We start from the raw sequence: 57,671 nt of genomic DNA on the forward strand, positions 1-57,671 counted from the left end.
CTGCTGCTGTAATTTCAAAGGATTTGATCGAGTTTACAAGACCTCGGACATGAACAGGCAAGTCGCCAACTGCGATTGGCTTCGGTCCGTCTTTTGTAATAACACAGTTTACTTCAACAGCTGAATCATATGGTATGCTTGCGATCGCTCCATTGTTCCTTGTATTAACAGGCTGAATATCTCCTTTATCCGTGTAAATGGAGTGAATAAGGCTGCATGCTGCATCGCTGTAATAAGCGCCTCCTCTCTTTTCAAGCTGTGGTGGCTTAATACTTAAATTCTCATCTTTATAAAGTTCAAATAAGTCTTTTTCGAGTTCCTTAACAACTTCTGCTCGAGTTCCTTCCTCTTGGGAAGCTCGTATTTCTTCGGCAAGCATCTCATCTGTTTTATAATAATAACGATGATAACCGCATGGTATAGCATTTAATGCTTGAAGGAAGTCTGAATCCCATGCAACACCAGCAATGTTTTTCATTGTCATCGCATTCTCTGGATTGCCCATTTCTTTCAATACTTTCTCTTTAATGCTAACTCCGTCTAGAAATACATCCAATCCAAATACCATGTGATTTAGACCTGCAAACTGAACATGCACTCGACTTTGTTCTACTCCAAGCATTTCAGCAATTTTCATTTTCATCCCAATTGGAACATTACAAAGACCAACAACTTTTGTAATTGAGCTGTGCCTTAAAATAGCTTCTGTTACCATCCCAGCAGGATTTGTGAAATTGATAAGCCATGCATTTGGGCAAAGCTCTTCAATGTCCCGACAAATTTCTAAAATAACCGGAATTGTGCGGAGGCCTTTTAAAAGCCCCCCAGGTCCATTTGTTTCTTGCCCAATCACATTATATTTCAACGGTATTTCTTCATCCTTTTTACGAGCATCAAGGAGACCAACTCGAAATTGAGTTGTAACAAAATCCGCATCTTTTAAAGCTTCTTTCCTATTTAAGGTAAGATGAATATCAATTGGTACTCCTGCTTTTTTTACCATTCGCTTAGCGAGATTTCCCACAATCTCTAACTTTTCTTTTCCTCGATCAATATCAACGAGCCATAATTCACGAATTGGAAGTTCGCCATATCTCTTAATAAAGCCTTCAATAAGTTCCGGTGTATAGCTTGATCCTCCACCTATTGTTACAATTTTAAGACCTTTTTTTCCTTCCATTATCTCTCCACTCCTTTAATTGAAGTACGTTCGTATAGCTCAATCATTTCCTTTGCTAGATCTTTTACAGTTAATGACGTCATTAAATGATCTTGAGCATGAATAAGGAGAATAGGAATGTCATAGTTTTCTCCTCCTGCTTCATTTGAGATCAAGCTTGTTTGGAAGTGATGCGCTTTCCTAAACTCTTCTTCAGCATCTTTTAATTTCTGATCTGCTTCTACAAAGTTTCCAACCTTTGCATCTCCGATTGCCTGCATTGCTAAGCTTTTGGCATTTCCACTATGCATAATAAGATGGAATGAGATATCGTATAGCTCTTCTTTTGTCATCTCTTTAGTCCTTTCTAGGCATTTTCTAGCCTGCTTAGTTTACATTTACATTGGAATCTGTGCTTGTTAAATCTTCTAACTGACGCTCTTCTTTATACTTCTGAACATCCCACATTTTAAAGAATGGGAAATAGATTAAGAAAGCTACAGCCATGTTCACTACTTGAATAACAGCACCCGAGATTTTCCCTCCAGTTGCGAGATAACCGCTTAAAATAGGCGGTGTTGTCCATGGAACAGCAATTCCTGCGGGCTTTGCGACAAGACCTGTTTGCATAGAAACGTACGTGATGATGACAAGAACAACCGGTGTTAAAATAAATGGCACCATCATTAATGGATTTAGAACAACTGGCATCCCAAAGATAACTGGCTCATTAATGTTGAAAATTCCTGGTCCTGTTGAAAGTCTCCCAAGCTGTTTCATTTGCTGACTTCTTGCAAATAAAATCATCGCCACAACAAGGGTAAACGTTGCTCCAGAACCACCGATATTAATCCACACTTCAATAAACTGTTTTGTTACGATGTTTGGAAGCTCTGTTCCGTTTTGAAAAGCTATTCGGTTTTCGTCCATAAATGAGTACCAAATAGGATCCATTACCCCTCCAACAATTGTTGCACCATGAAGTCCACAAACCCATAAAAGTTGTTGAAGCAGTACTGCAATCACTGTTCCAACTAGTCCACCACCAAGGGCGCCAAGAGGTTCTTGCAAAAGTTGATTCACAATATTGTGAACGCTTTCAAAAGATGTATTCTCAATGGCAAGTCGAACAATCCAAACAAGTGCAATAATGATAAAACCAGGTATAAGAGCGACAAATGATTTACTTACCGCTGGTGGAACTCCGTCAGGCATTTTAATCACAATGTTTCGCTGAATAATGAAGCGATATATTTCTGTAGAGACAAGAGCTAAGATCATGGCTACGAAGAGACCTTTACTTCCTAAAAGAGCTACTGGAATACCGCCTGTAACTTCAATCCCAGTCTCGCTTCCAGGTGGCGTGTATAAGAAACTGTATGGTGTTGCAAGCAGAAAAGCAGATACAGAAATGGCGCCTGCACTCAACGCATCAACGCCATATTTTTCTGCAAGTCTGTAAGCAATTCCGAAAGAGGCAATAAGCGCCATAATATCAAAAGTAGCACTTACAGGATAGCCAAGCTTTGTTGCCCAGCTTTCTCCAAATGTCTTCTCCATAAAGTTTAAATACCCTTCAACAGGGAAGTTCGCTAAAATAAGAAACAGTGATCCAATAATTAGAAGTGGCATTGTTAAAATTAAACCGTCACGCATTGCTTGCAAATGTCTTTGTCCAGCTACTTTACCTGCAACAATCATTACCTTATCTTCTAAGAACCGATTGAACTTACTCATCTCTTTCACCCCTTCTAAGATTAGCTATTAACTAAACTTGCAGCTGTTTTCAATACCTCTGCTCCATTGCAAGTACCATAGTGAACGGGATTGATAGCTTCAACTGGGATACTTTTTTCTTCTCCAAGCTTCTTCATTTGTGGCAAAAGATAGCGAACTTGTGGACCTAATAGAAGAACATCTGCTTCATCAATATGGTTTTTAACTGCATCAGCACTTACGGCCCAGATTTTATATTCTTTTCCTTCATTTTTTGCGTGATTCTCCATTTTTGTAACAAGTAAACTTGTAGACATTCCTGCTGCACAACATAATAAAATATTCATTTTTATTTCCCCCTTGTATTCTTTTAATTTTCTTATATTAAGATTAATATGAAAACGCTTTCATATCCACTCATAAAATTTCCGTTAACTACGGAAATTTTATGAGTGTGAAGAACACAAAAAGAGAACGTTCATAAACTCTTTATATGTTTTACACTTCAAAAGTTTTTTTACAAGATGTGGATTGTTTACGATCTCAATGAGAAATTCATACATTTCCTTTAAATCTTGATTGCTCTCTTTTTCAACGTTCAAAAGACAAATAAACTGTGCAAATTCCTCTCCCCATTTAATTGGCTTGTCTAGTAAAACAATCGTCCAAAAGGTTGAATCTGTATAAGGCTGGATTGGATGAGGAATCGCAACAAGATTTCCAAAACTTGTTGCGGAAATTTCTTCGCGCTCCATTACCGAGTGAAAAAAAGAAGAAGGAACAATTTCTTTCTTTTCTAATTCACAAGCTAAAAAGTGAATAACATCCTTCCTATTCTCAAACGTCCGATTTAAAAAGATAAGGTCTTCCCTTATGAATTGAGCGATTTGGTGTTTGCTTTTCCTTATCGTCTTTTCAATTTTGTTTAAATCCTCTAAACCTAAAATAGATTTCACTTGCACAACCGGAATAGAAGCCGTTTCGATCGGAATTGTACTAATTACAAAATCTAAAGAATGCAATGACATTTCAGAGAGCCGATAATATTCTGTTGTTCCCACAATCTCTAATTCATGACCAAATTCTTTACGAAGCTTATATTCTAGCAATTTAGCGCTTCCCAAGCCAGATGCACATACAATTACACACCTTTTCCGCCTAACTTTCATACTTTTTCTTTCCAACGCTCCTCCAATATGGAGAGCTAAATAGCCTATTTCTTCTTCCGTACTATCAATATTATATTTTGATTTCAACACTGAACCAGCTACAACTCCTCCTTCAAATGCAAGTGGATAATTTGCTTTAATTTCTGCAAGAAGAGGATTTCTTAAATTCATTCCATATTTGTGCCGATTTAAAAACGGTTTTAAGTGAAGACATAGGCCAAGAAGTAGTTCTTCATCATGCTGCAGATCAAGTTTCAATTCTTCATCTATCGCTTGTAATAATTCACTAGCAAGCTGATACATTTCTTGATTTACTAACTCTTTTACACTGACTCCTTGTTCTTTAGAATGAGAAATCAACTTTGTTCCTAAAAGGTGAAGAGCAACATACAGAATTTCATGCTGTGGAAAAGGAAGCCCAAAGTGTTTTTCAAGCTCTTTGACAATGCATGTTGCAACTTCATATTCCTTACTTTCCTTAATTGAAGAAAACTCCTCAATATAGAAAGAAGCATAGTTTCCAGCCTGAATTCGTTTGTAAGAGATTAACAAGTGAACAACAAGATTATTTAGTGACAAATCGGACAGAATAATTTGCTGTTTTTTTATTTCCTCAATCATAATGCGTCGCACAACTGAGATTTCTTGTTCTGCAAAGATTGCTCCAAGATGCTCGTTTACCTCTTTTGAAAGAGAGCGTCGGTTAAAAATATATTCAGACATACAAAACCTAATTTTCACTTCCTCTCCTTTTACTTTTAATCCGTAATTTGGTTTTTGAAGAAAGACAAGGTTATAAAACTCAAGACGCTTCTTTACTTCCTTTAAATCCCCTTGTACAGTCGAGCGACTAACATAAAGTTCGTGAGCTAAATCTTCTAGTTTTATGTACTGATGAGTAAGAAGCAAGCGTTTTATAATATACACAACCCTTTCTTCTTTTGATTCAGGTCTTTCCGGTGTTACAATCATATCTTCAGCTGAGACTTTTCCCATTAATTCTTGAAACTTTTCCTGATTTTTGACACTAAGAGCATATCCTTTTCCACGAATCGATTGAATGTCAATCTCATATTGATGAAGATCTTCGTTCAATAATTTAATATCATTGCGAATTGTCCGAGAAGTAACTCCAACTTTTTGGGCTAGTTCATCACTTGTAATAAAAGAGGAGCTTGCAAGCATATAGCGTAAAATACGTCTTTTTCTATCATTCATTTCTCTTCCCCCCTAATCCCGTTTATATTATTTTAGAGATAATGATTCAAAAAAAATAGAGCTCTTTCAGAAAAAGAGCTCTATTTTCTTGCGTATTAAACTTTTGACTTTAATCCAACTTCATTACGAACAAGATCTTCAAATGTCTCTCGTTTGATAACAAGCTGTGCTTCTCCATCTTCAACGAAAACAACAGCTGGTTTTAGCATACGGTTATAGTTGCTCGCCATAGCGTAACCATAAGCACCTGTACAAAATACAGCTAAAATGTCTGAGCTTTCCACTTTCGGAAGCTCAATATCCCATAGGAGCATGTCACCTGATTCACAACACTTTCCAGCAATAGAAACTTTCTCTTCATGAGGAGCATTCATTCGATTTGCAAGGGCAGCTTCATATTTTGCTTCATACAGGGCAGGACGAATATTATCACTCATTCCTCCATCAACTGCTACATAATCACGTACATTTGGAATATGCTTCCTAGAACCTACTGTATAAAGCGTTGTTCCTGCATCTCCCACAAGAGAACGCCCAGGCTCAATCCAAATTTCAGGTATGTCAATCGTTAACTTTTCTGCTTGACTTTTGATTTCTTTGACCATTTCACGTACATACTGAGATGGAGGCAGTGGCGTATCTTCGCTTGTATAGCGAATCCCAAATCCGCCACCAAGATTTAGTACACGAGGAACGAAGCTTAATTCGTCTTTCCAAGACGCAATTTTTTCAAAAAGCTTTCTCGTTGCCATCACAAAACCTGTTACTTCGAAAATTTGTGATCCTATATGACAATGAATCCCAAGTAAATCTAAATATGGAGAGTGAAAAGCATGAGCAACAGCTTTATCTCCTTGCCCATTTTTAAGATCAAAACCAAACTTAGAGTCTTCTTGACCCGTTAAAATATAGTCATGTGTATGTGCTTCAATTCCTGGAGTGACACGTAAAAGAACAGGCACTTTCCATGAATGTTTCTTACTTAACTCTTCAAGCAACGCAATTTCATGAAAATTATCTACAACAATGCATCCAATCTTTTCTTTAATTGCATATTCTAATTCTTCATAACTTTTGTTGTTACCATGAAAATGGATTCGCTCTTTTGGAAATCCAGCAAGAAGAGCTGTATAAAGTTCCCCTGCTGATACAACATCGAGTGAGAGACCTTCTTCATTAACAAGCTGAAACATTGCTAAAGAAGAAAAAGCTTTACTTGCATACGCTACTTGCGCTTCTACTCCTTCTTCTGCAAACGTTTCTTTAAACTGTCTTGCTCGCTGTCTAATGAGGGCGACATCATATACATAGAGAGGCGTCCCATACTTTTTCGCAAGCTCAATTGTATCTACTCCGCCTATTTCTAAATGATTTTGATTGTTCACTTTGCTTGTGCCATGAAAAAACATTGTTGCCTTACCTCGTTCCTTTTTTTGAAATATCAATCATTTTTTGAATTAAAGTTACTTTACCATATACATAAAGGTCTTTCAACATGTACTTAGGGGCATTAGACCTAGAAAAGAAAATGAACCCTACTTTATTTCTAGTAGGATTCACTTTTTATATCTTTATTCTTTTAACTTTTGTCTAATACGATTGCGTGGATTTACGATACTTGGACGAACCGTTGCTCCAGGGACAGGCGTTCTAATAATAACTTGCAAAAAAGCTTTTGGATTAAATGGAAGCAATGGCCACAAGTAGGGTGTGTTTAAAGATTTAATATGAACAAGGTACAGAACGTAAAGCGTTGTTCCAATAACAAATCCTGGAGCTTTGAAAAGTGCCACTGCAATAAGAAGCGTAAGACGTGCAATCTTATTCGCGACACCAAGTTCATAGCTTGGTGTTGCAAATGATCCAATTGCGGCAATTGAAACATACAAAATAACCTCTGGAACGAATAATCCCACATCAATAGCAATTTGTCCAATTAAAGCAGCAGCAATAAGCCCCATTGCTGTAGAGAGTGATGTTGGAGTGTGAATGGAGGCAAGCCGTAAGAAATCAATTCCTATATCTGCTAAGAAGATTTGGACAACCATTGGAATACGTGAGCTGCTGTTTGGACCAATAAATTTCAAATGGTCATTTAACAAGCTAGAATCTAACGCAAACATAAGCCATAATGGCAATAGAAAGATAGAAGCAAAGATAGCAATGAAGCGAACCCACCTTGTAAATGTTCCAACTCCAGCAGACTGTCTATACTCTTCAATGTGTTGGACATGATGAAAATAAGTTGTAGGTGTAATGATAACGCTTGGGGACGTATCTGAGATAATAATCACGTGTCCTTCAAACATATGCGCCGCAGCGACATCCGGGCGTTCCGTATATCTCACAAGTGGAAAAGGGTTAAATCCTTGTTTAATAAGAAACTCTTCAATTGTTTTATCTGCCATTGGAAGTCCGTCAATGTCAATTGACTGTAATTGTTTCCGAACTGTTTTTACTAAATCAGGGTCTGCTATATCATCAATGTAAGCAAGACAAACATCAAGTTTTGAACGTTTTCCAACCTTCATAATCTCATAGCGCAAACGTCCATCGCGAATTCTTCTTCTTGTAAGAGCTGTATTAATAATGATATTTTCTGTGTAGCCATCGCGCGCCCCACGAACGACTTTTTCTGTATCAGGCTCTTCTGGTGAACGACCTGGATATGTACGAACGTCAACTTCAAAACCAACATCTTCTCCATTGATCATCACCACAATTAATCCAGATAAAACTGAAACCATGCAATCTTCAAGATTGTCTAATTTCTTCACTTGCTGATGAATCAATCTATTTTCAACAATCTGTTTTACTTTTCTTGGCTCTTTTTCATGATCATTGATTGTTACAAGCGATTCGGCGATTTTAATGATATATTGAGAATCACAAAGGCCTGTTACATAGTAAAAATGGACGGCATGATCTAAAACTAAAATTTTTCGGACGCCTAAATCAAAGCTTGCACCCATGTTTGCTTCATCTTTAAAAAATTCGTCATTATCGTAAATATTTTTGGAAATGGGCGTCTTTTGTAAATTTTCATTTGACATAACCTTTACTCCTTTCAAGAATTAACTCAACGGCTTTTAAGGTGATAGGAGAACCATGTTTAATATGATCTTTCATCCCCATTTTCCCAATATCACCAATACCCACCACAATCGGAAGGGAAAGTTCATCTAAACAGTACACTGTGTCGCCGTTTTGTTTCCCAACATCCATTTCTGCAACACCGTATTTATCTACTCCGTACTCGGTAAGTTCTCCATTTCCATCAATGCTTACGTCTACTTTTGTCCATTCATTTTGATGCGTCTTCGAAGCTACAGCAATTGCGCCAAGAACGTCGATATTTGGATGTGTTGCAACATATTTTAACGCCGTCTCTCCTGCTCCTTCTCCTAAGTAGCCACAATCATCGAACATCACAAATACAGGGCTGTGAGGAGTTTGCATAATAAGTGAAACAAGGTCTTCACCTGAGAGAATAGACGGATTTCCAAACGACTGAGAAATACAGCGTCCTCCCACTTTTTCAGCTACAAATTCAATCGTTCTTTTTGCAAATTCATCTCCATCTGTAACAACAATTACTTGGCGTGTTTTCATGTCTTTTATCCTTTCGGTTTAAAGATCAATGCAGCAAGAAAAGAGAAAAGAATGGCTGCTGAAATCCCCGAAGATGTTAATTCAAACATCCCCATACCAATCCCAATTAATCCGTGTTCCTCTGCGCCTTTCATTGCTCCATGTAAAAGAGAATGACCAAAGCTCGTAATCGGAATCGTTGCTCCTGCTCCTGCAAATTCAATAAATTTATCATATAAACCAAATCCATCTAAGACAGCTCCCGTCACAACAAAAAGAGTCATAACGTGAGCAGGCGTAAATTTAATAATGTCGAGTAACAGCTGGCCGACTACACAAATTAATCCCCCACATACAAAGGCAATAAGAAAATCCATCAGCCCTCCACCTCCACAGATTCTAGCACAACTCCATGTGCAATCGTTGGAATGGTTTCTTTTTGCTGTGTCATCGTTGGACTTAAAAGTGCTCCTGTTGCTACAACAAATACGCGCTTGAGCTCTCCCTTTGCAATCTGTTCTACAAGATGTCCATACGTAACAACAGCTGAACATGCACAGCCGCTTCCCCCTGCAAACACATTTTGATCTGGTCGATAAATCATAAGGCCACAATCGTTATGTGTTGAAAACACGTTGTATCCTTCCTCTTTTAATAAATCTTTCACAATAGGACTTCCAACTCCTGATAAATCTCCTGTCACAATTAAATCGTAGTCGCTTGGCTCTCTTCCTAAATCTTTGAAATGCTGAGAAATCGTTTGTGCTGCAGCAGGTGCCATTGCTGAGCCCATATCAAATGGATCTTTAATTCCGTAGTCTGCTACTCTTCCGATTGTAGCTGACGTAATTTTTACTTTTCCTTTTTCTTTTGATACGAGAGCTGCTCCGCTTCCTGTTACAGTTGCGGTTGCTGTGTCTGGTTTTTGGCCTCCATATTCTGTTGGATAGCGAAACTGTCGTTCAGCTGTAGCATTATGGCTGCTTGTTGCCGCAATAATGCGGTTTGCAAATCCCCCATCAACAAGAGCCGAACCAAGTGCGAGCGTCTCCATTGAAGTTGAACATGCACCAAACATGCATAAAAATGGAATTTGATTTTGTCTTGCTACAAAGTTTGCGGTTACATTTTGATTAAGAAGGTCACCTGCTAAAAAGAAATCCACATCATCGTACGTGTAGTTGAGCTTTTGTATACAAGTATCAATAGCCGTATTCATTAATTTCCGCTCGGCAAGTTCCCAATTTTTTTCTCCACAGTGCAAATCATCATACGTCACATCAAATGTTTCTTTTAACGGTCCATCCTTTTCTTTCGGGCCAACCGCTGTTCCAGTTGCGTTAATATAAAGATCATTTTGAAAAACCCATGATTGTTTCCCTGTTAGAATCATATGTTCCACCCTTTCTATAGCTGATGCATAAGATAATGTTGAAAGATATAGCGAATAAGTCCAACGATATAAGCTGCTGTAACTCCAAAAACAATCACGTTTCCAGCTAGTTTAAACATATTTGTTGCAATACCTAGCACAATTCCTTCACTTCTATGTTCAATAGCAGCACTTGCCATCGAGTTTGCAAATCCTGTTACAGGAACAGCTGACCCAGCTCCTGCAAACTGTCCGATTCTGTCATATACCCCAAATGCAGTTAGCAAAACAGCAATAAGAACAAGGGTTGACACAGTAGGGTTCCCAGCATCTTCCTTCGTAAAGTCAAAATATCTAATATAGAAATTTTGAACAAGCTGGCCAAAAGTACAAATCAGTCCTCCAACAATAAATGCTTTCAAACAGTTAAGAAAATAATTAGGTTTTGGCTGATATTGCTGTACTTTCTTCGAATAATTGTCTTTCAAATTTTTATCACTCATTGTACCTTCCTCCCTTAACTTGTAAAATACATCCAATGAAATAAAGAGCCTACAATTTTCCCAAGTACAATAGCCATCAATAGAATAGCAAGCTGATCATCAATTCCAATTCGTTTAGCTAGAATGGGGAAAACATTCAGAACCTCTGTCAATGCCGCCGCAAGCATGCCAACAAATATGCCATGAGCAAGTCCAACAAGCGCAATCAATGTTGGGAATAGTGGAAAATATACAAGATTTAAGCTAAACCAAACTCCAACAATTGTTCCAGAGATAATAGCCCACTCGTAGCCTTGAATATACTTCATCGTTTTCGTTAGCTGCATTAAGCGTGGCAAAATACCAAGCACTGTCAAAAATGCAACAAATCCACAGCCAACCATAAGTCCTCCGCCAAGTCCGATAACGATAGTTAATAAAACATTAACGCTCGTCAATGTGAGTCACGCTCTCATCATTTTCATTGATGATTACGTATCGGTCTAGGTCCTGCTGATAATTGAACATCTCTACTTCTAATGGACTTGGTTCTTCGTTGATTCGCTTTTTAAACACATGATTAAAAAACAAAATCATTCCAAGACCAAGACCGATAGAATAAGGAACTTGAAGAAGAAGAGGTGTTTCATCTTGTTCTCCTGTTAAGATAAAAAAGAGACGTTGATGCACTGCCCTCATGCTCACATCCTCATGGAAGTTCATAATAGCTAAAGCGGCTCCAATGAAAAGAAGGAGCCAAACAACAATAAAAAAAGGAAGAGAAGCACGTTTTCTCTCAAATACCACTTCTACAATCGTTTGAGTTGGGCCAACTTGCTGTATTTCCATATTTTCCATTTCTCTAGAAATAGCTTGGATGATCCTCATAACATCAATGATAATGATGTTTTGGTCTTTTTCATTTACCTTATAAATCACTAAGCTTTCAATCTTCTCTTTCTCTTCCTTCGATGTAAAAACAACAGCAACATCTCCTACTGTGATCTTTTCTTTTGGCCTCACTTGTACTCGATGTCTCATTTTGATGTATACTGAACGACCCACATATACCACACACCTTATAGCTCGTTTTCTCTGTACATGTAGTATGAGTTTCCAAATCTTTTCTCATACACAGTTTAAAGAGCCAAAAAATAGAAAAAAAATAAAGCTATCCTTTTAAAAAGGATAGCTTTATTCATCCATTTGTTCTTTAATTTGTTTTAAGATCTTCTTTTCAAGCCTTGAAACTTGAACTTGTGATATGCCTAGTCTTGTTGCAACTTCTGATTGCGTTTGGTCTTTATAGTAGCGCAAGTAAACAATTAACCTTTCACGTTCATCAAGATGTTCAACAGCTTCTTTCAAAGCAATTTGATCAAACCATTTATCTTCACTCTGATCTGCAATTTGATCAAGTAATGTAATAGGGTCGCCGTCGTTTTCATAGACCGTTTCGTGAATAGAAGAAGGTGCTCTATTCGCTTCTTGAGCAAGCACAACCTCCTCTGGCGTAATATCAAGGTGTTCTGCAACTTCATTGATCGTTGGGGTTCGTCCATATACTTTCGAAAGTTCGTCTTTTGCTTTACGTATTTTATTGCTCGTTTCTTTTAAAGACCGACTAACTTTCACTGTACCATCATCTCTTATAAAGCGCTGAATTTCTCCAATAATCATTGGAACTGCATATGTTGAGAACTTTACGTCATACGAAAGATCAAATTTATCCACAGATTTCAGTAACCCAATGCTTCCAATTTGAAACAAGTCATCTGGTTCATATCCTCTGTTTAGAAACCGCTGTACAACAGACCAAACGAGCCTCATATTACGATTCACAATTGTATCTCGGGCTTCTTGGTCACCATCTTGACTTCGTTTGATTAATTCTTTGACTTCATGGTCCTTTAAATAAGGCTGATTCTTCTCACGCTTGACCTCCACATCCATAGGCAAGTCTCCTTAGTTGCACAACGCTTTTTGCTTTGCTAAATGCTTTTTTAAGTAAAGAGCTGTGCCATGATTTGTGGATGATTCGATTTTACATTCATCCATAAAGTTTTCCATAATCGTAAATCCCATACCAGACCGTTCAAGTTCAGGTTTTGTTGTAAAAAGAGGTTGCTTTGCTTCTTCTACGTTGTCAATTCCATGTCCCTCGTCTCTTATATTTAACTCAACAACACCATCATCACTTAATGTAACGGAAATATATACTGTGCCTTCTGGATTGCTGTCATATCCATGAATAATAGCGTTTGTGACAGCTTCTGAAACAACCGTTTTAATTTCTGTAATTTCATCCATTGTTGGATTGAGCTGTGTCACAAAAGCAGCAACAGTAACACGCGCAAATGCTTCATTTTGACTTAGGGCCGAAAATTGAAGGTGCATTTCATTTTTCATTTAGGCCACCCCCAGCGTTGTTAGAGCTTTTTGTTCACTTTGCTCTAATCGAATAATTTTGAACATCCCTGACATTTCAAAAAGACGGTGAACAGCTGGAGATATAGCACAAACGACCATTTCTCCTCCAGCGCTCTTAATTTGCTTATAGCGTCCTAAAATGACACCAAGTCCTGAGCTATCCATAAAAGATAGATCAGCCAAATTTAATACAATATGATTAACGTCTTTTTGCAACAAGCCGGTAATTCGCGTTCTCAATTCTTCTGCTGTGTGGTGATCAAGCTCGCCCTTCAAACGAACAAGTAAAACAGAATCTTTTACCTCACATTCAATCACAAGACTCAAATTAAACCCTCCTTGCTTTCATATAATGCTTCTTTCGCTAGAAAGGTGGGGGTTTCCTTCTTCATGACAAAACTAGTTTAGATTCGTCAAATTTAGCTCGTCTTTGTAAATGTTGTAAACGTTCGTTTAAAGAAATTCCACCATGAAGCTTCTTTCATACTGTCCTTTGCAAGAAGCGGTGACGTTGTGACAACTTTTCCATCTTTTTTAATAATAAGCGTCCCCACTTCATCTCCTTTTTTCAAAGGCGCTTTTAAATCTTTATTCAGCTTCACTTCTTTTTTCATATTCGCTTTTCCTTGTCCTTTTTCATTTAAGATTGAAATAGGCTCTGAAGTTACAACTTCTACTGTTTTATCTTTTCCTTTTGCAACTTTCACTTCTCCAACAACTTGATCTCGCTTGTACAATGGAGATGTTTCGTATTTGCTAAACGCGTAATCAAGCATCTTTGTAATTTGGCTGTTGCGATCTTTTGGCGTGTCTGCTCCAAATACAACAGCTACAACGCGCATATTGCCTTTTTTAGCTGTTGCTGTTAAACAATATTTTGCTTCTTTTGTGTACCCTGTTTTTAATCCGTCAACGCCATCATAAAACTTCAGCAAACGATTTGTGTTCACAAGCCAGAATTTTTTATCGGTATCTTCCCTAAGATAGTCCTCATACGTGCCTGTAAATTTTGTAATTCCTTCATATTTCAATAGCTCTTTTGCCATAATAGACATATCATGAGCTGTACTATAATGATCTTCAACAGATAAACCTGTTGGATTTTGAAACTTTGTATTTTTAAGTCCTAAATCTTTTGCCTTTTGATTCATCATGCTTACAAACTCTTCTTCAGAACCTGCGATGTGCTCAGCCATTGCAACCGAGGCATCGTTTCCTGAAGCAATTGCAATTCCTTTTAACATTTGTTCTACCGTCATTTCTTCACCAGGCTCAAGGAAAATTTGTGAGCCCCCCATTGAAGCTGCATGTTCACTTGTCCGAACTTTGTCGCTCATCTTGATTTTCCCCTTATCAAGAGCGTCCATAATAAGAATCATTGTCATAACTTTAGTCATACTTGCAGGAGGAAGTTTTTCATCACCGTTTTTTTCGTATAAAATCTCTCCTGTGTCTCGTTCAATTAAAATAGCTGACTCTGCTTTTTCAGCTAAACTTGGTGCTTTTTTCTCAGCTCCAAATGCTGATGGTGATAAAGTGGAGACGCCTAATAAGAGAACTAGTATAAAAGAAAAGAGTTGTTTCATTGCATGTTAACCTCCATTCGTAATACCACTATTTTTTCCAAAAAAGCACATATTATACTGAATTATATTGAAAATAATGGAGGAAAAAGCTTTTATATCCATAAAAAAACGCAGTGAAGAATATTCTTCACTGCGTTTTTTTATGGATACTAGTTTGATTTTTGAACTGTATCATAAATAAGAGAAGGAGCCTCAACTTTTTTAGAAGAGATGCTAATGTTCTTTAGAATATGCTCTTTTACTTCTTGAACATCTTCTTTGTTGCTGTAAATTGTCACAAGCGACTCACCTTTTTTCACTTCATCGCCGACTTTCTTACGAAGCATAAGACCAACAGCAAGATCAATCTCAGAATCCTTTGTAGCACGTCCTGCGCCAAGCCACATTGCCGCTGTGCCCATTTCATCTGCCACGATTTCTGATACATAACCATCTTTTTCTGCATTCACTTCAATCTTATGTGCTGCTTGTGGAAGTTTTGCCACATCATCAACAACAGAAGGATCTCCACCTTGAGCAGCTAAAAATGTTTTAAAACTTTCAAGTGCTTTTCCATTTTCAATAACTTCCTGAAGCATACGACGTGCTTCTTCAAGAGACAAAGCTTTGTCCGCTAAGTAGACCATATAACTACCAAGCACTAAGCATAGCTCTTCTAAATCTTTTGGTCCTTTACCTTTTAACGTGTCAATCGCTTCTTCGACTTCAAGAGCATTTCCAATCGCAAAACCAAGCGGTTGACTCATATCAGAAATGACAGCCATTGTTTGACGGCCAACGTTATTTCCGATGTTTACCATTGATTGTGCTAGAGCTTTGGCATCTTCTAAGTTTTTCATAAATGCGCCAGCACCTGTTTTCACATCTAAAACAATGGCATCTGCTCCAGCTGCAATCTTTTTACTCATAATAGATGCTGCAATAAGAGGTAGGCTATTAACAGTTGCCGTTACATCACGAAGCGCGTAGATTTTTTTATCTGCTGGTGTTAAGTTTCCAGACTGTCCTACAACCGCTACTTTATTTTTATTCACAAGCTCAATAAATTCTTTTTTATCAATCTCAACGTGAAATCCTTTAACAGCTTCAAGCTTATCAATAGTTCCACCTGTATGACCTAACCCTCTGCCAGACATTTTAGCAACTGGCACTCCTACTGCTGCTACAAGAGGGGCAAGAATAAGTGTTGTAGTGTCACCTACACCGCCTGTTGAATGTTTATCAACTTTCACACCTTCAATTGCTGAAAGATCAATAGTGTCTCCTGATTGAACCATTGACATTGTTAGCTCTGCTTGTTCATTAGCTGTCATGCCTTGAAAGAAAACAGCCATTGTAAAAGCACTCATTTGATAATCTGGAATATCTCCTGATGTGTAGCCTTCAACGATAAACGAAATTTCTTCTTTTGTTAATTCTTTACCGTCACGCTTTTTTGCAATTAAATCAACCATTCTCATGTTGGATCTTCCCCCCTAAATTAGTTGCTCATTTTTCGTACGATTTCTTTTACAAATGCAAGGAAGTTTTTCTTTACTTTTTCTGTTGTTTCAATTACTTCTTCATGATTAAGAGGCTGATCTAATATGCCTGCAGCCATATTTGAAATACAAGAGATTCCAAGTACTTTCATCCCCGCATGACGAGCAACAATAACTTCTGGAACTGTTGACATACCAACTGCGTCCCCTCCGAGAATACGAAGCATACGAACTTCAGCAGGTGTTTCATAAGATGGACCTGTATTACCAACATATACTCCTTCTTGAATTGATAAATCTAAGCTTGCTGCTGCTTCTTTTGCAAGAGCTCGCAACTCTTTAGAATATCCTTCTGACATGTCTGGGAAACGAGGACCAAGGTTGCTATCATTAGCTCCAATAAGCGGATTGCTACCAAAGTTATTGATATGGTCACTAATGAGCATCAAATCACCAGGGTTGAACGATTCATTAATCCCTCCAGCTGCATTTGTGACAATAAGCTTCTCAACTCCAAGCTCTTTCATTACGCGAACAGGGAACGTTACTTTGTCAAAGCTGTAACCTTCATAATAGTGAAATCTCCCCTGCATTGCGATTACTTTCGCTCCGTTCAACGTTCCGATAACAAGCTGCCCTGCATGTCCTTCAACAGTTGAAACAGGGAATTCAGGAATATCTTCGTATGGGATTTTTACCGCATTTTCAATTTCATCGCCAAGGACTCCTAATCCTGATCCTAAAATAAGGCCGATTTCCGGCTTAACTTGTAACTTTCCTTCAATAAATGAAGCAGCTGTTTGAATAGCATTTTTATTCATATATTCGCTCTCCCTCTTATCTTATTTTTGATTTAGTTCATTTAAAAAGCTTTTGCCATGCTCTGGTAGCTTAATATTAAAATTATCTGCTACTGTTGCGCCAATATCTGCAAATGTTTGACGAACGTCAAGTTCCTCGCCCTTTTTCATTCCTTTACTATATACAAGGAGCGGTACATATTCTCTCGTGTGATCTGTACCATGATGAATAGGATCGTTTCCATGATCTGCTGTAATGATGAGTAAATCATCGTCTTTTAATCCTTCAAATACTTCAGCAAGACGGACATCATATTCTTCAAGTGCATCTCCATAGCCTTGTGGATCACGGCGATGCCCAAACTTCGCATCAAAATCTACTAAGTTTACAAAGCTTAGCCCTTCAAAATCCATATGAAGGGTCTCTACCAATTTATCCATCCCGTCCATATTAGACGTTGTGCGAAGAGATTTTGTTACACCTTCTCCGTCATAAATATCGGAAATTTTACCGATTGCAATCACGTCAAAATTTTCATCTTTAAGCTCATTCATAACAGTACGGCCAAATGGTTTTAAAGCATAGTCATGGCGATTTGAAGTACGCTCAAATTTCCCAGGACTGCCGATGAACGGACGAGCAATCACACGACCAACCATATACTTTTCATCAAGTGTGAGTTCACGAGCAATTTCACAAATCTTGTAAAGCTCATCAAGCGGAACAACATCTTCGTGCGCAGCAATCTGCAATACTGAATCTGCTGAAGTATAGACAATAAGCGCTCCTGTCTTCATATGTTCTTCACCAAGCTCGTCTAAAATAGCGGTGCCTGAAGCAGGTTTATTAGCGATAATTTTACGACCTGTCTTTTCCTCAAGTTCAGCAATCAACTCTTGTGGAAATCCATCTGGAAAGACGCGAAACGGCTGATCAATGTGAAGACCCATAATCTCCCAATGACCTGTCATTGTATCTTTTCCTGTTGAAGCTTCCTGCATTTTTGTATAGTAAGCAAGTGGCGTATCCTCTTTTTGGATTCCTTTAATCTCGCGAATATTGCTTAAGCCTAGCTTACCCATGTTTGGCATGTTAAGTCCTCCACGATGTTCAGCAATATGGCCAAGCGTGTCTGCGCCTTTATCATCATACTGCTCAGCATCTGGAGCTTCACCAATCCCAACAGAGTCCATCACAACTAAAAATATACGTTTATATGTATAAGACATAACAATCTCCTCCAAAATGTCTAGTTTGTTTATAACATTCCCTCTTTACTATCGTTTTAAGCGAAATTTATGTAAGGAGACAAGAGGTCTGACTTCTTCAGTATAACGTTTCTCTATTCAAATTGGAAGTGGTTACATTTAAGAAACTAAAAAAGGTAGAATAGCAATTATTCTACCTTTTTTAGTTTCTATGCTCGTGGATGAAATTCATTGTATACATCTTTTAATCGCTTTTTCGTCACATGTGTATAGATTTGCGTTGTAGAGATATCAGCATGTCCAAGCATTTCTTGCACAGCTCTTAAATCTGCCCCATTTTCAAGGAGATGCGTTGCAAACGAATGTCGTAATGTATGCGGTGTAAGTTCTTTTTCAATTTGAGCAGATAAGGCTAACTTTTTTAAGATTTTCCAAAACCCTTGACGCGTTAACCTGCGACCATGATGATTAAGAAAAAGAGCTTCTTCTTTTTGATTTCTTTTTAAAAGCTTTGGACGACTTTCTTCAATATATTTCTGTAACGCCTCACTTGCCATTTTGCCCATCGGAACAATTCGTTCCTTGTCTCCTTTTCCAATACACCGGACAAATCCCATTGTCATATGAACATCTTCTACATTCAAATTCATAAGCTCTGTAACCCGAATTCCCGTTGCATACAAAAGCTCTAACATTGCTTTTTCGCGTCTTCCAAACGGCGTAGATTCGTCAGGAGCAGTTAAAAGAGCTTCTACTTCGTCTGGTGACAGTACTTTTGGAAGAGTCCTTTCCACTTGTGGGGTTTCAATATGGACAGATGGGTCCTTGTCCATAATATGCTCACGCAACAGAAACTGATGAAAGGACCGAATAGATGCGATATGTCTTGCAATGGTTTTAGAGGATTTTCCATTTTCCATCATATATCTCATAAACGCAATAATATGCTCTCTTGTAACTTCTTCAAAAGAAGAAACAGTCTCCACTTTTTTTAAGTACTCAGCATATTTTACTAAATCGCGCTTATAAGATTCAATCGTATTTGGAGCTAACCCTCGTTCTACAACTAAATAGTGAATAAAATCTTCAATTGTAAGGTTCAATACTCTCTACTCCCCGTTATGATAAAACATCACTAATCTTTCTATCCATGATTTTTCTTCTTCGTGTACCATGTTGGCTACTTTGACAGCAGATCCTTCTGGAACATCGTAGCGATGATAGTTTTGATATTCTTCATATACCCATAAAAGTGCACAGTAAAATAATACCGTAAAACTAACAAAAAGCACAAACACTTTACAAGCCTGTACTGTTACATCCCACCACGTTTTCATTGGCATCCTCCAAAAAAGATTTCTACTAAAACATATGCCAACAGTAGAAGATTTTATACCTTTTGAAGAAGGATGCTTATTGTTTTATCCTAATAAAAAAAACCTCTCCCACGCCGGAAAAGGTTTTTATATCGTTCAATTCGATTCTTTTTCGTGATTCTCATTATGGCAACGATGACAAATACCATGAAATGTCAAGCGGTGGTCTTTAATTTTAAAGTTCCAATCGCGTTCAACGATTTTTTCCACGTCTCCAAGAAGATCATCTTGAATCTCATCTACTGCTCCACATTCAATACATACAAGGTGATGATGGAAATGATCTGCCCCTTCTTTACGAAGATCATACCTTGATACCCCATCACCAAAGTTAATTTTGTCTACAATCTTTAATTCTGTTAAAAGTTCTAGTGTCCGATAAACCGTTGCAAGGCCAATTTCTGGAGCCTTTTCCTTGACGAGGAGATATACGTCTTCTGCACTTAAATGATCTTTTTCATTCTCAAGCAAAACTCGTACAGTCGCCTCACGCTGTGGAGTCAGTTTGTAACTCGACGAATGCAACTGCTGCTTTATCCGATCAATTCTACTTTCCATTTGCTAGTCCCTCCCTCGCCATTCATCTGTACATTATAACAGACTTTTCTCAGTAAGGAAAATAAAATGATTATCAATTAGGAAACACACATATTATTATATAATAATCATTCTAAAAAAGAAAGAGTTGTTTTCATCAAAAATGGCGATGCATATGCTTCAAGCGTTGAAGAAAGTGTTACAACGGCTAAGATGAGTAGAATAACTGTACTATAACGCATAAAAGCCGCTACCATTGTTTCACTGCCGCTTCTTACAAATTGTTTCATTAATTTTAATGAAAAAGAAAGCGAAAGGGTTGAAACAACAATAAAAAGAGGAATGAGAAATAAATTTTGTGGAAACACGGAAACAAAAGAAAGAAGAAAGCCGTGAAAGCCCATTTGATTTACTAAGAAGCCAACCGTAAATCCAATTACAATTCCTTTTAGAAAAAGTAACACAAGGACAACAGGCAAACCGATAACTGAAATACCGAGAATCCAAATAAACCCTAAATATTTTATGTTATGCCAAAAACTTTGCTTTAAAATATCAGCAGAATTTGCTACTTCTCCTTTTGTAACTTGTCCAAAGAATCGATCTAAATAGTAAAACAAGTCCTCTTTTTGCCCTAAATTCAAACTATTTACAACAACAGCACCAAACACCACTCCGATAAAGAACAAAACCGTCACAAATAAATAGACAGAGCTATGTTTTTGAATATGGTAAAATAACAACTCCTGTACACGTTGCTTATTCATTACCGTGTCCTCCTATCATCTTAAACAGTCTTTACTAGACTATATGATAGAAGAAAGAGTTTCATGAATCTTTTCTACTTCTTCACACTTCCATATTTTCCTCCTCCACCAGATACAAGATCAAGCTCGCCGCTTCGGGCTTTTAAAATAAGGTCAGCAAGGGCTGGCTTCACAACTTGTGAAAGTTCTTTTTCACTAGCATGATGTAAAATCCCCATCTCACTTCCGAACGCTGCTACTAGTTTTTCAAGCGTTTTCGGTCCAATACCTGGTAGAAACTGTAGCGGTACTTGGTGTGTATAAGGGGGTCTCACAGGACTTTCTGAGCTGTCAGATAGCTCTTGCAACCTTTCATATACTCCCTTAATAAATGAATGATGACCACAAAATACACAGTTTCCCTTTCCATCTTCTTCCCAGAGATGCAAACATTTTTCACAAACTGTATGATGATATTTTCCTAAGGCAGGATTTAATCCATAGTTATGAGCAATCTTTCGACCTTCTACTTTCTTCAACGCTTTTTCAAATTCTGCAAAAGTTCGATCTTTAAGGAACAACTCATTGTACTCCCTCGCAATTTTTCCAAGAGAATGCGCATCAGAGTTTGTTAAGAATGGATATTGATGAAGTTCTTTTACCGTATCTGCCATACGGGTATCAGAACTCAAGCCAAGTTCTACTGCATCAATTAAAGTTGGATCGAATACTTCCGTTAGCGAGCGCTGAACTCCTTTTCCAAACAAGCTTTTAAACGGAGTGAAAATATGAGCTGGAATAAACAATCCTCCAAGAGTTTTAACTTTCTCTTGCACTACCTTCCCTTTTTCATAAAGTCGCTGAGTGCTTAATGTAATATTCTTCGTTCTTTCAGAAAGCCATGCTGAGAATTCGTGCATCTTTTGAAGCGTTGGCATAAAAGCAAGAACGTGAATTGGTCCATGGCAGTATTCATCATAGATTTCAAGCTCTGAGCCAAGTAATATAGTCAAACCACTCCCATAGACTCCACCTTCTTCATGTTCTATCATTTCTTCTCTTTCTAGCATCTCTTCTAATTCTGTAAGAACTTCTGGAACATGACAATCGATGATGCCGATCAAATTTAGTCCTTTTTCGCTTTCCGCATGATGCAAGACATTTTGCAGCGTTAACGTGGGTGAAGCTGTAATCTTAACAGGATGTCCTTCTCTTGTTCGCCCAAGATGAATATGTAAATCGGCAAAGTACTTGTTCATTTTACTCTCCAAGTACGCTTTTTAGCTGTAGATATTGAACAGCATACGCTGTTTTAGCATCGTATATTTCTCCTGTTCCAATAAGGGCGATTGCTTCTTCAAGCGTTAGCTCTAACACGTCTAAAAATTCATCCTCATCAAGACTTGCTTGTTCTGTTACCTTTTTTAAATCCTCAGCAACGTAAAGATGTACAAGTTCATCTGCGAACCCTGGTGATGTATAAAAAGAGATTAGATGTGTAAGGTTGTCTGTTGTATATCCTGTTTCTTCTTCGAGTTCACGTTTTGCCGTTACATGCGGCTCTTCTCCTTTTTCAAGCTTTCCAGCTGGAATCTCCACAAGAATTTTATCCATCGCTTTTCTATATTGACGAACCATAAGCAGTTTATTTTCATCTGTGAAGGCAATAAGCGCAACTGCTCCCGGATGTTTTACAATCTCACGTGTGCTTTTCTTTCCATTAGGAAGCTTTACTTCCTCTTCTAAAAGACTAATGACTCTTCCTTCAAAAATAGTTTTAGACTGTACCGTCTCTTCTCGTAAATGTTTCAAAATGCTTCACCTCGTTCTAGTTTTTGATACTCGCTCATAAATTTTATCATATTAGAAAGAGGTGGGAAAATCAGGTGAAAGTGTATCGACTTGATCGCGGAATCGTTCTTGTCGGAAAAGCATGGGAAATTAGAGAGAAATTGAAGCAATATGAACGCGAATTTAAGCTTGTTAAAGATTGGGTGAACAGTATTCCCTCATCAAAGCTATAGATTTCTTTTTCGCTCGTTGACATACGTTGACGAGCCTTTTTATTCACCTTTCTTGCAGATAAGGAAAGGATAGCGATACAATAAGGAAGAAGGTGTTTTTATCATCAAGTGAACGGATACATATATATTAAAGAGAAAGAAAGAAAGAAAGAAAGGAATGAATCGAAATGAAAAAAAGAAGACTGGGACGTTCGGATTTGCATGTTAGTGTAATGGGACTTGGATGCATGTCGCTTGGTCAGGATAAAGAAAAAGCAAAATCTATTATTGATGAAGCGTTAGAACAAGGTGTTAACTACCTTGATACAGCTGATTTGTATGACTTCGGGACTAATGAAGAGCTTGTTGGTGAAGCAATTAAAGGAAGACGAAAAAACCTTATTCTTGCTACAAAAGTTGGAAATAAGTTTGAAAAAGGAAAAGAAGGCTGGACATGGGACCCTTCTAAAGCACATATTAAAGAAAGTGTAAAGAAAAGCTTACAGCGTCTCCAAACAGATTATATTGATCTTTATCAGCTTCACGGAGGAACAATTGAAGATCCTATTGATGAAACAATTGAAGCTTTTGAAGAACTCAAAAAAGAGGGCCTTATTCGAGAATACGGCATTTCCTCTATTCGTCCAAATGTGATTCGTGAATACGTAGAAAAATCGTCTATCGTAAGTGTAATGATGCAATACAGCATACTAGATCGTCGTCCTGAAGAAAGCATAGAAGATTTACTTGCAGAGCACAACATTAGTATTGTTGCAAGAGGCCCTCTTGCTAAAGGTCTTCTTACAAGTCGAGGTACAGACCAGCTTCAGCGCAAATTTTATAATAAAGACTATTTGGACTATGAATACGAAGATCTTGAGAGTACTATTCTACATCTAGCAAATGTCCGTCCAACTCACTCTCTTGAACAAACAGCCCTTCAATATTGCTTGCATAACAAAGCGGTTGCTTCTGTTATTGCAGGAGCAAGTTCTGTTGAACAAGTGCTTTCAAATACAACAGCTGCAGGTTCACTTCCATTGAAAGATTCAGAAGTTGAAGACATCAAACGTTTAACAAAAGCAAATCAATATGAAAGTCATCGCTAATATAAAAAAGGAAGCTCTATAGAGCTTCCTTTTTATTTAAAATCTTTCCACTTTAAGTCACTTTCATTTAAAAGTTCATCAAAGGATTTATTTTTCTCGCGTTGACGCTTTTCTTCAAGGCGACGTTCACGTTCTTCTTCCTGCCTTTTTTCTTCAGCTTTTTGAAGTGATTTCTTTTTCTCCTGCAGTTTTTTGAGCACGTCGCTTCCTAATCCATCTTTAAGATGAATTTCGTTTTCTCGCTGTTTTTTCAAGATGGTCCCTCCTCCTGTTTTAAAAATTATAAAACGAAGAAAGTTCTCTTGCAACTACAGCACACTACCTTTATACGCGTTCAACTACCGTTGCTACGCCTTGACCTCCGCCAATACATAACGTTGCTAAACCTAGGTTTGCTTCACGCTTTGTCATTTCATGAATAAGGGACACTAGAATACGTGCACCACTTGCTCCAATTGGATGACCAAGTGAAATAGCTCCTCCATTTACGTTTAGCTTTTCTTTATTGAAAGAAAGTTCACGATCCACAGCAATTGACTGTGCCGCAAACGCTTCGTTTGCTTCAATTAAATCAAATTGATCAAGTTCAAGTTCTGCTTTCTTTAGAACCTTTTGAACAGATGCAACAGGGCCAATTCCCATAATACTTGGATCTACGCCTGCGCTTGCATTTGCTTTAATGCGAACAAGTGGCTGAAGACCAAGCTCATCTGCTTTCTCGCGACTCATTACAACAAGAGCTGCAGCTCCATCATTAATCCCTGATGCATTACCTGCTGTAACTGATCCGTCTTTTTTGAAAGCTGGTCTTAATTTACCAAGACCTTCTGCAGTTGTTCCTTTACGAGGAAACTCATCTTCTGCAAATACGATAGGATCTCCTTTACGCTGTGGAATTTCAACAGGCACAATTTCGTCTTTGAAACGACCTGAAGTAATAGCTTTTTCAGCTTTTTGCTGGCTGCTTGCTGCAAATTCGTCTTGCTCTTGTCTAGAAATTTCATACTTTTCGCACAAGTTTTCAGCTGTAACGCCCATATGATAATCGTTGAAAGCGCACCATAAACCGTCTGCAATCATGCTATCAACAACTTTTTGATCTCCCATTTTGAATCCATTACGTGCATTTTTCAACAAATAAGGTGCTTGACTCATATTTTCCATTCCACCTGCAACAACGATTTCTGCATCTCCTGCAAAAATAGCCTGTGTTGCTAAGTGAACCGCTTTCAAACCTGAGCCACAAACTTTATTAATGGTAAGTGCTGCCACTTCTTGTGGAAGTCCTGCCTTTAGCGCAGCTTGACGTGCTGGGTTTTGCCCTAAGCCAGCTTGTAGTACGTTCCCCATGATAACTTCGTCTACATCTTCTGCTTTAACCCCTGCTTTTTGTAACGCTTCTTTAATCACAATACTTCCCAAAGTTGGAGCGGATACATTTTGTAAGCTCCCCCCGAATGTACCAATTGCTGTTCTTACTGCGCTTACGATAACCACTTCTTGTTGAACCATTACTCAACAACTCCTTATGTATTCTGTTTAATGCTGCACAAATAAAATATTCTACATTGTTCCCCTAAACCCTTCAAAATTTTTAAATTTTTTCAACTTTTTTGTTATTCTTTGTTTTTTTACTAATTTACTGCTGATACAAAGCGAAAAACGACTCTTTTCACTTTATGTTAAAATAGACTATATTCTAGTTAAAGGAGCTTCTCTTATGAAAAAAAGATGGATTGGTGCAGCTCTCGCACTTGCTTCCGCGGCAGGCGCTGGCGCATTTTTCACAAACAAAGTAATGTACATAAAAAAGAAAACAGAAGAACAGATCCTCGAAAGTGAACAACGCTCAACTCATTTTTCTCGCGAAGAATATGAAGCGGTAGAGAAAGAACATTTTTCAGTTCCTTCTTCATTCGGATATGATATATATGGAACAATTATTGCCCCACATCCTGAAAATAAATTTATGATTTTCTGTCATGGCGTAACGGTGAATTCATTAACTTCGTTCAAATATATGAAGCTTTTTCTAAATGAAGGCTGGAACGTTGTTTCTTATGATCATCGAAGACACGGAAAATCAGGAGGAAAAACAACAAGCTATGGTTTCTATGAAAAACAAGATTTAAAAGCCGTAGTTGAGATGGTAAAAGCTAAATTTGGAGAATATATTAGACTCGGCGTACATGGGGAATCGATGGGAGCCGTTACAACACTTTTATATGCATCTATGAAAGAAAGTAGAGCTGATTTCTATATTGCTGACTGTCCGTTCTCTGACTTTAAACAGCAGCTTGTTCATCGACTAAAAGAGGATTTTAAGCTTCCTCCATTTCCAATTATTCCACTTGCCAACTTTGTTCTAAAATGGCGAGATGGCTATCGTTTAACAGATATTTCACCGCTTAATGAGATCGAAAAAATAAAGGAACCTGTTTTATTTATTCATAGCGCAGAAGATACCTACATTCTGCCTCAAATGACGAAAGAACTGTATCGAAAAAAACAAGGAGAAAAGATGCTATTTATTGCTTCCCACGGAACTCATGCTCGTTCCCTTGTAGACAACTATGAACACTATGAGGAAACAGTACGCTCTTTCTTAACTAAGTTTCATCTTCAGTAAAAAAAACACCTTCAAAAGGTGTTTTTTTAGTTTATTGTTTTATCAATTAAGCTCATGCGTGCATTTAAAATTTGACCAGGACTCTTCAATGAAAAACAATGGGCAGATTCGACATAATCGATTTTTAATTCATCATCTAAAAAAACGTTTTTAGATGGTTCAACATATACTGGCCATGCGTTTGTTTCAATTTTTTCATCTGACTCAGACAGCTCTTTAACAAACCAAAGCACCGTAACACCGCACATTACGCATCCTGTATCTTCTGTATCGTATTTTAATTTTAGATTTTTCTCTCCAGCATTTGGATAAAGCTTTTCGATTTCCTGTGCTGCACGTTCTGAAAATGTAATGTTCATTTCCATTTCCCCTCTCTTTTAAACATAGTATACTATATAGTACACTTTACCCTAATTTTAAGACTCCTATCAGGAAGGTAAGATTTCCCTATGAATAGAAACTTTATAATAAAACTCATTCACTCAACACTTGCTCAATATGATTACATAGGAACGGAGCTTAATATTCCTCCTGAAGATCTTGATACGCTAATTTGTAAGTGTGAAAGAGAGCATTTAAAAGATTTAACACAGCCTTTATATGAAGTTGTTCATGATGCTGTATATAACTATTTAACAGAAGATGGTGAACCTTGGTAGAGCTATTTTTGTTTAAAAGCATTTCCGCCAAGTTTCTCGACAAGGCGTGGGAAAACTTGATAAAACGTGCTTCCCACATTCATCCAACTGGGCAAATTAATTTCCCGCTTTTTTGTAAAAAGAGCTGAAACAGTTTTGCTTGCTACTTCTTTCGGGTCAAGCATAAACCGTTCTACGTTTTTCTGATATTGACCAGATTCATCTGCAACATCAAAGAAATTTGTTTTGATTGGACCAGGGTTGACAGCCGTTACAAAAATCCCTTCATCTTCTACTTCCATCCTTAAGCTGTTTGTAAAACCAAGGACAGCATGTTTTGTTGCGGCATATCCGCTCGATTTCGGCGTTGCAATTTTAGCAGCTTGCGAAGCAATATTAACAATATGACCATGCTGACGTTCAATCATATGAGGAAGAACTGCTTTTGTGCAAGCAATAAGACCGAGAACGTTCACTTCAAACATGCCTTCAAAGTTTTCTATACTTCCTTCAACAGCATATTCAAACTTCCCGTATCCCGCATTATTAATAAGGACATCGATTGGTCCATGATGTTCGATAATGCTAGCAAACGTTTCTTTAATTGCCGAACGATCACTAACATCAAGCACAAGATAAGGTGCTTTAATTCCAAAATCATTGTCTATTTTTTCACTTATCCTTGCTAGACTTTCTTTACTGCGTGCAAGAAGAATTGGTGTTCCTCCTCTTTTTGCTACCTCGTATGCCATTTGCTCTCCGATACCGCCAGAGGCTCCTGTAATAATAACAGAGCTACTTTTTAACGCGTCTTTCATACCTTTACCTCACTTTTCCTAAAAAACCATTTCCCTTGCTTTTCTACCTTTTGGATATACCCTACCTCTTCTAAATAATGAAGCTGTGCAAGCGTCATTGATAGCGTAAGAGCAAGCTGTTTCTCATACGCATGAGGAAATAGATGTTGACAAATCTCAAACCCTGTTTTTCCTTCTTCAAGAAACGGAAGCAAAGATTCTGCTTTTTTTCTTTGCTTTATCATTCTTTCTCTTGTAAGTTCGCTCACATTTTCAATCACTTTCCCATGTCCTGGATAAAGCTTTTGTACTTTTAAAGACAATAATCTTTGTAAAGAATTATTGTACTCAAGCTGAGGCTTCTCATGTTCTCCTTCAAAAAATGGAGGCTCAATGAGTGGGTTTGAAACGATTTTGTCTAGTAAAACATCACCTGCAATGAGCTCTTCTTTTTCTTCATGATATAGAGCAATATGATTTCCTGCATGCCCTGGCATGTGGAGAACTTTCCATCCCTTCAATAAAGGAGGAGAGGCTCCTTCTGATAATGTACCAGCTAGTTTCGCTTCTGCTCCATATTTAAACTGCCCTTCAAACCGAGGGATTTGAGACTTATAAGAATATGGAACAGAAAGCTGTAAAAAGAGGTTCTCAAAGTAGGAATTGTACGTTTCTGCAGTACTTTTCTTATATGTAAGCCATGGCTCGATATGAGGATGACCATAAACAGGAACTGAAGGAAGATAGTGCAGCAAGCCAACATGATCTGGATGATGATGAGTTAAAATGACTTGGTCAATATCTTCAACTGTCAAATGAAGCGATGCAAGCTGGTTTTTAAAAGCAGCCCATGCTTTTTCCGTTTTCACTCCTGCATCAATAAGAGTTATACTGTCGTTCACAATCACATATAAATGAACATCACCAATTTGGTATGGAGTAGGAACTGTAATTTGATAAATATTTTCCATCGTATCTTACTCTCCTTATTTTTCATTACATCTATTGTACACATTTGGAGACTTGAGGTCACTTTTTGCTCCTTTTTCTTTTCAAGCCTTATTGACAATATCAATTGCTTCAGTAGATAATGTCAAAAAAGACTTTCAAAACGGTATAGGTAAATGAATAAAGATACCTAAAAGGTCTTTCTGTCCTTTTGTGATAGAAAGGCCTTTTTATGAGAAAAGGAGGCTTACCTATGAGTAAAATTGTTTTTATTGGAGCTGGCTCTATGGCAGAAGCAATGATTTCAGGGCTGATTGAAAAAAAGATGTATAGTGGAAAAGAGATCATTGTGACAAATCGCTCAAATGATGAACGACTTCAAGAACTTTCTCAGCATTACAGGGTTACAACAAGTCGTGATTATAAGAAAATATTAAAAAAGGCAAGCGTTGTTGTCTTAGCTTTTAAACCAAAAGATGTTGTCGAAAGTCTTTCACTGTTAAAAGAAGATCTTTCTTCTGACCATCTTGTTATTTCCGTCATTGCAGGGGTTAGCACAGACTCGATTACAAACTTACTTGGATTTGAAGGCCCTGTTATAAGAGCGATGCCGAACACCTCTGCTTCTATTGGACAATCAGCTACAGCTATTACAAGTGGAAATTGGACAAATGAGAAGCATGAACAATTAGCACGTGCTCTTTTTGAAGCTATCGGAAAAGTCATTACAGTAGATGAAGAAGCAATGCATCTTGTTACTGGACTCTCTGGAAGCGGTCCTGCTTATTTTTATTATATGATTGAAGCAATGCAGGATGCTGCCGTTCAAGAAGGAATGACAGAAGAAACAGCAAGAGAACTTATTTTCCAAACATTTGTTGGTGCTGCTGGCATGGTGAAAGCTTCAAATAAAACTCCTCGTCAGCTACGAAAAGAGATTACAAGTCCAAATGGAACAACAGAAGCAGGCATTAAAATGCTCCAACAAGAGCAGTTTAAAGAAAGCATCTCTTCTTGTATTAAAACAGCTAAAAATCGTTCAGAAGAAATGGGAAAAGACATTGAAGAACGCCTTGCAGCGTCCATTTCTTCTAGGCATTAAAAAAGGAAAAGAGATATTCTCTTTTCCTTTTTCAACGTCCTTCATTGTCTATCATAAACTGCGAGAAATCAAATGCCATTTCTGTATTCTCAAAAGTCTTCCTCGCTTCTTCTAATAAAACAAGGGCTTCTTCCTTGTGGTATCTAGAACTTATATGAGTTAAAATTAGCTTTTTCACTCCCGCTTTTTTCGCTGTCTCTGCCGCTCCAAATGATGTTGAATGATAGTACTCGTGAGCAATTCTATCATCTTCCTCTGAAAATGTTGCTTCATGAACAAGTACATCAGCACCTTTGGCAAGTTCAAGAGCATTTGTACACGGACGTGTATCCCCTAAAATCGTGACAATTCGTCCTTTTTTTGAAGGACCAATGTAATCTGCGCTTTTTAAGACACGTCCGTCTTCAAGCACAACTTCTTCCTTCTCTTTAATGTCACGGTAAACAGGACCTGGCTTAATTCCTAACTCTCTTAGCTTTTCAACTAGAAGCGTTCCTTTTGTATCTTTTTCTATTATACGATATCCATAGGAAGAAACACCGTGCTCTAACAAGCGTGCTTCAACGACAAATTGCTCATCTTCAAAAACAATGCCATCCTCTACTTCAACAAAATGAATGGAATAGCGTAAATGTGTTTCACTAACTCGCATCGAGATATCTACAAATTCTTTAATGCCTTTTGGTCCGTATATTGTAAGAGGTGTTTCTCCTCCTTGAAACGAACGACTTCCTAAAAAGCCTGGCAAACCAAATATATGATCTCCATGAAGATGCGTAATAAAAATCTTCTCAATTCTTCTCGGTCGAATAGAGGTATGTAGCACTTGATGCTGCGTTGCTTCTCCACAGTCAAACAGCCATGTTACTCCTCGCTCACCTAATAAATTTAATGCAAGCGACGTCACATTGCGATGTTTAGCTGGAACTCCTGCTCCTGTGCCAAGAAATAATAAATCCACAATCTTTTCTCCTTTCTTACGAACAAAAAGCCTGTATTCTATTATACAGGCTTCGTTCCTATATTTGAAAGTTCTTTAAAGAGAATGAATTGCTTCTGTAACTGTTTCAGCAAGAATGATTATTTCATCGTCTGAAATACAAAGTGGAGGAGATAGTGTTAACACATTATTAAATCCAGCTACTGTTGCTCCATTCTTTCCAATGATAACTCCTTTATTTTTACAGAAAGAGATTATTTTATTCACTTTTTCAACGTCTAATGGTTTTTTAGTTCCTTTATCTTCTACAAGCTCAATTCCGATTAAAAGCCCTTTTCCTCGCACATCTCCAACATAGCGATGATCCTTGACTTTATTCTGTAAAAGGTGTAAAAGCTCTTTTCCTTTTACTTTTGAACGAGAAAATAAATGTTCATTTTCCATGATTTCGATGTTTTTCAATGCAAGAGCACAAGCTGCAGGACTTCCTCCAAATGTATTGACATGCCTAAAGTAATCGTACTCCTCACTTCCTGCAAACGCTTCATAAATATCGCGACGAACAGCTGTTGCAGATAAAGGAAGGTAAGCACTTGTAATCCCTTTTGCCATGGTAATAATATCAGGCTTCACTCCATAGTTCATAAAACCAAATGGTTCACCTGTTCTGCCAAATCCACAAATTACTTCATCTACGATAAGAAGAGCACCGTGATGCTCACATATATTTTTAACTCCTTGTAAGTACTCTTTTGGAGGCATCAAAATTCCTCCACCTGTAATAATTGGCTCCATAATTACGCCTGCAATTGTTTCACTTAGCTCCCATGTCATCGTGTTATCAATAGCCTTTACACTTTGCAATTCGTTCGCTTTTGTATCTTCTTTATCTTCACCACGATAAAGATCTGGAGGCGGAACATGGATAAATCCTCCAGAAAGAGGTTCATATTTAAATTTGCGCTGCGCTTGACCTGTTGCAGCTAAAGCAGCTCCTGTATTTCCATGATATGCTCGATATCTTGATATAAATTTATATCGATTTCCCTCTCCCTTTTGTTGGTGATATTGTCTAGCAATTTTAAAAGCCGTTTCATTTGCTTCAGAACCGCTGTTTGAGAAAAAAACAACATATTCGCCACCAAGCATATCACTAATTTTTTCAGCGAGCTTTACACTTGGTTCATGACTTTGTGTAAGTGGAAAATAGGCAAGCTTTTTAAGCTGTTCATATGCTGCTTCTGCAAGTTCTTCTCGTCCATACCCAACATTCACACACCAAAGGCCTGCCATTGCATCAAGCATACGACGACCACTTTCATCTGTCACCCAAACTCCTTTTGCTTCTTTTGCAATAATTGTATTTTCAGGATTATAAGGCTTCATTCCATGCCAAAGATGTTTTTCATCTTTTCCTAAGATACTTTCTGTTTTCTCCATTATCATCCACATCCTTCTTGAAAAAATCTCAATTTCTTGTATACTATCTCCTCTTTTACATTAGACAAAAGACCCTTGTTACCCTTCAATTTCTGAACATTGCGAGTATTTTTCTTCTTTCTTTTTTATAAAGATTTGCTCATATGCTAAAATCATAAATTCTAGAGCCATTCGCTTTCTTGGTTCCATAAAATCTTCGCCAAGAAGCTGTTCAAGTTTGGCTAACCGATGATAAAGAGTTTGTCTCACTACAAAGAGCTGCTCGGCAGTTTCTTTTTTTGAACCACTGCACGCTAAGTATGTTTTTAGTGTCTCGAAAAGCTTGCCATTATAATTCTTGTCGTACTGTAAAACAGGATTCAAATATTCAAAAATCACTTCATGAAGAGCTCTTTGATCGGAAATTAGAGAAAGAATGCGATAGATATGCAAATCATCGTGAAAAAAAATATTTTCAGCTGAAGAAACTTGCTCACTGCAAATATCAGCCGTAATCTGGGCTGTTTTATAACTTTTCTCCATCTCATCTAATCGATCAACGAAAGAACCTACACTAATAAAAGAAAAAAGCTTGGCATGTTTTTCGTATGCTTCGCTTTTTTTAAAACGCTCCAATGATTGAGTAAATCGATCTCTCCACGTTTGTTTTTGGCGCTTGTTAACAAACACAAATAAGATGTTCTGGCGATATTCGGTTATACAAAGTAGAAAACCACGTTGTTCAAATAAAGTTGTAAGAAGCAATTTTGCGTACGAAAAACTCGCTCCTTCCCACTCTACCCCTTCTTGCTTACGGCAAAGAAAAACACCTCCGCCTTCATAGTTATGAAGACCGTCTATTTTTCCGAGCTTGTGAAAGATATTTGGAAGGGACACTTCTCCTCTAATCCATTCTCGCAGCCATTCGTTTTCACACCGTTTCTTTTTCTCTTCTATATAGAGATTGCGCAAGAAATGCTGGGAAATCGCAAGTGCTGTTCTGTCAAGGGCAAGCATATCTTCTTCTGTAAACCTTCTATTTTTAACCACAACGTACAGCTCGCCATATTCTTTTCCTAATACTTGAATCTTTTTGCTTATTTTTCTGCTTTCTGTATAATTGTCATCGATTATACTTTTATGTATGATGCTCCACTGCTTTGAGTTGTTTTGTTGAAAAGGTGGGAAAATATGAGTTGTGCTCTCCTTAAGGCGAAGAACAACTGTTTCTTGAAGGTATTGATGAAAATGAGACAATAAGTCTGAAAGATCATGTGTTGCTAAAAGAAGTTCTTGAAGCTCTCTCGAATAGGTTTCTAAACGAGCAAGAATTTCATAGTGGGCGTTAATCATAAACGTATGAACATCTTGCGTGATTTCAACGAACGGAACTTCTTGATGAAATAAAATAAGAGGAAATTTGTGTTTGTTTGCTAGATTAATAATAGAAGAGGGAATACTTTTTGTATAGGATCCAATTTCGATACATAAACCGGCAACATTGCGGGTGATTAACTGTTGCAATAGAGAAGAAAAAGCTCCTTCATTTTCCTTCCAGCCTACTCCCGTCGATAAAATGAGCTCCTCTCCTTTTAGAAGATGCTCAACTTTAGGCACCTCTACAATATGAATCCATTTTATTCGACGTTCTAATCCTTCCTTTCCTGCAACGACTTCACAATGCTCAAAGTTTTTACGCTTTAAAAGCTCGCTAACGGTCAATGTTGCTTGCAAGAAATCACCGCCTTATGTTTTTCCTTACCTTACCATACTATCCTGAATAGTGAGATATACTTTGTAACACTTCTTTACGTCGTTTTGCATGTTTTACAATTTGCTCTATCTCTCTTTTATAAAAGCGGACGTGCGCCAAACTGTGTGCGTTTACAACTTCTAGTTTAAGTTTTTCAATAACTTTCTTTTCTTCACCTGTTAACCAATTATTCTCGTTTGACATCGTTTGTCCTCCTTTTAATAAATCTTTTTTCACTACCCTTATCGTATCGCTTTTATGCTAGTTAAAGGAACTTGTTAATAAAATGTAACTTAAAAGTTACCTCTCGTTAAAATAACGAAAAAAAGAGAGGAAAATCCCTCTCTTTTCCTACTTCATAATATATCTCATAAAATACTTCCTAGCATCTGCTGTTAAGATATGAAGGTTTTCTTCCGCTTTCTCACTATGCTTAAATGTTAAAAAAGCACCGCTTAAATTTTCTAAAACATGAGTAATTTTATAGCCATCTTGGATTAAACGGTCAATATCTTTTCGTTCTTTTTTATATAGTGCATACTCTGACATTTCATCCCTCCTTTTGATTACGTCTCTACCTTGGAAGTTGAAAGTGGTAGTGATATACCCTCCTCTTCCCCTAAAGGAATGTCCCAGTCTCTTCCTACTGTAATTCCTAAATATTTTTCATCACTAGGATCTTCAATTTCTTTTTGAGGATATTTCACAAACCACCAAAACTTCCCTAACACATAATACAAAAGGGCACCAACAAAAAAACCGACAAGAAAAGAATACGCAGAAAAGAAGGTTGCTACTCCTCCTCCAATCGCCCAAGAGATAAAGCCAGCTCCATTAAATCCGTAATAATATTTATATTGTCCTTGCAGTTCATACAGTTCTTTTACATTTACGCGTCGCTTGCGAAGTAAGTAATAATCTGAAAATAAAATTCCTACAATTGCTGAAAGAATCCCCCCTACAATAAGAAGAACAGTATTCAACATTTCAAACAAGCTCCAAGGTTGTGAAAAACACCCGATAATACCTGCTAAAAAAACGCCCATCCAAAACGGCATTTTAGGACCGCCAACATTAGAGAATATAGTTGCCGCTGGAACTAAATTTGCTGCAATATTTGTTGACCATTGGGCAAATACAATCATCAAAAGAAGCACACCTAATACAAAACCGCTAGCTGATTGTTGTAAAGCAACAACAGGATCATAGTTTTGGACGGCAATATAAGAAACAGCCCCAATGATGACCATGAACGTCTGTGTTAACGGAAGGGCAACCATACTTCCAATTAAAGAAGACTTATTGCGCTTGAGCCAGCTCCGCTCGTACTTTGGCGCTTTAATATAACGAGAGATAGAAGGAATATCTGTCGCAAGCGTAGCCCAAAATCCCATATTTCCCATGATCACAATCATAAAAGCAGTGAAGGCCGCAATACCTGTTGTAGGATTTTCAATCCACGTCCAAACGTCTCTTCCTCCTTCACCAGCGCTTTCTGATAATGTTGTATACATCCATGCAGAGATAAGAATAATAACAGGTGCTGCAAGGTCGGTAAATCTCTCTACAGCTTTAATACCCATTGCTGTATTAAGGAGTTGAAGAAGTGCAAAAAGAAGAAAACAAAGAAACCAGTTATCAAACGCTATTAGTACATTTAAGATACTGTTCATAGCTGTTGCCCCAAAGTAAGTGTTGATGCCGAACCAGCACGAAGCAGCAACACCCCTTATAACAGAAGGGATATGAGTGCCTATTGTACCAAAAGGAGCTCTCATATAGACGGGAAAAGACAGACCATGTTCAATACCGATATCTCCAATAATCGTGATAAACAAGCCAATCAAAAGAGAGCCAATCACAGTCGCAAGAACAACAAGCCCAAGTGGTAAACTCTGCACTCCTGAACCACCAATGGCAAAAGCAGCAAGTACAACAGCCATGCTGATCCACATAAATACGAAACTTAGTGTACCAATCTTCCGCACGCTGTGCGCAACAGGCAGTAAGTCCTTTGATTTCAAATAATTTTCTTTTCTTTTCATTTTAAGCACCCATTCTTCCTTTTCTATTATTCCTATTCATACAATAAGGGGCGAAACAGTTTTTATAGAGGAAGTGAAGCTGTCGCAGTAAGAAGACTTTCTTTATATTTTGCTCTCTTTATATAGGCTCCATGACCTTTCTTACCAACTAACTTTTTGTCTCGGACAACAAATTCTCCTTTGCTTAATACAGAAACAGGCTCTCCTGTAACTTCCATTCCTTCAAATGGATTATAATCTACGTTCATATGATGAGTTGATGCAGAAATTGTTCGCTTTATTGTTGGATCAAACAGAACTAAATCAGCATCTCCTCCAACAACAATGCTTCCCTTTTTAGGATATAATCCAAAAAGCTTAGCTGCTCTTGTTGATACAAGATCAACAAATTGCCCAAGTGATATTCTCCCTTTTGCTACTCCTTCTGAGTATAAAATACTGAAACGGTCTTCAATGATTGGCCCTCCGTTTGGAATCTTTGTAAAATTACCAAAACCTAAGTCTTTTTGGCCTTTAAAATCAAATGAACATTGATCAGAGCCAATCGTTTGCAGCTCACCCTTTTGAATAGCTTTCCATAAATAGTCTAAATTTTTCTTTTCGCGTAAAGGCGGAGACCAAACATATTTTGCTCCTTCAAAGTTCTCCTTCTCTAAATAAGATTGATCAAGAACTAAATACTGAGGACACGTTTCTCCCCATATATCGACTCCTCGGCGACGCGCCTCTGCAATCTTAGTTGCTGCCTCTTGACAAGTAACGTGAACAACATAAAGCTGAGAGTTCGCCATCTCTGTTAAAACAGCTGCTCTCCCTGTTGCTTCCCCTTCTAGTTCAGGCGGTCTTGTAAGCGCATGATAAATAGGATCTGTTTTTCCTTCTTCAAGCGCTTTTTCTGTTAAATATTCAATAACATCTCCGTTCTCAGCATGCACCATTACAAGTGCGCCTAGTTTCTCCGCTTCTTTTAATGTTTGAAAAAGCGTTGCGTCGTCCGCTTGAAAAACGTTTTTATAAGCCATAAATACTTTGAAAGACGAAATCCCTTCCTCACGGATTACTGAGGGAAGCTCATTCAATACAGTGCTATTTATCTCACCAATCATTAAGTGAAACCCATAATCTATAAACGCTTTCCCACTTGATTTATCATGCCATTCGTTAATGGCCTTTTGGAGCGGCTCTCCTTTTTTTGTAAGGCAAAAGTCAATAATAGTCGTAGTGCCTCCAAAAGCTGCAGCGATTGTTCCTGTTTCAAAATCATCTTTACTAACCGTTCCCCCAAAAGGCATTTCAAGATGTGTATGAGGATCAATCCCGCCTGGAAATACATAAAGCCCTTTTGCATCAATAATTTCTGCCTGATCTTCGTCAAACCCGGTACCAATCCCTATAATATGCTCTCCTTCAATACAAATGTCTCCTTCAAACGTATCTGAAGCCGTTACAATACTACCGTTTTTAATAATTTTCTTCATGTTTTCCCCTCCTTTATTCCGCTGCTTTCAGCGTAGAAATGAGCGTTCCGGAAAGAGCCGCCTGCCTCTCATTCCACGTCATTGGTTTGTCACTTGGAATTTCAATCATAGAGATGGCTCCATCAACAGGACATACGATAGAACATAAATTACAGCCAACACAGTCTTCTTCCCGCACTTGTAAATATTCTTTTCCGTTTTCACCCTTTAATATATCAATACACTGATGTGACGTATCTTCGCAGGAAATATGACATTTGTTGCAGTTAATACAGGTTTCATTGTTAATTCGCGCTACAACTTTATGATTTAAATCAAGGTCTCCCCAATCCCTATATTTGCTAACAGCTCCGCCTACTAAATCGCTTATAGCGCTCAGACCTCGTTCATCAAGGTAATTGTTAAGCCCGTCTATCATATCTTCTACAATGCTGAATCCGTGGTGCATAGCAGCTGTGCATACTTGAACAGCTGACGCTCCCATGAGCATAAATTCAACAGCATCTTGCCAACTAGATATTCCGCCCATTCCTGAAATTGGTACATTTATATGAGGATTTCTTGCACATTCAGCAATCATATTTAAAGCAATTGGTTTTACAGCTGGCCCACAGTATCCTCCATGTGCTCCTTTCCCGTTTACATGTGGAATCGTATTCCAACTATGAATATCAACTCCTGCAAGACTATTGATTGTATTAATCATACTAACAGCATCAGCACCACCTTCAACAGCGGATTTGGCTGTTACTGTAATGTCCGTGATGTTTGGAGTTAGCTTTACAATTAAAGGCGTTGTTGCAACTTCTTTTGCCCAATATGTTTGTTTCTCAACAAGCTCTGGTACTTGCCCTGATGCAGCCCCCATTCCTCGTTCAGCCATACCGTGGGGACAGCCAAAATTGAGTTCAAGTCCATCTACACCAACAGCTTCGACTTTTTTTACGATCTCGTGCCATTTTTCTCTTTTCGGTTCCACCATAAGAGAAGCGATAATAGCATTGTTTGGAAACTTCTTTTTTGTGTCCTTAATTTCTTTTAAATTCACCTCAAGCGGTCGATCTGTAATAAGTTCAATGTTATTGAAACCTGCAACACGCTGACCGTTGAAGCTAACTGCAGCAAACCGAGAAGAAACGTTTAAAATAGGTTCTCCGAGCGTTTTCCAGACAGCCCCTCCCCATCCTGCTTCAAATGCACGCTGCACTTGGTAGCCAGAGTTTGTTGGAGGTGCTGATGCGAGCCAAAAAGGATTTGGAGACTGTATTCCAGCAAGATTTGCACGTAAGTCTGCCATTCTTTTCTCTCCCTTCCCTATGCTAAATTTTTCTTTCTCTCTGTGACACTCTTATGAATCTCATAAGCTACGTTTTTTCCTTGCTCTGCAGCTGTGACAACCATTGCATCTCCATAACCTTTTCCAAATACGATATCACCACACGCATATATGCCTTCTTTTGATGTTCTCATTGTACTTCCATCTACTTTTACAACACCACCTTCATGTTCAAGGCCGAACTGCTCAATTAATGAGGTATGTCGCGTTTGTCCAATTGCTTTAATTACAACATCAACAGGCATATCAAATGTGCTTCCTTCTATTTCAACAGGCTTGCTTCGACCATCTTTTTCACGCTCTGTAAGCTTCATTTTGACACATCTTAATGCTTTTACACGTCCTTGCTCATCACCAATAATCTCTTTTGGAGCCGTTAAAAATCGAAACTCAACTCCATCTTGTTTAGCAAACTCGTACTCAAAATCATAAGCCGTCATTTCTTTTACTGTTCTTCTATACACAATTTTCACGTTTTCAGCACAGAGGCGAACTGAGCACGTTGCAGCATCAATTGCCGTATTTCCCGCTCCAATAACAGCTACCTTCTTACCTTGAAATGTTTCTGTTAGCTCTTTTGTTTTCGTATCTTTTACAAACTCGATTGCATCATGAACACCCTCAAGCCCTTCTCCTTCTACATGTAAATGAGGAACAGACCCCATACCAGCTGCTAAAATAACAAAATCATAGCTTGATAGAATATCTTCAGCGCTTATATCTTCCCCAACTGTTGTCTCTGTTCTTATTTCTACACCGAGTCTTTCTACTTGAGAAACTTCCCAAAATGAAATTTTTTGTGGTAAGCGAAAGGACACAATACCATAAGTATTTAACCCTCCCGCTCTCTCACTTTTTTCGAACATTGTGATGCTATATCCAAAGCGGGCGAGTTCACGTGCTGCTGAGAGACCAGCAGGACCGCTTCCAATTATGGCTACTTTTAAACCATTGCTTGCTCCTTTTTGAAAAAGAAGAGCATCGTTGTGAATTGCCCAATCTGTTGCATAGCGCTGCAAGCTTCCGATTGGAATTGGGGCACTATCGCTGTTTAATACACAAGCTCCTTCACAAAGTTCTTCTGTTGGACAGACTCTCGCACAGCTTGCTCCAACAGGATTTGCTTCCATAATGACGCGAGCTGAGCCTTTTATATTTCCAGAAGCGATTTTCTTAATAAAACTTGGGATGTTAATGTTTGTTGGACATGCTTTAATACAAGGGGCGTCATAGCAGTATAAACATCGATGTGCTTCATTAAGTGCCTTCTTTGTTCCCAGCCCTTTATCTACCTCTTCAAAATTTTCCTCCAGCTGCTCAATGAGAGTTTTTTCCATTTTTACACCTTCTTTTTCTAGAATGAAAATTGTTTGTTACGGAAGAAGTGATGTCATTTCTTCATATGTTTCAGGACGGCGATCTCGGTAAAATTGCCAAGCATCTCTTACCTCTTGAATAAGCTTGCGGTCCACTTCGCCAATGATGACTTCATCACGATCTCTACTTCCAATTGCAACAAAACGACCGCGGGGATCCACTAAATAAGACTGACCGTAAAATTCGCCCATATTCCAAGGGGCTTCAAACCCAATTCTGTTAATTGCTCCAACGTAATAACCGTTCGCAACAGCATGTGCAGGCTGCTCTAGCTTCCATAAATATTCGGATGTACCAGCAACAGTTGCCGATGGATTGAACACAATTTCTGCTCCTTTAAGACCAAGCACCCGGGCTCCTTCTGGAAAATGGCGATCATAGCATATATAAACGCCGATTGTTCCATACTCTGTCTTAAAAACCGGATACCCTAAATTTCCAGGCTTGAAGTAAAACTTTTCCCAAAACCCATATCCTTCTTCTCCAGCTCCAACATGGGGGATGTGCTGCTTTCGGTATTTTCCTAAATATGTTCCATCAGCATCAATAACAGCTGCTGTGTTATAGTACGTAGCAACTCCTACACGCTCATAAATCGGTAAAACAATTACAACATGCAATTCTTTTGCAAGTTCCATAAATCTTTTTGTTGTAGGCCCTTCTGGAATTTGTTCAGCTGCACTATACCATTTCGGGTTTTGCTCAGAACAAAAATAGGGACCATAAAAGATTTCCTGCATACAGATAATGTTGACCCCTTTTTCCTTTGCTTCTCTCACAAGCTTTATATGTTTTTCAATAGCCGCTGCTTTGTGAACTTCAACAGGCTCATTTCCTTCCACATTGTGTGATGCCTGAATAAGTCCAATTTTTATTTTGTCCATCTCTCTTCCCCCTTTTTTGTCTAAGTGTCTAAATTTTCTGAAATTAATACTTATTCTACTAGATTCCTTTCGTTTGTACACTATACAACATGTAAAATAAAAAAAGAGAGCACTACACATTATGTACAATGTGTAGTGCCCTTTTTTAACAACTTACTTCTTGAATAAGAGCAAGTACAAGTTCACTTGTTTTAACAAGTTCTTCAATTGGCATCTTCTCGTTTGTTGTGTGAATATCTTCATATCCAACAGCTAAGTTAACCGTTGGAATACCATGACCAGCAATCACGTTTGCGTCACTTCCGCCACCACTGTGAAGAAGACGAGATGTTCGGCCAATGCGATCAACTGCTTTTTTCGCTACTTCAACAACATGATCTCCATCTTTAAATTTGAAGTTTGGGTACATGACCGTCACTTCTACTTCTGCTCTTCCACCCATTTCTTCTGCTGCTTCTTCAAACGCTTTTTTCATTTTTTCGACTTGGGCTTCCATCTTTTCGCTTACAAGTGAACGAGCTTCTGCTAGAATATGGACTTGGTCACAAACAATATTTGTTTGTGTTCCACCTTCAAAGCGCCCTATGTTTGCTGTTGTTTCTTCATCAATGCGGCCAAGCGGCATTTTTGAAATAGCTTTAGAAGCAATTGTAATAGCTGAAACGCCTTTTTCAGGAGCTACGCCAGCATGCGCTGTTTTTCCATAGATTGTTGCCTGAACCTTCGCTTGAGTTGGAGCACCAACAATAATGTCGCCTACTTTTCCGTCGCTGTCTAACGCATATCCAAACTTCGCTGTAATCATGCTTGGATCTAATGCTTTCGCTCCAACAAGTCCTGATTCTTCTCCAACCGTAATAATAAACTCCACTGTTCCATGCTCAATTCCTTCTTCTTTAATAACTTCCAAAGCTTCAAACATTGCAGCAAGGCCTGCTTTATCATCCGCTCCTAAAATCGTTGTTCCATCACTTTTAATATAGCCATTTTCAATTTGTGGCTTAATTCCTTTACCAGGAACAACTGTATCCATATGAGATGTGAAATAAATTGTATCAACTCCTTCTTTTGTACCTTTTAAAGTACAAATTAAGTTGTTTGCTCCATGTCCTGTTACTTCTTTTGCATTGTCTTCTTTTACTTCCACGCCAAGTGATTGGAATTTCTCCTTTAGTACTTCTGAAATTTCACTTTCGTATTTTGTTTCAGAATCTACTTTGACAAGTTGTAAAAATGTGTCTACTAAACGTTGTTCATTAGGTTTCATTATGTACTCCTCCTTAGTTTGTAGGTATTACAGTGGAATATTTCCATGTTTTTTCGCTGGACGCTCTTCTTTTTTGTGACGAAGCATTTCAAGTGCCTTCTTCAATTTTATTCGTGTTTCTCTTGGGTCAATAACGTCATCAATCATCCCAAGACTTGCAGCAACAAAAGGATTTGCAAATTTTTCTCGGTATTCTTCAATTTTGCTTTTTCTTGTTTCTTCAGGATTACTGCTATTAGCAATCTCTTGCGCGAAGATAATGTTTGCAGCTCCTTCAGGCCCCATAACGGCAACTTCAGCGTGAGGCCATGCGTACACGAGATCTGCCCCTATTGCTTTGCTGTTTAGAGCAACATAAGCTCCACCGTATGCTTTACGTAAAATAACAGTTAACTTTGGCACTGTTGCTTCTGAGTAAGCATATAAAATTTTTGCTCCATGTCTTATGATACCACCATGCTCTTGTTTTACACCAGGAAAGAACCCTGTTACATCTTCAAGCGTGATAAGCGGAATATTAAAACAGTCGCAAAAACGAATGAAGCGAGCAGCTTTATCTGAAGAATTAATATCAAGGCCTCCTGCCATAATGCGCGGCTGATTGCATACTAATCCAACTGTTTTCCCTTCTATTCTAGCAAGGCCAACAACAATATTTTTCGCAAACTCTCTGTGAATTTCAAAAAAGGTGTTATGATCTACAATTTCTTGAATTACAAGGCGGATATCATAAGGGCGTGTAGGGTTATCTGGTACAATATGAAGTAAATTTGGGCGATCATCATTGGAAGATTGAACAGCAACATATGGTGGTTGTTCACGATTATTTTGAGGTAAATAAGACAGCAATTTCCTGACATTTGCTAATGTTTCTTCTTCACTTTGAGCTGAAAAATGAGCGTTCCCGCTTATGGCGTTATGAACATGTGCGCCTCCTAAATCTTCTGCGGCTATTTTTTCTCCTGTTACAGTCTCAATTACTTTTGGACCTGTTATAAACATTTGACTTCTCTCTTCGACCATAAAAACAAAATCAGTAATCGCAGGAGAATAAACAGCTCCTCCAGCGCAAGGGCCCATAATAACTGATATTTGAGGAATAACGCCTGAGTAAATCACGTTTCGATAAAAAACATGACCATATCCGTCAAGAGAGGCTACTCCTTCTTGAATGCGAGCTCCTCCTGAATCATTCAATCCGATAAAGGGAACTCCTGTTTTAGCCGCTAAGTCCATTACATGCGTAATCTTTTTTGCATGCATTTCCCCAAGCGCACCTCCAAAAACGGTAAAATCTTGCGAAAATAAATAAATAGGCCTCCCCATTATTTTCCCATACCCCGTCACAACACCTTCACCAGGGGCTTCTTTTTCATGAAGACCAAAATCATGACAACGATGTTTTATAAAAGGATTAAGTTCCACAAAAGAGTCTTCATCAAGAAGCAAATCAATCCGCTCTCTTGCCGTTAACTTGTTCTTTTTATGCTGTTTCTCAATAGCCTCCTTACCACCTCCAAGTTCAACTGCTTCCTTCTTGTCGTGAAGACTATAAAGTTTTTCATACACGCTGATCTCCCCCTTTTTCACAAAGCTCAATAAGTACTTTATGTGTTGAAGATGGATGTAAAAAAGCAATAAGAGCGCCTCCCGCTCCTATTCTCGGTTTATTATCGATCATTGTGAGACCTTTGCTTTCAAGCTCTTGTATTTTCGCTCTTATATTTTGAACACGAAAAGCAATATGATGAATACCTTCTCCTCTTTTATTTAAAAACGAAAAAATAGCTCCCTTTTGTTCTAATGGTTCAAGAAGTTCAATTTTAGCTGATGGCGTCTCTAAAAAAGCTACTTTTACACCTTGACTTTCCACAATTTCCTCTCCAATTAGAGTGAGACCAAGCAGTTTCTCATACATATATAAAGCGCTTTCAATTGAATGTACAGCAATTCCAATATGATCTACTTTTTCAATCATTGCATCCTCCCTTATCATTATCGTATTCTTTCTATATCTATTCTATATGTTTCTCTTTTTTCCTTTTATAACACAACGCTTGTCGAATGCTTCAGGAAAAGCTACAATGTAGACAAATAAAAGACAGGGAGTTGGCCGAAAGTGTCTAATAAGAAAATCCAAAAAACGATTGTAATGATTATGCTTGGTATTATGATTCTTTCTACCATTATGATTGGTATTAGCACATGGGTATAAAAAATGGACCTGACTATAAGGTCCATTTTCTATAGAGATAAGGAGTAATAGAAATAGTGATCGTCTTTTTGATATCCCAACTTTTCATATAGATGCTGAGCACGAGCGTTATCTTTTGCTGTTTGCAAAACAATTGAACCTATCTCTTCTTGTTTGCCGTACTCCTTTACTTTTTGTAAAAGAGCGGCACCTACTCCGCTTCCTCTCGTTTTTTCTGTAACATACAAATCATTTAAAATAATGATTCTCTTTATTCCAATTGAAGTAAAAGAAGGATACAGCTGAGCAAAACCTACAGCTTCAGCTTCCTCTAAAGCTAAAAAGATGACAGATTCCTTGTTGTGTAAACGTTCATAAATAAAGCGTTCAGCAGCTTTTATATCACTTTTCTGTTTATAAAAAACACGATATTCGTTAAAAAGAACGGCTACCTTTTTATAATCTGTTACACAGGCTTTTATAATGTGCATAATTCCCCTCCGCCATCTCTTTTTATCTACTAGCTTCTTCTAATGTTAATCCTTGTTTATATAGATAAGTAGCATGTTCCTTTCCTACATATCGAATATGCCATGGTTCATAAGAATACCCTGTTTCCTCTTCTTTTCCTTTTGGATAACGAATAATATAGCCTTGCTTGTAGGCATTCTCTTTAAGCCACTTCCCCTCTTCTGTTTCCCCAAATTGCTCTGTTAAAAGAAAGTTGGCCGACTGAGAAGAAACATCTATTGCTAAGCCTGTTTGATGTTCACTTGTTCCAGGAACTGCGCTGACTTTTTTTGTTTCCACTTCTCCATAATCCTGTACATGCTGATTAAATACAGCAATTTGACGGTCATAAGAACGATAACCTGAAACAGCATAAAGTTTAATCCCTTCTTTTTCTCCTTCAGCGAATAACTTCTCAAGTGCTTTTGCAGCTTCTTGTCGTAAATACTTTTTCTCCGCCTCACCGCTAAAGGAAAATTCAACGTTAGGAACTACAAGATTCTGTGGGATAAATCCTTCCGGGAGACTTCGCTTTTTATTGACAACAAGCAACAAAGAATTAGGATTCGAAATAACTGATACTCCTTGAACTTTTTGATCAATGGTTTCCGAAAGAGCAGGAAAAGCAGGTTCACTTTTTTTCTCATCTTTCTGCTCGCTTGTTTTGGTGTCAGTAGGCTCTTCCTTTTGAAGATTAAAAGCAACAATAAGAACAATAGCTAAAATAAAAAAGAGAAAAAACAGTAAAAATAAACGCCCAAAAATTCCCCTGTCTCTTCTCATACTACGCTGAACCGGCTTCTTCTCCATACAATGGCCCTTTCCCTATTTAGATTTTGTGCTTATAGTTTATATCTTCCAAGAGAGAAGAAGCAACTTATTTTTTGCAATTTTCACAAATTAATTTTTATGCCTTAATGTTTTGACCTCCTCTATTAAAACTTGAAAAGGCACGTCTTTTTTTACAATATAAACGCTCGTTCCTTTAGGAACGTTTTCGTATAACCATTCTACATTTTCATTTGAGAGCCTAATGCATCCGTTTGTTACATATTGACCAATTGAACTACTTTGATTTGTTCCATGAATACCGTAAATTCTACCGTCTGTTTCACGAGCGTCAAATCCAATCCATCTTGTGCCAAGAGGATTTTCAGGACTTCCCCCTTCAATATCCTTTTTCCGATAATATGGATTTTTAGCTTTCACTATAACGGTAAAAAGCCCTTCTGGAGTTAGCTCCTCTGTTTTCCCAGAAGCAGCATCCACAACTTTTATAATATTATCTCCTTTAATAAACGCAGCTTGATTGATAGCTTTATTCACAATAACAAGCGGTTCTTGTTCTTGCTGATAAGCATGTGACGGAAAGAGTACAAAAGAGCAAAGTGATAAACATAAAAACCGTAGAAGTTTCAAAAAAACCCCTCCTTTTTGCGGTTATTCTTCACTTCTCTCGTTATTCTCATACAAAAAAGCAAGCCTTTTCGGCTTGCTTTTTATATGTCTACTTTTAATGATTCTTTTGCTATTAAATATTGCTCTATCTCTTTCATAAACCTGTAAAGCTGTGCCCGTGCTTCAAATTCTTCACGCGTTTGGGGAAGCGGCATCTTTCGAAATTCTTTTGCAAGACTTTCAAGCTTCAGTAAAAACAGCTTTGCTGTGTTTCCTGGATGAATGGAAAGACTAAGCTCTTCCATAAATGCTCCAATCATATGGCGCTGTTCGACCATTGGTTCAATTGATGTAACAACAGGTAGAATGCGTTCAATAATTTCGAACTGTTTTTCACGCGTCTTGAAATAGTGATAATAGTAATTTTCAGTGCGGCGAAAATGATTTTCAACATCCCTAAAAGACAAACTTTTTGCTTTTGCTAGAATGTTAGCTGTTTCGGTAATCTCCTGGCCCATCCACTGACTTTCATTCTTTTGTAAGTAAGATGCCATCTCGCCTAATATTTTCTTGAAATTATCTTCGATTTGGCGTTGATATGTTTTGAGCTGTCGATCTAAGCTTGGCATGTAGAGATTAGCTATGAGTGCTACGCCAATTCCTGTTAAAATAATTCCTGTCTCGTTTAAGATAATACGCCATGTCACTTCACCAAATGAGTAAATATGCAAGATAATAACAGAACTTGTTACAATTCCTTCACTAACTTTTAAGAGAACCGTTGTTGGAATAAAGAAAAGAAGAAGAAGACCAATTGAGGCTGGGTTATACCCGATTAGCTCAAAGAAGATAAAAGAAAAACCCATTGCAATCATACATGCCACAAGACGTGACCATGCACTTTGAACAGATTGCCTTGTTGAACTTTTCACACAAAGGATTGTCAAAATCCCTGCTGAAACAAAATTATCAAGGGACAAAAGCTGAGCAATAAAAATCGCAAGCCCTGTTCCAACTGCTGTTTTCAGCGTACGATAGCCAATTCGAAATTTCATGTTTTGCCTACTCCTATAAGTTTAAAATAACTTCTTTCAATTTGTATCACGGAATCAGAAAACGCGCAATAGGTTCTCTTTCATATTCTAAAATAAAAAGGGAGTTACTTCGAAAAGTAACTCCCCCTCTTTTATAAAACTTTTTCTAAAAATTCCTGCGCTCTTTCTGTTTTTGGTGCTGTGAAAAATGCTTCAGGTTCTCCTTCTTCAACAAGAAGACCGTTATCTAAAAAGAAAACTCTGTCAGCTACTTCACGAGCAAAACCCATTTCATGTGTAACAATAGCCATCGTCATGCCTGTTTGGGCAAGAGATTTCATAACTTCGAGCACCTCTTTTACCATCTCAGGATCAAGAGCTGATGTTGGTTCATCAAAAAGAATGGCCTCAGGCTCCATTGCAAGCGCTCTTGCAATCGCAACACGCTGTTTTTGTCCTCCTGAAAGTCTGTTTGGATAAGCGTCTGCTTTATTTGCCAAACCTACTTTTTCAAGAAGTTCTTTTCCTAACTTGATTGCCTCTTCTTTTCCAACACCTTTAACATTAATAGGTGCATACGTTACATTCTCTAACACTGTTTTGTGTGGAAAAAGATGAAAATGCTGAAATACCATGCCGATATTTTGACGAATTTTCATCGCATTTTTCTCCGTTATCTGTTCCCCGTTAATTTCCACAAGCCCATCAGAGGGTTTTTCAAGTAAGTTAAGGCAGCGAAGGAACGTTGATTTTCCTGAACCAGAAGGTCCGATGATTGCCAAAACTTCCCCTTTTTTAATTTCTGTTGTAATTCCTTTTAATACATGTGTTTTACCGAACGATTTGTGTAAATTTTCAACCTTAATCACTTTTCTTCAGTCTCCCCTCGAGCTTTCTTCCGAGAAGCGTTAAAATCATAACCATTACATAGTAGATAAGACCAGCTACTAGAAGCGGCTCTAAGTAAGAGTACAAATCTCCTCCAACGATATACGCTCTACGCATAACATCTGTAACACCAATTACTGTTACAATTGCTGATTCTTTTGTTAATGAAATAAATTCGTTCATGAGCGCTGGTAAAATGTTTTTCAGTGCCTGTGGCAAAATAATGTGTCTTAATGTTTTTTGAGGCGGTACTCCTAAAGCCATTGCGGCTTCTGTTTGACCTTTGTCAACCGCTTGGATGCCTGCACGGATAATTTCTGAAATATAGGCAGCAGAGTTTAGAGCAAAAGCGGCCACCGCTGCTGGGTATGCTTCAATTTTGATTCCTGTTAATTCAGGAAGACCTGTATAAATAATAATGAGCTGTAATACAAGTGGCGTTCCTCGAAAAACAGATGTATAAATATTTGCAAGCCAAGCAAGAACTTTAAATCTACTAATCTTACATAATGCTAGGATAATTCCAAATACAAAGCCGATTAAAGCGGCTAAAACAACAATCTGTAGCGTAACCTGTATCCCTTGTAAAATGTAAGAGATGGAAGGTCCGAGCTGTTGGAAATCCAGATTCATTGTATCCCTTCCCCTCTACTCTTTTCTTCGTCTTTCATTAGTTGTTGAACCATTTTTGAATTAGTTTATCAACTTCACCGTTCTCTTGTTTTTCTTTTAGAACGCGGTTAAATTCTTTTGTTAATTCACTGTCTTTCGGGAAAGCCATTGCCATTCCTGCATCGTCTCCGCCTTCCATCACAGTACCGTTTAATTCTTTATCTTTTTCTAAATATCCTTTTGCAACATTATCTTCAATAATAGCTGCGTCAAAACGTCCCGCTTTCATTTCTGATACAAGCTGTGGAATACGATCGCGTGATTCAATTGTTAGATTAACGCTTTTCTTCGCTTCTTTTGCTGCATCTTCTTGAATAGAAGAAGTTTGAACTCCAACTGTTTTTCCTTTTAAATCTTCAATTGATTTAATGTTTTTATCTGTTGTTACAATCATGTTTTTGTTTGTGTAATAGATGTCTGAAAAATCAACGTTCTTTTTACGCTTTTCCGTTGGTGTCATACCTGATAATACAAAATCAACTTGATCTGATTTTAATGCTGTAATAAGTCCGTTAAATTCCATATCTTTTACTTCTACTTTATATCCAAGCTCTTTTGCTACCATTTTAGCAAGATCAATGTCAAAACCGACAACTTCTTCACTTTTACCTGTATCTACATATTCAAACGGAGGGTAGTCTGCCGACGTTCCCATAACTAATACTTTTTTATCTTCGCTATTTTCTTTGCTCCCGCAAGCTGAAAGAAGGCCAACGATTAATACGAATACAAATAATAAAGACCATTTCTTCATCACGATAAATCCCCCTAAAATATAAATAATTAATCATATGATTTGATAACTTTTATTATTCTACTATATATTTTGTATTATAACGGAACTTTATAATTATGCAATATATTTTTTAAATATAGATTTGTTTTTTCATAGATTCACTTATATAACAACCACTCAACACCCTTCCACATTAGATATTTAAAGAGCACACTTATAAAAATAGTAATTTTATGCAAAAAAAGAAGAACGATAATCATCGTTCTTCTACAAAACTATTTATACTTCCTCACAGTGTTTTTCAAATGCTTCTTGTAGCTTCATCACAACTTGCATTGGTTCATGACCTTCGATTTCGTGTCTTTCAACCATTGAAACAAGTTTTCCATCTTTTAAAAGTGCAAATGATGGGGATGATGGCGGATAGTCTGTAAAATACTCACGAGCGCGTGCTGTTGCTTCCTTATCTTGACCAGCAAACACCGTAACAAGACGCGTTGGACGTTTGTCATAGTGAACAGAGTGAGCTGCTGCTGGACGAGCAATGCCTCCTGCACACCCACAAACAGAGTTTACAAGAACAAGAGTTGTTCCTGATTGAGCAAATGTATCTTCAACGTCTTCTGGCGTTGTAAGCTCAGTATATCCTGCGGCTACTGCCTCTTGACGTGCTTGTCTTACAACGTCATTCATAAATAAATTGAAATTTAAATCCATTGTGCGCTGTTCCTCCTTATTGACCGTTATCCTCTAATGCTTCAAACAAGTCTTTTCTCTTTATCTTAGCAACTTTTATAAAAGAACACAATGAGAATGGATTAGTCACAGCGTTCATTTTTCACGGTACTTTTTTCATAAAGGTGAATAAGCTCATATGCTCCCTCTAATGCGGTTAAGCTTCCATGCTCTGTTCTTTTTTTAATATCATAAAAATATTTTCTCACTTCTTCATTTTCATAAAAAGAATGCCATAAATATTCTCTCACAAGATTTTCTAACCAAGCATTTGACTGCTTCATTCTTCTTTCATAAAAAAGGTTTCTTTCTTTCATGTATGTTTTGAACTCACAAATGATATCCCATATTTCTTCTATTCCTTCATTATCTAGTGAAGAGCATGAAACAGCTTTAGGCTCCCATCCATCTTGATTGCTATGCAATAAATGAAGAGAGAGCTCATACTCTTTTCGAGTGAGAAGGGCTTTTTGTTTATTATTCCCATCCGCTTTATGAACACATAGAAGATCTGCAAGCTCTAAAATTCCTCGTTTCATTTGTTGAAGCTCGTCTCCTCCTCCTGTTAAAACAAGCAGAATAAAAAAATCAACAAGCTCTCGAACCTCTGTCTCGCCTTGCCCAACTCCTACTGTTTCAACAAAAATAACGTCATATCCTGCTGCTTCACATAAAAGGATGCTTTCTCTCGTTTTATAGTGAACGCCACCAAGCTTTCCACCAGATGGAGACGGTCTGATAAACGCTCTCTTGTTTCTTGCTAATTCGCTCATTCTTGTTTTATCTCCTAAAATGCTTCCTCCTGAAACAGTGCTGCTCGGGTCAACTGCCAATACAGCAACATGATACCCATTGTTACAAAGATATGTTCCAAGCGTTTCAATAAACGTACTTTTTCCTGCGCCAGGAACGCCGCTTACCCCAATTCTAATCGAGTTTCCAGAAAGGTGGTGAAGAGCTTTTAAAATAGCTTCAGCCTTTTTTCTATGTTTTGCTGCATTACTTTCTATAAGCGTAATGGTTTGAGCTAAGAGAGCGCGATCACCATTTTTAATTCCTTCTATATATTCACTAACCGTTTTCTTGCTCACCTACTCTCCCTCAATTCTTTTTATAATCTCTTTTAATACATTCTCAGCAGCTTCTGGAATAACGGTTCCAGGGCCAAAAATAGCAGCTGCTCCTTCTTTATATAAAAAAGGATAATCTTCTTTTGGAATCACTCCACCTACAATAACAACAATATCTTCCCGTCCTTGTGCTTTTAACTCTCTCATTAATTTAGGAAGCAATGTTGTATGTCCTGCTGCAAGCGAGCTCATTCCTATAACATGAACGTCATTTTCAATTGCTTGACAAGCTGTCTCTTCAGGTGTTTGAAAAAGAGGACCAATGTCAACATCAAATCCTAAATCTGCAAAAGCACTGCCAATTACTTTTGCTCCTCTATCATGTCCGTCTTGCCCCATTTTCGCGATTAAAATGCGTGGTCTTCTCCCTTCTTCTTCATAAAATAGAGAAGTTTGTTTACGAACATTTGCAATCTTCTCTTTCTCTGAAAATGAGTGGCTATAAACACCGCTGACTGATTTTGTTACAGCTTGAAAACGTCCACTCGTTTTTTCAATAGCGTACGAAATTTCACCGAGCGTTGCTCGAGCTCTAGCAGCCTCAACAGCAAGATCTAGTAAATTTCCCATTCCTGTTTCAGCTGCATTTGTTAAAAGAGAGAGCGTTTCGTTTACCCTTTCTTCATTCCGTTCTCTTTTTAATGTTTGTAGCCTAGCCATCTGCTTTTCTCTTACTTTCGTGTTGTCAATTTTTAAAATCTCAAGCGGATCTTCGTTTTCATTTTTATATTTATTAACACCGACAATCACTTCTTCACCTGAATCAATTTGGGCTTGACGTCTTGCAGCTCCTTCTTCAATTTTCAGCTTAGGCCATCCTGCTTCAATAGCTTTTAACATTCCACCAAGTTCATTCATTTCTTTTATATGCTCTCTCGCCCTCATAATAAGCTCATTTGTTAATTTTTCAACATAGTAAGAACCTCCCCATGGATCAATCACATTTGTGATTCCTGTCTCTTCTCGGAGATAAAGCTGAGTTGCTCGAGCAATCTCGGCTGAAAAATCAGTTGGAAGCGCAATTGCTTCATCAAGTGCATTTGTGTGAAGAGATTGTGTGCCACCCAAAACCGCAGAAAGAGCTTCAAGACACGTTCTTGCTACATTGTTAAACGGATCTTGTGCTGTTAAACTCCATCCTGATGTTTGTGAATGTGTGCGCAGCATAAGTGATTTTGGATTTTTCGGTGAAAACGGCCCAATCAGCTCCGCCCATAGAAAACGCGCGGCTCTCATCTTAGCTATCTCCATAAAATAATTCATGCCAATCCCCCAAAAAAAAGACAGTCTTGGAGCAAAAGAGTCAATATCAATACCAGCTTCTATTCCTGTTTTAACGTATTCTAAACCATTTGCTAGCGTGTAAGCGAGCTCAACGTCTGCTGGTGCTCCTGCTTCTTGCATATGATATCCTGAAATGCTAATGCTATTAAACTTCGGCATATGTTTAGATGTGTAGGAGAAAATATCCGCAATAATTTTCATTGACATCGTTGGAGGGTAAATGTAAGTATTGCGAACCATATACTCTTTTAAAATATCGTTTTGAATGGTACCAGAAAGCTTTGCACGCTCAACTCCTGCTTCCTCAGCAGCTACAATATAAAAAGCCATAACAGGAAGCACCGCACCGTTCATTGTCATCGAAACAGACATCTTATCAAGAGGAATGCCCTCAAATAAGATTTTCATATCTAAAATGGAATCAACTGCAACCCCTGCTTTGCCAACATCGCTTTCAACACGAGGATGATCAGAATCATATCCTCTATGTGTTGCAAGATCAAAAGCAATGCTAAGCCCCTTTTGTCCCCCTGCAAGGTTTCGCTTATAGAAGGCATTGCTTTCCTCAGCTGTGGAATAACCTGCATACTGTCTTATTGTCCAAGGCTTTGTTGTATACATTGTAGGATATGGACCTCTCACATATGGAGAAACTCCTGGCGCTGTATGAAGATGTTCAAAGTTCTCTTCCATATACATGTTGTATATATCAATGTTTTCTACTGTTTTTCTTGTTTTAAGAGATGTGGATAAAATCTTCTCTTCATGTATTAAGAACGGTTTTTGGAAGGAAGGTCTTTTGTACATGCTTCGTCTCCTTTCAACGTTTCTATAAACAAAGCAACCTTTGATAAAATATCCTCTTCTTTACATAGAAAGATGCTTGATTTTCGAGGTGCTTCATCCACCGCAAAAACAATTCGTTTATCAAACTGAAAAAGAGAAGGAAGATCAAACTGTTTATACAGTTCATTCTTGCCGCATAAAATATAGAAAGATGAAAAATCTTCTTTTAAAAAGCTTTTTAGATCTTCTACGGTCGATAACACTGTACTTTCCTGCACCGTAAATCCAACAGATGTAAATATTCTAGAAAAAAATCCAATTTCTTCCTGTTCTTTATGAAGGAGTAATAATGTAATGTTTCGTTTAGAAGATGGTAAAGTAGCTAATATTCTGCTTCTTAGTTTTTCATAAGGAAATGCTCTTCTGTTTTCGTTTGAAATAAAGAGAGGTGGATTTTCCGTTTCACTTATATACTCTGTTGTCCCCACAATCGCAATATTTCCCTTTTGAATTTCCCTTTGTTCTTTTTCATGTATAATAGCTATTTTTCGCTGCCATGTTCCTTTTTCTAACGTATTAGCCATTCCTCCATCTTTTTCGATAGCTTGAAAATGAATCCAAGCTTTTTCGGCAAACTCTGTTGTTAAATTTTCAAGATAATAAGACCCCCCACCTCCGTCTAATACGTAGGAAATTCCTGTTTCATAATAAATAATGTGATGAAGGTTAAGAGCCATCCGAACTCCAAGAGGTGAATTTCGCTCATAAGGCTCAATATATAAACTATCAACTCCTCCTAATAGAGCTGAAAGAGATTCTGTTGTTGTACGAAGTAAGTTTGTATAAGTCATGTAGGCTGTTTTATTACGAGAAGATGTTTTAGCATGAATATGTGGAAGGATAGAAGTTGGATTAGGAATGTGAAAACATTCTAGAAGATGAATCCAAAGCGCTCGAAACGCCCTGATTTTTGCTATTTCTTGAAAAAATTCGTTACTTATAGAAAAAGTGAACGCTATTTTTTTTGCGGTTTGTTCAGGCGATATTCCGCGTTTTGCAAAAGCATCTATATAATCACATGCAACAGCAATAGCACTTGCAAGCTGCTGAGTAGCGGTTGCTCCATCATTTTCGTATGTAGAAGCGTCTACAATAAGCAGTTTCCTACTTTCTTCTTTATCAATATAAAAAAGAGGCAATAGCTCGTCATAAGCTTTCTCTAATGAAAAAGAAGCTGAAGCATAATATTCACCAAGCGGGTCGCTTCCAATGATGCCTTTCATTTGTAAGGAAGCGTATTTTTGAAGAAAAGAAGCTAAATTTAAAGAAGATTGCTTAATAAAAAAATAGGAATCTTTTTTTATTATATTTTCTAGATATGGTGATGCTTTAATGTTTTCATGTAAGTAAAGAAAACGAGCTTCCTCTCCGTCACGTTGATAAGATGAAAAGTCTTCTGGTATGAGTGCAATCCTCCATGGCTGTTCACTATACGGACTAGAACGATGCGTTCTTGTAAAAAGGGATGGATCCACTCCCTTCCAGTAAAGAGGTTCAATTTTGATTGAATCAAGGGTCTGTGAACAAATGGACTCCCATTCCCTATCTTTCAATGTTTTTTTAGCTAGTGAAAGCCAAGCACTCTCTAAAACGCTTTCATTTTGCTTCATCACATTTTCCTCCTTCTTTATTCTCTATGATAAAGAAAGATAGCTTATATAAGCTATCTTTCTTGTCTTGAGAACTTTTAGTAAAGAGCTGTCTCGGATGAAATGTTTTCAATAATTTCTTTAACTCGCGCTAGAAATCTTCCGCAAACAAGACCGTCTAAGACGCGATGATCTAACGATAAGCAAATATTTACCATATCACGAATTGCAATCATATTATCGATTACAACAGGACGTTTAACAATTGTTTCAACTTGCAAAATAGCTGCTTGCGGGTAATTAATAATTCCCATAGACTGAACAGAACCAAATGAACCTGTATTGTTCACTGTAAATGTCCCACCTGTCATATCATCTGAAGTGAGCTTTCCGTTACGCGTCTTAGCTGCTAGCTCACTAATTTCCCGTGCAATGCCTTTAAGTGTTTTTTCATCAGCATGTTTAATGACTGGAACATATAAGGCATCATCTGTTGCTACAGCAATCGAAATGTTAACATCTCTTTTTTGGACAATCTTATCTCCTGCCCACATTGAATTCACTTCTGGGAATTCTTTAAGAGCTTGCGCAACAGCTTTTACGAAGAAAGCAAAGAACGTTAAGTTGATGCCTTCTTTTTCACGGAAGGAAGCTTTTACGCTCTCACGATAATTGACAAGGTTTGTTGCATCAACTTCAACCATTGTCCAAGCATGAGGTGCTTCATGTTTGCTGCGAACCATATTAGAAGCAATAGCTTTACGAACAGGAGTAAGCGGAATTTCCTTGTCTCCATTGCTAACAGAAACAGGTGTGCTTTCTGTCATTTTAGGTGGTTCAGGTGGTTTCTCGACTTTTGATTCTTGTTTTGGCTTTGTATCAAGTGCGGAAGTCTCAGCTTTGATACCGCCGCTATTAATGATTTTTGTTATATCTTTACGTGTAATACGACCACCAGCACCTGTCCCTACAACCTTTGTTAAATCAATATTATGTTCTTGTGAAAGGCGCAGAACTGCTGGTGAGTAACGCGTTTTCGCACTCTCGTCTTTTGGTTTTTCGCTTTCTTTTTTGCTTGGTTTCTCAGCTGTCTCTTCTTTATTCTCAGCTGAAGATCCTTCTACTTCGATATAACAAATAGTTTCGCCAACAGGAATTGTTTCCCCTTCTTTTGCAACAATTTCTGTAATTTTCCCTTCAAAACTTGAGGGAACTTCTGCTGTTACTTTATCTGTTGTTACTTCTGCAATAGGATCGTATTTTTGAACTGTGTCACCGGCAGAAATAAGCCACGATGAAATGGTTCCTTCTGTGACGCTTTCACCGAGCTGTGGCATCGTCATTTTTTCGATTGCCATTCTTTTCCCTCCTTTTAAAACTCTGCAAGCTCACGCATTGCTTTTTCAATTTTATCTGGATTCATCATAAAGAATTTTTCCATTGGTGGAGCATACGGCATTGCGGGAACATCTGGTCCTGCTAAACGTTTAATTGGTGCATCAAGATCAAACAAACAATTTTCTGCAATGATAGCCGATACTTCTCCAATAATGCTTCCTTCTAGATTATCCTCTGTTACAAGCAGCACTTTCCCTGTTTTAGAAGCTGCTTCAATAATTGCTTCTTTATCTAATGGATAAACTGTTCTTAAATCCAAAACATGAACAGAAATACCGTCTGCTGCAAGCTTTTCTGCTGCTTGAAGTGCAAAATGAACGCAAAGGCCATATGTAATGACCGTAATATCTTCTCCTTCACGCTTAACGTCTGCTTTATCAAGTGGCACAACGTACTCTTCTTCTGGTACTTCTCCTTTAATTAAGCGATACGCACGCTTATGCTCTAAAAACAGAACAGGATCATCGTCCCTAATAGCAGCTTTTAGCATCCCTTTCACATCATACGGTGTTGAAGGCATGACAATCTTAAGACCAGGCTGATTAGCGAAAACGGCTTCAACAGATTGTGAGTGGTAAAGGGCACCGTGAACACCGCCCCCATAAGGAGCACGAATTGTAATCGGACAATTCCAATCATTGTTGGAGCGATAGCGAATTT

At 37.9% G+C, this 57,671-nt stretch carries 63 protein-coding genes (2 of these 63 only partly in view); 6 read left to right on the top strand and 57 right to left on the bottom strand.

Going from position 1 to position 57,671, the window contains the following annotated elements; translation table 11 throughout:
- The 26 genes from BM012_RS01750 to BM012_RS01875 all read right to left on the bottom strand — a co-directional run.
- A protein-coding gene (locus BM012_RS01750; RefSeq protein WP_061801870.1) for a 6-phospho-beta-glucosidase crosses the window boundary here: on the bottom strand, positions 1 to 1,180 show its 5' portion. 155 nt of this gene lie to the left of the window's left edge; only the first 1,180 of its 1,335 coding nucleotides appear in the window; its start codon is at positions 1,178 to 1,180; the stop codon falls past the left edge of the window.
- Entirely contained in the window at positions 1,180 to 1,512 is a 333-nt protein-coding gene (locus BM012_RS01755) for a PTS sugar transporter subunit IIA (protein WP_061801871.1), read from the bottom strand. Before BM012_RS01755 ends, BM012_RS01750 begins: the two co-directional genes overlap by 1 nt.
- A gap of 34 nt (positions 1,513 to 1,546) precedes the next feature.
- Positions 1,547 to 2,896 carry a PTS cellobiose transporter subunit IIC gene (gene celB / locus BM012_RS01760; protein ID WP_061801872.1) on the bottom strand — a complete coding sequence of 450 codons (1,350 nt, stop codon included), beginning with the start codon at positions 2,894 to 2,896 and terminating at the stop codon, positions 1,547 to 1,549.
- A gap of 20 nt (positions 2,897 to 2,916) precedes the next feature.
- Positions 2,917 to 3,222, bottom strand: a complete 306-nt coding sequence (locus BM012_RS01765) for a PTS sugar transporter subunit IIB (protein ID WP_061801873.1) — start codon at positions 3,220 to 3,222, stop codon at positions 2,917 to 2,919.
- A 99-nt stretch (positions 3,223 to 3,321) separates the two neighbouring features.
- The gene (locus BM012_RS01770) at positions 3,322 to 5,262 is read right to left on the bottom strand and encodes a BglG family transcription antiterminator (protein WP_061801874.1); all 1,941 of its coding nucleotides are present in this window, start codon (positions 5,260 to 5,262) and stop codon (positions 3,322 to 3,324) included.
- 95 nt (positions 5,263 to 5,357) lie between these two features.
- Entirely contained in the window at positions 5,358 to 6,671 is a 1,314-nt protein-coding gene (lysA, locus tag BM012_RS01775; RefSeq protein WP_061801875.1) for a diaminopimelate decarboxylase, read from the bottom strand.
- A gap of 162 nt (positions 6,672 to 6,833) precedes the next feature.
- Positions 6,834 to 8,315, bottom strand: a complete 1,482-nt coding sequence (locus tag BM012_RS01780) for a spore germination protein (protein WP_061801876.1) — start codon at positions 8,313 to 8,315, stop codon at positions 6,834 to 6,836.
- Complete coding sequence (locus BM012_RS01785; RefSeq protein WP_061801877.1) at positions 8,305 to 8,874, bottom strand: stage V sporulation protein SpoVABEA; 570 nt, start codon at positions 8,872 to 8,874, stop codon at positions 8,305 to 8,307. Before BM012_RS01785 ends, BM012_RS01780 begins: the two co-directional genes overlap by 11 nt.
- A 5-nt stretch (positions 8,875 to 8,879) precedes the next feature.
- On the bottom strand, positions 8,880 to 9,230 hold the full coding sequence (spoVAE, locus tag BM012_RS01790; protein ID WP_061801878.1) for a stage V sporulation protein AE: 351 nt from the start codon (positions 9,228 to 9,230) through the stop codon (positions 8,880 to 8,882).
- Entirely contained in the window at positions 9,230 to 10,246 is a 1,017-nt protein-coding gene (gene spoVAD, locus BM012_RS01795; RefSeq protein ID WP_061801879.1) for a stage V sporulation protein AD, read from the bottom strand. Before spoVAD ends, spoVAE begins: the two co-directional genes overlap by 1 nt.
- Positions 10,247 to 10,260: 14 nt before the next feature.
- Complete coding sequence (spoVAC, locus tag BM012_RS01800; protein WP_061801880.1) at positions 10,261 to 10,728, bottom strand: stage V sporulation protein AC; 468 nt, start codon at positions 10,726 to 10,728, stop codon at positions 10,261 to 10,263.
- A 14-nt stretch (positions 10,729 to 10,742) separates the two neighbouring features.
- Positions 10,743 to 11,111: a stage V sporulation protein AB gene (locus tag BM012_RS01805; protein WP_061801881.1), complete on the bottom strand. Its 369-nt coding sequence runs from the start codon at positions 11,109 to 11,111 to the stop codon at positions 10,743 to 10,745.
- Positions 11,112 to 11,151: 40 nt separating this feature from the next.
- Complete coding sequence (locus BM012_RS01810) at positions 11,152 to 11,772, bottom strand: stage V sporulation protein AA (RefSeq protein WP_061801882.1); 621 nt, start codon at positions 11,770 to 11,772, stop codon at positions 11,152 to 11,154.
- A gap of 129 nt (positions 11,773 to 11,901) precedes the next feature.
- Entirely contained in the window at positions 11,902 to 12,660 is a 759-nt protein-coding gene (gene sigF, locus BM012_RS01815; RefSeq protein ID WP_061801883.1) for an RNA polymerase sporulation sigma factor SigF, read from the bottom strand.
- Positions 12,661 to 12,672: 12 nt separating this feature from the next.
- Entirely contained in the window at positions 12,673 to 13,116 is a 444-nt protein-coding gene (spoIIAB, locus tag BM012_RS01820; RefSeq protein ID WP_019391612.1) for an anti-sigma F factor, read from the bottom strand.
- Positions 13,117 to 13,464 carry an anti-sigma F factor antagonist gene (spoIIAA, locus tag BM012_RS01825; protein WP_019391611.1) on the bottom strand — a complete coding sequence of 116 codons (348 nt, stop codon included), beginning with the start codon at positions 13,462 to 13,464 and terminating at the stop codon, positions 13,117 to 13,119.
- 92 nt (positions 13,465 to 13,556) lie between these two features.
- On the bottom strand, positions 13,557 to 14,723 hold the full coding sequence (locus BM012_RS01830; RefSeq protein WP_061801884.1) for a D-alanyl-D-alanine carboxypeptidase family protein: 1,167 nt from the start codon (positions 14,721 to 14,723) through the stop codon (positions 13,557 to 13,559).
- Positions 14,724 to 14,872: 149 nt separating this feature from the next.
- A complete protein-coding gene (locus tag BM012_RS01835) occupies positions 14,873 to 16,183 on the bottom strand; it encodes a pyrimidine-nucleoside phosphorylase (RefSeq protein WP_061801885.1) in 1,311 nt (436 codons plus the stop codon).
- A gap of 20 nt (positions 16,184 to 16,203) precedes the next feature.
- The gene (locus BM012_RS01840) at positions 16,204 to 17,025 is read right to left on the bottom strand and encodes a purine-nucleoside phosphorylase (protein WP_061801886.1); all 822 of its coding nucleotides are present in this window, start codon (positions 17,023 to 17,025) and stop codon (positions 16,204 to 16,206) included.
- A 21-nt stretch (positions 17,026 to 17,046) separates the two neighbouring features.
- Positions 17,047 to 18,234: a phosphopentomutase gene (gene deoB, locus BM012_RS01845; RefSeq protein ID WP_061801887.1), complete on the bottom strand. Its 1,188-nt coding sequence runs from the start codon at positions 18,232 to 18,234 to the stop codon at positions 17,047 to 17,049.
- A gap of 188 nt (positions 18,235 to 18,422) precedes the next feature.
- Positions 18,423 to 19,316: a site-specific tyrosine recombinase XerD gene (xerD, locus tag BM012_RS01850; RefSeq protein ID WP_061801888.1), complete on the bottom strand. Its 894-nt coding sequence runs from the start codon at positions 19,314 to 19,316 to the stop codon at positions 18,423 to 18,425.
- 6 nt (positions 19,317 to 19,322) lie between these two features.
- Positions 19,323 to 19,550 carry a YqzK family protein gene (locus BM012_RS01855; RefSeq protein WP_019391605.1) on the bottom strand — a complete coding sequence of 76 codons (228 nt, stop codon included), beginning with the start codon at positions 19,548 to 19,550 and terminating at the stop codon, positions 19,323 to 19,325.
- 135 nt (positions 19,551 to 19,685) lie between these two features.
- Complete coding sequence (gene fur / locus BM012_RS01860) at positions 19,686 to 20,147, bottom strand: ferric iron uptake transcriptional regulator (protein WP_061801889.1); 462 nt, start codon at positions 20,145 to 20,147, stop codon at positions 19,686 to 19,688.
- A 107-nt stretch (positions 20,148 to 20,254) separates the two neighbouring features.
- A complete protein-coding gene (gene spoIIM, locus BM012_RS01865) occupies positions 20,255 to 20,893 on the bottom strand; it encodes a stage II sporulation protein M (protein WP_061801890.1) in 639 nt (212 codons plus the stop codon).
- Positions 20,894 to 20,967: 74 nt separating this feature from the next.
- Positions 20,968 to 22,131: an endonuclease Q family protein gene (locus tag BM012_RS01870; protein WP_061801891.1), complete on the bottom strand. Its 1,164-nt coding sequence runs from the start codon at positions 22,129 to 22,131 to the stop codon at positions 20,968 to 20,970.
- A gap of 1 nt (position 22,132) precedes the next feature.
- Positions 22,133 to 22,684: an NUDIX hydrolase gene (locus BM012_RS01875; RefSeq protein WP_061801892.1), complete on the bottom strand. Its 552-nt coding sequence runs from the start codon at positions 22,682 to 22,684 to the stop codon at positions 22,133 to 22,135.
- Between the two features lie 74 nt (positions 22,685 to 22,758).
- On the opposite strand from BM012_RS01875, the gene mciZ reads away from it, so the two are divergent.
- Together mciZ and BM012_RS01885 are read left to right on the top strand one after the other, a co-directional pair.
- A complete protein-coding gene (gene mciZ / locus BM012_RS01880; RefSeq protein WP_019391600.1) occupies positions 22,759 to 22,896 on the top strand; it encodes a Z-ring formation inhibitor MciZ in 138 nt (45 codons plus the stop codon).
- Positions 22,897 to 23,063: 167 nt separating this feature from the next.
- A complete protein-coding gene (locus BM012_RS01885) occupies positions 23,064 to 23,984 on the top strand; it encodes an aldo/keto reductase (protein ID WP_061801893.1) in 921 nt (306 codons plus the stop codon).
- 32 nt (positions 23,985 to 24,016) lie between these two features.
- Here BM012_RS01885 and BM012_RS01890 read toward each other — a convergent pair whose 3' ends face one another.
- Positions 24,017 to 24,238, bottom strand: coding sequence for a YqkE family protein (locus tag BM012_RS01890; RefSeq protein WP_061801894.1), 222 nt, complete (start codon positions 24,236 to 24,238; stop codon positions 24,017 to 24,019).
- Positions 24,239 to 24,308: 70 nt separating this feature from the next.
- Positions 24,309 to 25,496: an acetyl-CoA C-acetyltransferase gene (locus BM012_RS01895; protein ID WP_061801895.1), complete on the bottom strand. Its 1,188-nt coding sequence runs from the start codon at positions 25,494 to 25,496 to the stop codon at positions 24,309 to 24,311.
- A gap of 208 nt (positions 25,497 to 25,704) precedes the next feature.
- Between BM012_RS01895 and BM012_RS01900 the strand changes: the two genes are divergently transcribed.
- On the top strand, positions 25,705 to 26,613 hold the full coding sequence (locus BM012_RS01900) for an alpha/beta hydrolase (RefSeq protein WP_061801896.1): 909 nt from the start codon (positions 25,705 to 25,707) through the stop codon (positions 26,611 to 26,613).
- A 26-nt stretch (positions 26,614 to 26,639) separates the two neighbouring features.
- Here BM012_RS01900 and BM012_RS01905 read toward each other — a convergent pair whose 3' ends face one another.
- Positions 26,640 to 26,972, bottom strand: a complete 333-nt coding sequence (locus BM012_RS01905) for an iron-sulfur cluster biosynthesis family protein (protein ID WP_019391595.1) — start codon at positions 26,970 to 26,972, stop codon at positions 26,640 to 26,642.
- Between the two features lie 90 nt (positions 26,973 to 27,062).
- Between BM012_RS01905 and BM012_RS01910 the strand changes: the two genes are divergently transcribed.
- Positions 27,063 to 27,272 carry a YqzH family protein gene (locus BM012_RS01910; RefSeq protein WP_061801897.1) on the top strand — a complete coding sequence of 70 codons (210 nt, stop codon included), beginning with the start codon at positions 27,063 to 27,065 and terminating at the stop codon, positions 27,270 to 27,272.
- Positions 27,273 to 27,274: 2 nt separating this feature from the next.
- Here the strand turns inward: BM012_RS01910 and BM012_RS01915 are convergent, their stop codons facing one another.
- Both BM012_RS01915 and BM012_RS01920 read right to left on the bottom strand, forming a co-directional pair.
- A complete protein-coding gene (locus BM012_RS01915; protein WP_061801898.1) occupies positions 27,275 to 28,069 on the bottom strand; it encodes an SDR family NAD(P)-dependent oxidoreductase in 795 nt (264 codons plus the stop codon).
- Complete coding sequence (locus BM012_RS01920; RefSeq protein ID WP_061801899.1) at positions 28,066 to 29,019, bottom strand: MBL fold metallo-hydrolase; 954 nt, start codon at positions 29,017 to 29,019, stop codon at positions 28,066 to 28,068. The genes BM012_RS01915 and BM012_RS01920 overlap by 4 nt, the downstream gene beginning before the upstream one ends.
- 230 nt (positions 29,020 to 29,249) lie before the next feature.
- Between BM012_RS01920 and proC the strand changes: the two genes are divergently transcribed.
- Positions 29,250 to 30,098, top strand: coding sequence for a pyrroline-5-carboxylate reductase (gene proC, locus BM012_RS01925; RefSeq protein ID WP_061801900.1), 849 nt, complete (start codon positions 29,250 to 29,252; stop codon positions 30,096 to 30,098).
- Between the two features lie 31 nt (positions 30,099 to 30,129).
- On the opposite strand, the gene rnz is transcribed toward proC, so the two are convergent.
- The 13 genes from rnz to mce form a co-directional block, all read right to left on the bottom strand.
- Positions 30,130 to 31,059: a ribonuclease Z gene (gene rnz / locus BM012_RS01930; RefSeq protein ID WP_061801901.1), complete on the bottom strand. Its 930-nt coding sequence runs from the start codon at positions 31,057 to 31,059 to the stop codon at positions 30,130 to 30,132.
- Between the two features lie 75 nt (positions 31,060 to 31,134).
- Positions 31,135 to 32,478 carry an aspartate aminotransferase family protein gene (locus BM012_RS01935; protein WP_197235061.1) on the bottom strand — a complete coding sequence of 448 codons (1,344 nt, stop codon included), beginning with the start codon at positions 32,476 to 32,478 and terminating at the stop codon, positions 31,135 to 31,137.
- A 78-nt stretch (positions 32,479 to 32,556) separates the two neighbouring features.
- Complete coding sequence (locus BM012_RS01940) at positions 32,557 to 34,191, bottom strand: PucR family transcriptional regulator (RefSeq protein ID WP_061801903.1); 1,635 nt, start codon at positions 34,189 to 34,191, stop codon at positions 32,557 to 32,559.
- Positions 34,192 to 34,228: 37 nt separating this feature from the next.
- Positions 34,229 to 34,414, bottom strand: a complete 186-nt coding sequence (locus BM012_RS01945) for a hypothetical protein (RefSeq protein ID WP_061801904.1) — start codon at positions 34,412 to 34,414, stop codon at positions 34,229 to 34,231.
- A 147-nt stretch (positions 34,415 to 34,561) separates the two neighbouring features.
- On the bottom strand, positions 34,562 to 34,759 hold the full coding sequence (locus BM012_RS01950; RefSeq protein ID WP_061801905.1) for a hypothetical protein: 198 nt from the start codon (positions 34,757 to 34,759) through the stop codon (positions 34,562 to 34,564).
- A 17-nt stretch (positions 34,760 to 34,776) separates the two neighbouring features.
- On the bottom strand, positions 34,777 to 36,255 hold the full coding sequence (locus tag BM012_RS01955; protein ID WP_061802319.1) for an NCS1 family transporter: 1,479 nt from the start codon (positions 36,253 to 36,255) through the stop codon (positions 34,777 to 34,779).
- Positions 36,256 to 36,317: 62 nt separating this feature from the next.
- Positions 36,318 to 37,733 (bottom strand): dihydropyrimidinase, encoded by a 1,416-nt coding sequence (gene hydA / locus BM012_RS01960; protein WP_061801906.1) that lies wholly within the window; start codon positions 37,731 to 37,733, stop codon positions 36,318 to 36,320.
- A gap of 13 nt (positions 37,734 to 37,746) precedes the next feature.
- The gene (preA, locus tag BM012_RS01965; RefSeq protein ID WP_061801907.1) at positions 37,747 to 39,030 is read right to left on the bottom strand and encodes an NAD-dependent dihydropyrimidine dehydrogenase subunit PreA; all 1,284 of its coding nucleotides are present in this window, start codon (positions 39,028 to 39,030) and stop codon (positions 37,747 to 37,749) included.
- A gap of 17 nt (positions 39,031 to 39,047) precedes the next feature.
- Entirely contained in the window at positions 39,048 to 40,406 is a 1,359-nt protein-coding gene (locus tag BM012_RS01970) for an NAD(P)-dependent oxidoreductase (RefSeq protein ID WP_061801908.1), read from the bottom strand.
- Positions 40,407 to 40,442: 36 nt separating this feature from the next.
- Positions 40,443 to 41,330: a nitrilase-related carbon-nitrogen hydrolase gene (locus BM012_RS01975; protein WP_061801909.1), complete on the bottom strand. Its 888-nt coding sequence runs from the start codon at positions 41,328 to 41,330 to the stop codon at positions 40,443 to 40,445.
- A gap of 145 nt (positions 41,331 to 41,475) precedes the next feature.
- Entirely contained in the window at positions 41,476 to 42,597 is a 1,122-nt protein-coding gene (locus BM012_RS01980) for a tripeptidase T (protein WP_061801910.1), read from the bottom strand.
- A gap of 27 nt (positions 42,598 to 42,624) precedes the next feature.
- On the bottom strand, positions 42,625 to 44,166 hold the full coding sequence (locus BM012_RS01985) for an acyl-CoA carboxylase subunit beta (RefSeq protein WP_372439994.1): 1,542 nt from the start codon (positions 44,164 to 44,166) through the stop codon (positions 42,625 to 42,627).
- Positions 44,159 to 44,575: a methylmalonyl-CoA epimerase gene (gene mce, locus BM012_RS01990; protein ID WP_061801911.1), complete on the bottom strand. Its 417-nt coding sequence runs from the start codon at positions 44,573 to 44,575 to the stop codon at positions 44,159 to 44,161. The genes BM012_RS01985 and mce overlap by 8 nt, the downstream gene beginning before the upstream one ends.
- A 141-nt stretch (positions 44,576 to 44,716) precedes the next feature.
- Between mce and prli42 the strand changes: the two genes are divergently transcribed.
- On the top strand, positions 44,717 to 44,812 hold the full coding sequence (gene prli42 / locus BM012_RS26250) for a stressosome-associated protein Prli42 (protein WP_019391577.1): 96 nt from the start codon (positions 44,717 to 44,719) through the stop codon (positions 44,810 to 44,812).
- Positions 44,813 to 44,841: 29 nt separating this feature from the next.
- Here prli42 and BM012_RS01995 read toward each other — a convergent pair whose 3' ends face one another.
- The 13 genes from BM012_RS01995 to BM012_RS02055 all read right to left on the bottom strand — a co-directional run.
- Complete coding sequence (locus BM012_RS01995; protein WP_061801912.1) at positions 44,842 to 45,282, bottom strand: GNAT family N-acetyltransferase; 441 nt, start codon at positions 45,280 to 45,282, stop codon at positions 44,842 to 44,844.
- Positions 45,283 to 45,304: 22 nt separating this feature from the next.
- Positions 45,305 to 46,084: a M15 family metallopeptidase gene (locus BM012_RS02000; protein WP_407719603.1), complete on the bottom strand. Its 780-nt coding sequence runs from the start codon at positions 46,082 to 46,084 to the stop codon at positions 45,305 to 45,307.
- A 117-nt stretch (positions 46,085 to 46,201) separates the two neighbouring features.
- The gene (locus BM012_RS02005; protein WP_061801914.1) at positions 46,202 to 46,720 is read right to left on the bottom strand and encodes a L,D-transpeptidase; all 519 of its coding nucleotides are present in this window, start codon (positions 46,718 to 46,720) and stop codon (positions 46,202 to 46,204) included.
- A gap of 80 nt (positions 46,721 to 46,800) precedes the next feature.
- Positions 46,801 to 47,754 carry an aromatic acid exporter family protein gene (locus tag BM012_RS02010; protein WP_061801915.1) on the bottom strand — a complete coding sequence of 318 codons (954 nt, stop codon included), beginning with the start codon at positions 47,752 to 47,754 and terminating at the stop codon, positions 46,801 to 46,803.
- Between the two features lie 131 nt (positions 47,755 to 47,885).
- Positions 47,886 to 48,602, bottom strand: a complete 717-nt coding sequence (locus BM012_RS02015; RefSeq protein WP_061801916.1) for an amino acid ABC transporter ATP-binding protein — start codon at positions 48,600 to 48,602, stop codon at positions 47,886 to 47,888.
- Complete coding sequence (locus BM012_RS02020) at positions 48,595 to 49,254, bottom strand: amino acid ABC transporter permease (protein WP_061801917.1); 660 nt, start codon at positions 49,252 to 49,254, stop codon at positions 48,595 to 48,597. The genes BM012_RS02015 and BM012_RS02020 overlap by 8 nt, the downstream gene beginning before the upstream one ends.
- 37 nt (positions 49,255 to 49,291) lie before the next feature.
- Positions 49,292 to 50,047, bottom strand: coding sequence for a transporter substrate-binding domain-containing protein (locus BM012_RS02025; protein ID WP_061802321.1), 756 nt, complete (start codon positions 50,045 to 50,047; stop codon positions 49,292 to 49,294).
- Between the two features lie 261 nt (positions 50,048 to 50,308).
- The gene (locus BM012_RS02030; protein ID WP_061801918.1) at positions 50,309 to 50,746 is read right to left on the bottom strand and encodes a BrxA/BrxB family bacilliredoxin; all 438 of its coding nucleotides are present in this window, start codon (positions 50,744 to 50,746) and stop codon (positions 50,309 to 50,311) included.
- A 101-nt stretch (positions 50,747 to 50,847) separates the two neighbouring features.
- Positions 50,848 to 51,855 carry a methylmalonyl Co-A mutase-associated GTPase MeaB gene (meaB, locus tag BM012_RS02035; protein ID WP_061801919.1) on the bottom strand — a complete coding sequence of 336 codons (1,008 nt, stop codon included), beginning with the start codon at positions 51,853 to 51,855 and terminating at the stop codon, positions 50,848 to 50,850.
- Positions 51,856 to 53,985, bottom strand: coding sequence for a methylmalonyl-CoA mutase (scpA, locus tag BM012_RS02040; RefSeq protein WP_061801920.1), 2,130 nt, complete (start codon positions 53,983 to 53,985; stop codon positions 51,856 to 51,858).
- Entirely contained in the window at positions 53,949 to 55,634 is a 1,686-nt protein-coding gene (locus tag BM012_RS02045) for a methylmalonyl-CoA mutase family protein (protein ID WP_061801921.1), read from the bottom strand. Before BM012_RS02045 ends, scpA begins: the two co-directional genes overlap by 37 nt.
- Positions 55,635 to 55,711: 77 nt before the next feature.
- Positions 55,712 to 56,971 carry a dihydrolipoamide acetyltransferase family protein gene (locus BM012_RS02050; protein ID WP_061801922.1) on the bottom strand — a complete coding sequence of 420 codons (1,260 nt, stop codon included), beginning with the start codon at positions 56,969 to 56,971 and terminating at the stop codon, positions 55,712 to 55,714.
- Positions 56,972 to 56,985: 14 nt separating this feature from the next.
- On the bottom strand, positions 56,986 to 57,671 hold the 3' portion of the coding sequence (locus BM012_RS02055) for an alpha-ketoacid dehydrogenase subunit beta (protein ID WP_061801923.1). The gene runs 298 nt beyond the window's last position; only the last 686 of its 984 coding nucleotides appear in the window; its start codon lies beyond the right edge, outside the window; it ends in the stop codon at positions 56,986 to 56,988.

The organism is Priestia endophytica DSM 13796, from assembly GCF_900115845.1.
Classification (GTDB): Bacteria; Bacillota; Bacilli; order Bacillales; family Bacillaceae_H; genus Bacillus_I; species Bacillus_I endophytica.

Excerpts from the sequence above, each read along its gene's own strand:
- BM012_RS01755 (WP_061801871.1), bottom strand. The coding sequence starts at position 1,512 with ATGACAAAAGAAGAGCTATACGATATCTCATTCCATCTTATTATGCAT.
- celB (WP_061801872.1), bottom strand. The coding sequence starts at position 2,896 with ATGAGTAAGTTCAATCGGTTCTTAGAAGATAAGGTAATGATTGTTGCA.
- BM012_RS01765 (WP_061801873.1), bottom strand. The coding sequence starts at position 3,222 with ATGAATATTTTATTATGTTGTGCAGCAGGAATGTCTACAAGTTTACTT.
- BM012_RS01770 (WP_061801874.1), bottom strand. The coding sequence starts at position 5,262 with ATGAATGATAGAAAAAGACGTATTTTACGCTATATGCTTGCAAGCTCC.
- lysA (WP_061801875.1), bottom strand. The coding sequence starts at position 6,671 with ATGTTTTTTCATGGCACAAGCAAAGTGAACAATCAAAATCATTTAGAA.
- BM012_RS01780 (WP_061801876.1), bottom strand. The coding sequence starts at position 8,315 with ATGTCAAATGAAAATTTACAAAAGACGCCCATTTCCAAAAATATTTAC.
- BM012_RS01785 (WP_061801877.1), bottom strand. The coding sequence starts at position 8,874 with ATGAAAACACGCCAAGTAATTGTTGTTACAGATGGAGATGAATTTGCA.
- spoVAE (WP_061801878.1), bottom strand. The coding sequence starts at position 9,230 with ATGGATTTTCTTATTGCCTTTGTATGTGGGGGATTAATTTGTGTAGTC.
- spoVAD (WP_061801879.1), bottom strand. The coding sequence starts at position 10,246 with ATGATTCTAACAGGGAAACAATCATGGGTTTTTCAAAATGATCTTTAT.
- spoVAC (WP_061801880.1), bottom strand. The coding sequence starts at position 10,728 with ATGAGTGATAAAAATTTGAAAGACAATTATTCGAAGAAAGTACAGCAA.
- BM012_RS01805 (WP_061801881.1), bottom strand. The coding sequence starts at position 11,111 with ATGGTTGGCTGTGGATTTGTTGCATTTTTGACAGTGCTTGGTATTTTG.
- sigF (WP_061801883.1), bottom strand. The coding sequence starts at position 12,660 with ATGGATGTGGAGGTCAAGCGTGAGAAGAATCAGCCTTATTTAAAGGAC.
- spoIIAB (WP_019391612.1), bottom strand. The coding sequence starts at position 13,116 with ATGAAAAATGAAATGCACCTTCAATTTTCGGCCCTAAGTCAAAATGAA.
- BM012_RS01830 (WP_061801884.1), bottom strand. The coding sequence starts at position 14,723 with ATGAAACAACTCTTTTCTTTTATACTAGTTCTCTTATTAGGCGTCTCC.
- BM012_RS01835 (WP_061801885.1), bottom strand. The coding sequence starts at position 16,183 with ATGAGAATGGTTGATTTAATTGCAAAAAAGCGTGACGGTAAAGAATTA.
- BM012_RS01840 (WP_061801886.1), bottom strand. The coding sequence starts at position 17,025 with ATGAATAAAAATGCTATTCAAACAGCTGCTTCATTTATTGAAGGAAAG.
- deoB (WP_061801887.1), bottom strand. The coding sequence starts at position 18,234 with ATGTCTTATACATATAAACGTATATTTTTAGTTGTGATGGACTCTGTT.
- BM012_RS01855 (WP_019391605.1), bottom strand. The coding sequence starts at position 19,550 with ATGAAAACGTGGTGGGATGTAACAGTACAGGCTTGTAAAGTGTTTGTG.
- fur (WP_061801889.1), bottom strand. The coding sequence starts at position 20,147 with ATGGAAAGTAGAATTGATCGGATAAAGCAGCAGTTGCATTCGTCGAGT.
- spoIIM (WP_061801890.1), bottom strand. The coding sequence starts at position 20,893 with ATGAATAAGCAACGTGTACAGGAGTTGTTATTTTACCATATTCAAAAA.
- BM012_RS01870 (WP_061801891.1), bottom strand. The coding sequence starts at position 22,131 with ATGAACAAGTACTTTGCCGATTTACATATTCATCTTGGGCGAACAAGA.
- BM012_RS01885 (WP_061801893.1), top strand. The coding sequence starts at position 23,064 with ATGAAAAAAAGAAGACTGGGACGTTCGGATTTGCATGTTAGTGTAATG.
- BM012_RS01895 (WP_061801895.1), bottom strand. The coding sequence starts at position 25,496 with ATGGTTCAACAAGAAGTGGTTATCGTAAGCGCAGTAAGAACAGCAATT.
- BM012_RS01900 (WP_061801896.1), top strand. The coding sequence starts at position 25,705 with ATGAAAAAAAGATGGATTGGTGCAGCTCTCGCACTTGCTTCCGCGGCA.
- BM012_RS01905 (WP_019391595.1), bottom strand. The coding sequence starts at position 26,972 with ATGAACATTACATTTTCAGAACGTGCAGCACAGGAAATCGAAAAGCTT.
- BM012_RS01910 (WP_061801897.1), top strand. The coding sequence starts at position 27,063 with ATGAATAGAAACTTTATAATAAAACTCATTCACTCAACACTTGCTCAA.
- BM012_RS01915 (WP_061801898.1), bottom strand. The coding sequence starts at position 28,069 with ATGAAAGACGCGTTAAAAAGTAGCTCTGTTATTATTACAGGAGCCTCT.
- BM012_RS01920 (WP_061801899.1), bottom strand. The coding sequence starts at position 29,019 with ATGGAAAATATTTATCAAATTACAGTTCCTACTCCATACCAAATTGGT.
- proC (WP_061801900.1), top strand. The coding sequence starts at position 29,250 with ATGAGTAAAATTGTTTTTATTGGAGCTGGCTCTATGGCAGAAGCAATG.
- BM012_RS01935 (WP_197235061.1), bottom strand. The coding sequence starts at position 32,478 with ATGGAGAAAACAGAAAGTATCTTAGGAAAAGATGAAAAACATCTTTGG.
- BM012_RS01945 (WP_061801904.1), bottom strand. The coding sequence starts at position 34,414 with ATGTCAAACGAGAATAATTGGTTAACAGGTGAAGAAAAGAAAGTTATT.
- BM012_RS01950 (WP_061801905.1), bottom strand. The coding sequence starts at position 34,759 with ATGTCAGAGTATGCACTATATAAAAAAGAACGAAAAGATATTGACCGT.
- BM012_RS01955 (WP_061802319.1), bottom strand. The coding sequence starts at position 36,255 with ATGAAAAGAAAAGAAAATTATTTGAAATCAAAGGACTTACTGCCTGTT.
- hydA (WP_061801906.1), bottom strand. The coding sequence starts at position 37,733 with ATGAAGAAAATTATTAAAAACGGTAGTATTGTAACGGCTTCAGATACG.
- preA (WP_061801907.1), bottom strand. The coding sequence starts at position 39,030 with ATGGCAGACTTACGTGCAAATCTTGCTGGAATACAGTCTCCAAATCCT.
- BM012_RS01970 (WP_061801908.1), bottom strand. The coding sequence starts at position 40,406 with ATGGAAAAAACTCTCATTGAGCAGCTGGAGGAAAATTTTGAAGAGGTA.
- BM012_RS01975 (WP_061801909.1), bottom strand. The coding sequence starts at position 41,330 with ATGGACAAAATAAAAATTGGACTTATTCAGGCATCACACAATGTGGAA.
- BM012_RS01980 (WP_061801910.1), bottom strand. The coding sequence starts at position 42,597 with ATGAAACCTAATGAACAACGTTTAGTAGACACATTTTTACAACTTGTC.
- mce (WP_061801911.1), bottom strand. The coding sequence starts at position 44,575 with ATGATTGAAAAAGTAGATCATATTGGAATTGCTGTACATTCAATTGAA.
- BM012_RS01995 (WP_061801912.1), bottom strand. The coding sequence starts at position 45,282 with ATGCACATTATAAAAGCCTGTGTAACAGATTATAAAAAGGTAGCCGTT.
- BM012_RS02000 (WP_407719603.1), bottom strand. The coding sequence starts at position 46,084 with ATGAGAAGAGACAGGGGAATTTTTGGGCGTTTATTTTTACTGTTTTTT.
- BM012_RS02010 (WP_061801915.1), bottom strand. The coding sequence starts at position 47,754 with ATGAAATTTCGAATTGGCTATCGTACGCTGAAAACAGCAGTTGGAACA.
- BM012_RS02020 (WP_061801917.1), bottom strand. The coding sequence starts at position 49,254 with ATGAATCTGGATTTCCAACAGCTCGGACCTTCCATCTCTTACATTTTA.
- BM012_RS02025 (WP_061802321.1), bottom strand. The coding sequence starts at position 50,047 with ATGAAGAAATGGTCTTTATTATTTGTATTCGTATTAATCGTTGGCCTT.
- BM012_RS02030 (WP_061801918.1), bottom strand. The coding sequence starts at position 50,746 with ATGGATTTAAATTTCAATTTATTTATGAATGACGTTGTAAGACAAGCA.
- scpA (WP_061801920.1), bottom strand. The coding sequence starts at position 53,985 with ATGTACAAAAGACCTTCCTTCCAAAAACCGTTCTTAATACATGAAGAG.
- BM012_RS02045 (WP_061801921.1), bottom strand. The coding sequence starts at position 55,634 with ATGAAGCAAAATGAAAGCGTTTTAGAGAGTGCTTGGCTTTCACTAGCT.
- BM012_RS02050 (WP_061801922.1), bottom strand. The coding sequence starts at position 56,971 with ATGGCAATCGAAAAAATGACGATGCCACAGCTCGGTGAAAGCGTCACA.